Annotated in this window: 44 protein-coding genes, 2 tRNA genes and 1 pseudogene (2 of these 47 only partly in view); 29 read left to right on the top strand and 18 right to left on the bottom strand. The window is 47.0% G+C overall.

The genetic code is table 11. The annotated features are described in order from the left end of the window. Positions 1 to 1,063, bottom strand: partial view of a diguanylate cyclase gene (locus tag BGX14_RS04470; protein WP_095879183.1) — the 5' portion only. It extends 686 nt beyond the left edge of the window; the window shows 1,063 of its 1,749 coding nt (coding positions 1-1,063); it begins with the start codon at positions 1,061 to 1,063; its stop codon lies off the left edge, out of view. Between the two features lie 123 nt (positions 1,064 to 1,186). On the opposite strand from BGX14_RS04470, the gene BGX14_RS04465 reads away from it, so the two are divergent. From BGX14_RS04465 to BGX14_RS04455, 3 genes are all read left to right on the top strand, one after another. Further along, complete coding sequence (locus BGX14_RS04465) at positions 1,187 to 2,461, top strand: argininosuccinate synthase (RefSeq protein ID WP_095879182.1); 1,275 nt, start codon at positions 1,187 to 1,189, stop codon at positions 2,459 to 2,461. Between the two features lie 201 nt (positions 2,462 to 2,662). Beyond that, a complete protein-coding gene (locus tag BGX14_RS04460) occupies positions 2,663 to 4,057 on the top strand; it encodes a sugar porter family MFS transporter (RefSeq protein WP_073303751.1) in 1,395 nt (464 codons plus the stop codon). 298 nt (positions 4,058 to 4,355) lie between these two features. Further along, entirely contained in the window at positions 4,356 to 5,252 is an 897-nt protein-coding gene (locus BGX14_RS04455; RefSeq protein WP_095879181.1) for a TIGR01212 family radical SAM protein, read from the top strand. A 23-nt stretch (positions 5,253 to 5,275) separates the two neighbouring features. On the opposite strand, the gene BGX14_RS04450 is transcribed toward BGX14_RS04455, so the two are convergent. From BGX14_RS04450 to BGX14_RS04405, 10 genes and pseudogenes are all read right to left on the bottom strand, one after another. After that, on the bottom strand, positions 5,276 to 6,607 hold the full coding sequence (locus tag BGX14_RS04450) for an MATE family efflux transporter (RefSeq protein WP_095879180.1): 1,332 nt from the start codon (positions 6,605 to 6,607) through the stop codon (positions 5,276 to 5,278). Between the two features lie 165 nt (positions 6,608 to 6,772). After that, on the bottom strand, positions 6,773 to 7,918 hold the full coding sequence (locus BGX14_RS04445) for a polysaccharide biosynthesis C-terminal domain-containing protein (RefSeq protein ID WP_095879179.1): 1,146 nt from the start codon (positions 7,916 to 7,918) through the stop codon (positions 6,773 to 6,775). A 175-nt stretch (positions 7,919 to 8,093) separates the two neighbouring features. Continuing rightward, on the bottom strand, positions 8,094 to 8,579 hold the full coding sequence (locus BGX14_RS04440; RefSeq protein ID WP_095879178.1) for a cyclophilin-like fold protein: 486 nt from the start codon (positions 8,577 to 8,579) through the stop codon (positions 8,094 to 8,096). Further along, positions 8,572 to 8,817, bottom strand: a pseudogene (locus tag BGX14_RS16455) (DapH/DapD/GlmU-related protein); the annotation flags it as partial. The gene BGX14_RS04440 and the pseudogene BGX14_RS16455, both read right to left, overlap by 8 nt. A gap of 55 nt (positions 8,818 to 8,872) precedes the next feature. Continuing rightward, positions 8,873 to 9,826, bottom strand: coding sequence for a DDE-type integrase/transposase/recombinase (locus tag BGX14_RS04430; protein ID WP_095878958.1), 954 nt, complete (start codon positions 9,824 to 9,826; stop codon positions 8,873 to 8,875). 11 nt (positions 9,827 to 9,837) lie between these two features. Further along, positions 9,838 to 10,173, bottom strand: coding sequence for a transposase (locus BGX14_RS04425; protein ID WP_095878959.1), 336 nt, complete (start codon positions 10,171 to 10,173; stop codon positions 9,838 to 9,840). Between the two features lie 63 nt (positions 10,174 to 10,236). Beyond that, positions 10,237 to 10,584, bottom strand: a complete 348-nt coding sequence (locus BGX14_RS15755; RefSeq protein ID WP_198951147.1) for a hypothetical protein — start codon at positions 10,582 to 10,584, stop codon at positions 10,237 to 10,239. Positions 10,585 to 10,719: 135 nt separating this feature from the next. After that, a complete protein-coding gene (locus BGX14_RS04415; RefSeq protein WP_095879177.1) occupies positions 10,720 to 12,144 on the bottom strand; it encodes an SAM-dependent methyltransferase in 1,425 nt (474 codons plus the stop codon). A gap of 57 nt (positions 12,145 to 12,201) precedes the next feature. Further along, positions 12,202 to 12,855 carry a restriction endonuclease gene (locus tag BGX14_RS04410; protein WP_095879773.1) on the bottom strand — a complete coding sequence of 218 codons (654 nt, stop codon included), beginning with the start codon at positions 12,853 to 12,855 and terminating at the stop codon, positions 12,202 to 12,204. Between the two features lie 196 nt (positions 12,856 to 13,051). Beyond that, on the bottom strand, positions 13,052 to 14,737 hold the full coding sequence (locus tag BGX14_RS04405) for a proline--tRNA ligase (RefSeq protein ID WP_073303767.1): 1,686 nt from the start codon (positions 14,735 to 14,737) through the stop codon (positions 13,052 to 13,054). A 67-nt stretch (positions 14,738 to 14,804) separates the two neighbouring features. Here BGX14_RS04405 and BGX14_RS04400 point away from each other — a divergent pair, with 67 nt between their 5' ends. Continuing rightward, positions 14,805 to 15,953, top strand: coding sequence for an FKBP-type peptidyl-prolyl cis-trans isomerase N-terminal domain-containing protein (locus BGX14_RS04400; RefSeq protein ID WP_095879176.1), 1,149 nt, complete (start codon positions 14,805 to 14,807; stop codon positions 15,951 to 15,953). Positions 15,954 to 16,186: 233 nt separating this feature from the next. Here the strand turns inward: BGX14_RS04400 and BGX14_RS04395 are convergent, their stop codons facing one another. Next, a complete protein-coding gene (locus BGX14_RS04395; protein WP_095879175.1) occupies positions 16,187 to 17,278 on the bottom strand; it encodes a hypothetical protein in 1,092 nt (363 codons plus the stop codon). Positions 17,279 to 17,480: 202 nt separating this feature from the next. Between BGX14_RS04395 and BGX14_RS04390 the strand changes: the two genes are divergently transcribed. Next, complete coding sequence (locus BGX14_RS04390) at positions 17,481 to 18,545, top strand: IS5 family transposase (RefSeq protein WP_095879174.1); 1,065 nt, start codon at positions 17,481 to 17,483, stop codon at positions 18,543 to 18,545. A 127-nt stretch (positions 18,546 to 18,672) separates the two neighbouring features. Here BGX14_RS04390 and BGX14_RS04385 read toward each other — a convergent pair whose 3' ends face one another. Continuing rightward, positions 18,673 to 19,212, bottom strand: a complete 540-nt coding sequence (locus BGX14_RS04385) for a DNA cytosine methyltransferase (RefSeq protein ID WP_095879173.1) — start codon at positions 19,210 to 19,212, stop codon at positions 18,673 to 18,675. Positions 19,213 to 19,247: 35 nt separating this feature from the next. Here BGX14_RS04385 and BGX14_RS04380 point away from each other — a divergent pair, with 35 nt between their 5' ends. From BGX14_RS04380 to BGX14_RS15490, 8 genes are all read left to right on the top strand, one after another. Then, positions 19,248 to 19,703 (top strand): hypothetical protein, encoded by a 456-nt coding sequence (locus BGX14_RS04380; RefSeq protein ID WP_095879172.1) that lies wholly within the window; start codon positions 19,248 to 19,250, stop codon positions 19,701 to 19,703. A gap of 6 nt (positions 19,704 to 19,709) precedes the next feature. Further along, positions 19,710 to 20,948 (top strand): IS256 family transposase, encoded by a 1,239-nt coding sequence (locus tag BGX14_RS04375; RefSeq protein ID WP_369833004.1) that lies wholly within the window; start codon positions 19,710 to 19,712, stop codon positions 20,946 to 20,948. A 338-nt stretch (positions 20,949 to 21,286) separates the two neighbouring features. Then, positions 21,287 to 21,553, top strand: coding sequence for an HNH endonuclease (locus BGX14_RS16450; RefSeq protein ID WP_073303781.1), 267 nt, complete (start codon positions 21,287 to 21,289; stop codon positions 21,551 to 21,553). A 604-nt stretch (positions 21,554 to 22,157) separates the two neighbouring features. Continuing rightward, on the top strand, positions 22,158 to 25,760 hold the full coding sequence (locus BGX14_RS04365; RefSeq protein ID WP_095879171.1) for an exodeoxyribonuclease V subunit gamma: 3,603 nt from the start codon (positions 22,158 to 22,160) through the stop codon (positions 25,758 to 25,760). Between the two features lie 3 nt (positions 25,761 to 25,763). Continuing rightward, complete coding sequence (locus tag BGX14_RS04360; protein WP_095879170.1) at positions 25,764 to 29,252, top strand: exodeoxyribonuclease V subunit beta; 3,489 nt, start codon at positions 25,764 to 25,766, stop codon at positions 29,250 to 29,252. A gap of 1 nt (position 29,253) precedes the next feature. Continuing rightward, positions 29,254 to 31,299: an ATP-dependent RecD-like DNA helicase gene (locus BGX14_RS04355; RefSeq protein ID WP_158223232.1), complete on the top strand. Its 2,046-nt coding sequence runs from the start codon at positions 29,254 to 29,256 to the stop codon at positions 31,297 to 31,299. Positions 31,300 to 31,316: 17 nt separating this feature from the next. Continuing rightward, positions 31,317 to 32,552 carry a peptidase T gene (pepT, locus tag BGX14_RS04350; RefSeq protein WP_073303793.1) on the top strand — a complete coding sequence of 412 codons (1,236 nt, stop codon included), beginning with the start codon at positions 31,317 to 31,319 and terminating at the stop codon, positions 32,550 to 32,552. A 216-nt stretch (positions 32,553 to 32,768) separates the two neighbouring features. Beyond that, a complete protein-coding gene (locus tag BGX14_RS15490; RefSeq protein WP_143159364.1) occupies positions 32,769 to 33,035 on the top strand; it encodes a hypothetical protein in 267 nt (88 codons plus the stop codon). Between the two features lie 6 nt (positions 33,036 to 33,041). Here the strand turns inward: BGX14_RS15490 and BGX14_RS04340 are convergent, their stop codons facing one another. Both BGX14_RS04340 and thrC read right to left on the bottom strand, forming a co-directional pair. Further along, positions 33,042 to 34,286, bottom strand: coding sequence for a nucleoside recognition domain-containing protein (locus BGX14_RS04340; RefSeq protein WP_073303799.1), 1,245 nt, complete (start codon positions 34,284 to 34,286; stop codon positions 33,042 to 33,044). Between the two features lie 3 nt (positions 34,287 to 34,289). Then, complete coding sequence (thrC, locus tag BGX14_RS04335) at positions 34,290 to 35,627, bottom strand: threonine synthase (protein WP_095879168.1); 1,338 nt, start codon at positions 35,625 to 35,627, stop codon at positions 34,290 to 34,292. A 182-nt stretch (positions 35,628 to 35,809) separates the two neighbouring features. Here thrC and BGX14_RS04330 point away from each other — a divergent pair, with 182 nt between their 5' ends. From BGX14_RS04330 to BGX14_RS04315, 4 genes are read left to right on the top strand one after another with little or no spacing between them, the layout of a single operon-like run. Next, a complete protein-coding gene (locus BGX14_RS04330; protein ID WP_143394127.1) occupies positions 35,810 to 37,255 on the top strand; it encodes a hypothetical protein in 1,446 nt (481 codons plus the stop codon). Beyond that, the gene (locus tag BGX14_RS04325; RefSeq protein ID WP_073303808.1) at positions 37,252 to 38,499 is read left to right on the top strand and encodes a hypothetical protein; all 1,248 of its coding nucleotides are present in this window, start codon (positions 37,252 to 37,254) and stop codon (positions 38,497 to 38,499) included. The genes BGX14_RS04330 and BGX14_RS04325 overlap by 4 nt, the downstream gene beginning before the upstream one ends. A 21-nt stretch (positions 38,500 to 38,520) precedes the next feature. Next, on the top strand, positions 38,521 to 39,738 hold the full coding sequence (locus BGX14_RS04320; RefSeq protein WP_073303811.1) for a DUF4912 domain-containing protein: 1,218 nt from the start codon (positions 38,521 to 38,523) through the stop codon (positions 39,736 to 39,738). A gap of 12 nt (positions 39,739 to 39,750) precedes the next feature. Continuing rightward, the gene (locus tag BGX14_RS04315; RefSeq protein ID WP_233126405.1) at positions 39,751 to 41,322 is read left to right on the top strand and encodes a glycoside hydrolase family 57 protein; all 1,572 of its coding nucleotides are present in this window, start codon (positions 39,751 to 39,753) and stop codon (positions 41,320 to 41,322) included. 118 nt (positions 41,323 to 41,440) lie between these two features. Here the strand turns inward: BGX14_RS04315 and nadB are convergent, their stop codons facing one another. Further along, positions 41,441 to 43,030, bottom strand: coding sequence for an L-aspartate oxidase (nadB, locus tag BGX14_RS04310; protein ID WP_073303814.1), 1,590 nt, complete (start codon positions 43,028 to 43,030; stop codon positions 41,441 to 41,443). 221 nt (positions 43,031 to 43,251) lie between these two features. On the opposite strand from nadB, the gene BGX14_RS04305 reads away from it, so the two are divergent. The 4 genes from BGX14_RS04305 to aqpZ all read left to right on the top strand — a co-directional run bounded on the left by BGX14_RS04305 (position 43,252) and on the right by aqpZ (position 48,278). Next, a complete protein-coding gene (locus BGX14_RS04305; RefSeq protein WP_095879166.1) occupies positions 43,252 to 45,207 on the top strand; it encodes a peptidylprolyl isomerase in 1,956 nt (651 codons plus the stop codon). Positions 45,208 to 45,641: 434 nt separating this feature from the next. Further along, on the top strand, positions 45,642 to 47,147 hold the full coding sequence (locus BGX14_RS04300; RefSeq protein WP_143394126.1) for a hypothetical protein: 1,506 nt from the start codon (positions 45,642 to 45,644) through the stop codon (positions 47,145 to 47,147). A 121-nt stretch (positions 47,148 to 47,268) separates the two neighbouring features. Further along, positions 47,269 to 47,341: transfer RNA gene (locus BGX14_RS04295), tRNA-Glu, on the top strand. 178 nt (positions 47,342 to 47,519) lie between these two features. Next, positions 47,520 to 48,278 (top strand): aquaporin Z, encoded by a 759-nt coding sequence (aqpZ, locus tag BGX14_RS04290; protein ID WP_073303824.1) that lies wholly within the window; start codon positions 47,520 to 47,522, stop codon positions 48,276 to 48,278. A 307-nt stretch (positions 48,279 to 48,585) separates the two neighbouring features. Here the strand turns inward: aqpZ and BGX14_RS04285 are convergent. Both BGX14_RS04285 and BGX14_RS04280 read right to left on the bottom strand, forming a co-directional pair. Next, positions 48,586 to 48,659 (bottom strand) — tRNA-Ala (locus BGX14_RS04285). A 74-nt stretch (positions 48,660 to 48,733) separates the two neighbouring features. Next, complete coding sequence (locus BGX14_RS04280; protein ID WP_095879164.1) at positions 48,734 to 49,282, bottom strand: peptidylprolyl isomerase; 549 nt, start codon at positions 49,280 to 49,282, stop codon at positions 48,734 to 48,736. Positions 49,283 to 49,363: 81 nt separating this feature from the next. On the opposite strand from BGX14_RS04280, the gene pyrR reads away from it, so the two are divergent. The 8 genes from pyrR to BGX14_RS04240 form a co-directional block, all read left to right on the top strand. Continuing rightward, on the top strand, positions 49,364 to 49,927 hold the full coding sequence (pyrR, locus tag BGX14_RS04275; RefSeq protein WP_073303831.1) for a bifunctional pyr operon transcriptional regulator/uracil phosphoribosyltransferase PyrR: 564 nt from the start codon (positions 49,364 to 49,366) through the stop codon (positions 49,925 to 49,927). Next, positions 49,924 to 50,862 carry an aspartate carbamoyltransferase catalytic subunit gene (locus tag BGX14_RS04270; protein WP_073303916.1) on the top strand — a complete coding sequence of 313 codons (939 nt, stop codon included), beginning with the start codon at positions 49,924 to 49,926 and terminating at the stop codon, positions 50,860 to 50,862. The genes pyrR and BGX14_RS04270 overlap by 4 nt, the downstream gene beginning before the upstream one ends. Then, entirely contained in the window at positions 50,855 to 52,096 is a 1,242-nt protein-coding gene (locus BGX14_RS04265; protein WP_233126404.1) for a dihydroorotase, read from the top strand. Before BGX14_RS04270 ends, BGX14_RS04265 begins: the two co-directional genes overlap by 8 nt. 18 nt (positions 52,097 to 52,114) lie before the next feature. Next, positions 52,115 to 53,101 carry a PilZ domain-containing protein gene (locus BGX14_RS04260; protein WP_095879162.1) on the top strand — a complete coding sequence of 329 codons (987 nt, stop codon included), beginning with the start codon at positions 52,115 to 52,117 and terminating at the stop codon, positions 53,099 to 53,101. Positions 53,102 to 53,421: 320 nt separating this feature from the next. After that, the gene (pilM, locus tag BGX14_RS04255; RefSeq protein WP_158223231.1) at positions 53,422 to 54,510 is read left to right on the top strand and encodes a type IV pilus assembly protein PilM; all 1,089 of its coding nucleotides are present in this window, start codon (positions 53,422 to 53,424) and stop codon (positions 54,508 to 54,510) included. Further along, on the top strand, positions 54,510 to 55,121 hold the full coding sequence (locus BGX14_RS04250) for a PilN domain-containing protein (protein ID WP_073303841.1): 612 nt from the start codon (positions 54,510 to 54,512) through the stop codon (positions 55,119 to 55,121). The genes pilM and BGX14_RS04250 overlap by 1 nt, the downstream gene beginning before the upstream one ends. Next, positions 55,121 to 55,720 (top strand): type 4a pilus biogenesis protein PilO, encoded by a 600-nt coding sequence (locus BGX14_RS04245; RefSeq protein WP_073303844.1) that lies wholly within the window; start codon positions 55,121 to 55,123, stop codon positions 55,718 to 55,720. The genes BGX14_RS04250 and BGX14_RS04245 overlap by 1 nt, the downstream gene beginning before the upstream one ends. Further along, positions 55,717 to 57,671: the 5' portion of a hypothetical protein gene (locus BGX14_RS04240; RefSeq protein ID WP_095879160.1), read on the top strand. It continues 94 nt past the right edge of the window; only the first 1,955 of its 2,049 coding nucleotides appear in the window; its start codon is at positions 55,717 to 55,719; its stop codon lies beyond the right edge, outside the window. The genes BGX14_RS04245 and BGX14_RS04240 overlap by 4 nt, the downstream gene beginning before the upstream one ends.

Raw genomic sequence — 57,671 nt, 5'->3', positions numbered from 1 at the left:
GAATTTCCCCGAAGCCGTAGCCCCAGCAGAGTTCCGAAACCGAATGCCGGTAAAACTCGAATTCCTTCTCCGCCCTTTCGTTGCCCAAAAAGACGCGCCGGTTGATACAGGGGAAAAGGACGGTCGCTTCGGGGTGAAAACGCAGCATATTGTTCGCCGCCACGAGAGTTTCGGAAAGCAGGTATTCGGGCTTGGAATAGGCGAGATAGATCTTGGTGCCGTTTTGAAAATCCGTCGGAAAGCACAGATTGCCGTCGTCGGTGAGGCGCAAAGGCACTTTGGCGATGAAAGTCGAGCCGCTGGGAACCAGAATTGGAAAAGCGATGGCCTGCTTGGAAAAGTCCGCGTCGGGTTTGAATTGTAGATATTTTTGATACAAGTCAAAAGCCGGCTTGCCGTCAATTTCGCTGACGATTCCCTTTTGGCATTCCGTAATGACGTGCTCCCGTCCGAGGGCACGCCAGCCTAGATTGAAATCGGTCTGGATCTCCAGGGACTTCCCGCAGAACGCGACGAAAGAGATGCCGTTCTCCAGAATGCCGTTTTCGGAAAAGATTTTGGATTCGTCTTGAGTGATGAAGCGGGAGCCGGCTTGCGCCCCGAATATAGGGATGTTCTCGCTCCCGACCTGGGCGATGTCGATGATTTTGTCCGGAGAGTTGTGGGTGCAACTCGATAAGCAGAGGATTCCTTTGACGTCTTCGAGCTTTCGGAGCTTTTGCCGGAAGGAGTCTCCGATTTTGTACGGATCCTGTTTGCTTTTGTCCGCTTCGAAAACGGCAAGCGTCGATTTGGAAAATAGAAGAATCGAAATCACCGTGTTTTGGGGAACTTCTGTTTCGGCGCTGAGCGGCCCGAGGGTCGTCATGCCGGCGATTTTTGCTTCGGGCAGTTCTTTTCGGATGACGTCGAGTTCCTTTTCGATAAATTCCCGTTCGCATTGGGGTTCGAATACGATGAGCAGGCGGTCTTTTGCGGTCTTGTATTCTTCCATTCCGGCGATGAATTTTAAGATCCGTTTTAAAGAGGCTGGTTTGGTGATTTCAAAAGAACGTTGCAGCATTGTTAAAAAACTACATTCAAATTCGATGAAAAATGCGGACCGCGGTGAAAAATAGGATGATTTTTGTGCAAAAAAAAAGAAATAGTTCTATATTATGATTGTCAATTTTCAAAGGACAAAAAAATGGCAAAATCTGCTAAAAATTCCAAGAAAAAGGTCGTCCTCGCTTATAGCGGCGGACTTGACACCTCCGTAATTATTCCGTGGCTCAAAGACAATTACGATTGCGAAGTGATCGCTTTCGCTGCGGATCTTGGCCAGAATGATTTTCCGAACGAAAAGGCTCTGGAAAAGAAAGCGCTTGCGACGGGAGCTTCCAAGTGCTACGTTCTCGACTTGAAAAAGGAATTCCTTGAAGATTATGTTTGGCCGACGGTTCGCTCTGGCGCTAAGTATGAAGGCACTTACCTTCTCGGAACTTCTTTTGCCCGCCCGCTGATTGCGAAATACCAGGTGAAAATCGCCCAGATGGAAGGCGCTTACGCCGTCGCTCACGGCGCTACCGGAAAGGGAAACGACCAGGTTCGCTTTGAACTGACTTATGCGGCGCTCGATCCGTCCCTCGAAGTGATTGCTCCCTGGAAAGATCCCAAATGGGAATTCAACGATCGCGAAAGCATGATCGACTATCTGGATGCGCACAAGATTCCGCATACCGGCATTTCCAAAACCAAGATCTATTCCGAAGACGGCAACCTTTGGCACCTTTCCCATGAAGGCGGCATTCTGGAAGAACCGGACAAGGAACACCAGTATGATATGCTCAAGCACACGAGCACATACGAAAAAGCGCCGAATACGCCGGGCTATGTCACGATTTCCTTTGACAAGGGAACGCCGGTCGCTCTCGACGGCAAAAAAATGGGAGCGGTCGAGCTTCTGGAAAAGCTGAACTCCATTGCGGGCAAGCATGCCTGCGGACTTATCGACATCGTCGAAGACCGCTTGGTGGGTCTCAAGAGCCGCGGTGTTTATGAAACTCCGGGTGGAACCCTCCTTTATAAGGCGCACGAGTGCCTGGAACAGCTGGTTCTCGACAAGGAAACGATGTTCGAAAAGCAGAAAATGGCGATGACTTACGCCAATCTGGTTTACAACGGACAGTGGTTCACCCCGCTTCGTCAGGCGATGGACGCTTTCATTACCGAAACGCAAAAAGTGGTAACGGGCGATGTCCGCTTGAAGCTTTACAAGGGCAACGTCATCCCGGCTGGCATGAAGAGTCCGTATAGCCTTTACGACATGGAACTCGGCGGATTCTCCAACGTGGAAATGTACGACCAGAAAGACGCTTCCGGATTTATCCGTTGCTTCGGTCTGCCGCTGAAAACCCGCGCGCTTCTTCTCGGCAAGAAGACGAATGTGGAATTTGGCAAAACGAACGTGAAGAAAAAATAACTTCGCCTAAGGTTTCAAAAACGCGGCTCGGTAAAATCGGGCTGCGTTTTTTTATGCCGAAAGCTTTTGATTTCAGGCTTTTTTCCTTTTGGAGGAATTTTGGGCTTTTTCCGTGATTTGCCAAATTGGAATATATTTTGTGCTCCAGAAAGAAAGATTTTCTGTATATTAAAATCCAGCAAATTCTAACGGAGGCTTTTTATGGAATCCACATCTCAAGTATCTATTAGACATGTCATTAAAATAACGATGGCCGCTGCTTTGGGCGGTTTCTTGTTTGGCTTTGATTCGTCCGTCATCAACGGGGCGAACGGGGCTTTGAAAGTTCACTTTTCCATGACGGATTCGCAGCTGGGGCTTGCTGTGGCGCTTTCGCTTATCGGGGCGGCAGTCGGTGCTTATTTTGCTGGACGACTGGCAGACGCTTTTGGCCGCGTGAAGTGCATGCTGGCGGCGGCGATACTGTTTACGGTCAGTGCTGTGGGTTCCGGGTTGCCGTTTGGCGTTGCGGATTTTATTGTCTGGCGTGTCATCGGCGGCGTTGGCGTTGGTATGGCGAGCATCATCGCTCCGATTTATATCGCGGAAACGGCTCCGGCCCATTTGCGCGGGCGTTTGGGTTCCATGCAGCAGATGGCGATTGTGGTGGGCATTTTTACGTCGCTTCTGTCAAACTATGTGATTTTGCGGATTGCGGGTAGCGCGAATAATTGCATTTTTGGAGGAATCAAAGCGTGGCAATTGATGTTCTGGATTGAAATCATTCCCTCGCTGATGTACGGAGTCGCCGCATTAAAACTCCCGGAATCGCCGCGCTATCTGGTTTCGCAGGGTAAGCTGGAAGAAGCAAAAAGTGTGATTAGCAAAATTCAGGCGGATCAGTTGGACGAACAGGTCGCCGAAATTCAAAAATCTTTTGGCGAAGAAAAACGCCACAGCCTTTCGGATTTGCTGGAAATGCTGCCTTCGGGGAAAAAGCGTATCGCTCCGATTTTATGGGCGGGTTTGGGCATTGCCGTTTTACAGCAGTTTGTCGGCATCAACGTGATTTTCTACTACGGATCCATGCTTTGGCAGAGCGTGGGATTTGGGGAAAGCGACGCCTTTCTTTCTAGCCTCATCAACAGCACCATCAATATGGTGATGACCGTTTTTGCCATTCTTCTGGTGGATAAAATAGGGCGCAAACCGCTGCTCCTTATAGGCAGTATCGGCATGACATTCACGTTAGGTACTCTCGCCCTGTGTTTCTTGAATGCGGGAGCGGACGGCTCTTTGGGCGGAGGCGCTGTGGTCGCACTGATTGCCGCGAATCTCTATGTGGCGTTCTTTGCGATGACCTGGGGACCTGTCATGTGGGTGATGCTCGGGGAAATGTTCAACAACCGTATTCGTGCGGTCGCGATTTCGGTCTGTGGGCTTGCGCAATGGTTTGCGAATTTTCTGGTCAGCTGGTCGTTTCCGATTCTTACTGGAAAATCGGGAATTGGCGTCGGGCAGACTTACTTGCTTTATACGGCGTTCGCGCTGATCAGCATTTTCTTTGTCGTGAAATTTGTTCGGGAGACTAAGGGCAAGCAGCTGGAAGAAATGTAAACCGGATGGCGAGAATTGCATGGGCGCTCCGAAAGGGGGCGCCTTTTTGCATTTTGTATGGGGAAAACGACGAAGAAAAAGAGGGCTCCTCGTCAGATACGACAGAAAACTCGCCTGAAGAATGAATTTCTTTTCCATTTTAAAAAGTTCCCGCCGGACGACGGGAACTTTTAGGTGGATGTGTTTGTGTAATGAAAGTGTCTGCAATGAAAATAGGATTTCATTGGGGCATGAGAATGTCGCCGGATAAAATTTCGTTGTAGAGAATTAAACGCTTCCTTTTTGTAAATTTGCACCCATGCCGGCTTATACGACTTATCGAGAATTTTTGGCGAAAATTTTTCCTTCCTGGAAACGCGTGCGAAAGTTGCCGTTGAACGGGGGAATGTCCTGCCCGAATTTGGATGGAACGCGAGGTTTTGGCGGTTGCTGTTATTGCAATAACAAATCTTTCAGCCCGGTTTGGGACAAAGCGGGGCAAAGTGTGCAAGAACAGATGGCGGAATATCTGCCGCGGATTCGCCGCAAATATAAAGATGCGGGGATTCTTGCTTATTTTCAGCCTTACACGAATACTTACGCGCCTGTGAAACGTCTGCGGGAAATTTATGAACCGGCATTTGCTTCGGACGAGGTCGTCGGGGTTTCGATAGGAACGCGCCCGGATTGCGTCCCACCCGATGTGATGGAACTTTTGGAGTACGAAAATTCCCGAAAGCCGGTCATTTTGGAATTGGGTTTGCAGACAGCGAACGATGAAACGTTAAAGGCGATAGGCCGTGGGCACTCCGTTGCGGAATTTGAAGATGCGGTGAAGCGGGCGCATTCCGCAGGCCTTTGGGTGACTTCGCATGTGATTCTTGGATTGCCGGGCGAAACTTTGAAGGACTTTGAGAAAACGGCGGAAGTGATTCGGGATTTGGGAATTTCGGCAGTGAAAATTCATCCGCTTCATATTGTCCGAGACACGCGTCTGGCAGAATCCTATCGTCGCGGGGAATTTGAACTGCTTTCATTTGAAGCTTATTGCGAAGCCGTGGCGCGCTTTATTCGGATTGTCGGAAAGGATGTCGCGATTGAACGCTTTAGCGGCGAGGCGCAGAACGAGACTCTTGTCGCTCCGGATTGGACGGGGGACAGAAATAGGATTGTGTCGCAAGTTGAACGATTTTTACTTGCCCAAAATATCGGCTGAATTTTTTTGTCGAAAGAGAAAAATCAGATGACCGTTGCCGCTTTCCAGCGTCCGCTTTTCCAACGCCATAAGTTTGCGCAGGAACGGTAAAATTCGTCGCTCGCCATTCCCAGCCAAAGGCCGATTAAGCCGAGGTCTAAAACAAAAGCGAGAAAAAGGGCGGTGCCCGCGCCTAAAGTCCACATCATCAGGCTTCCGACTATCGCCGGAAATTTGGAATCACCCGCGGCGCGAAGGGAACCGGTTAAAATCACATTGGCCGATTTAAAGGGCTGCAAAATGACATCGCACCAGAGGCATGCCGAGCCGAGAGCGATGACATCGGGATTGTCCGTATAAAGGCGCATGAGATGTGGACCGCAAAGGGCGACAATCAAGGCGACGACAAATCCTGCGGAGCTGCTGGCGAAGAGGGACTGGAAGGTGCGACGGTTCGATTTTTTATAATCGTGTGCGCCGACGAGATGGGCGACTAAAATCTGGTTGCCGTTGCCGAGCCCGACTCCCAGAATAATGGCGAACATCGCAAAGTTTGCGCTGAAGACTTTGGCGGTCACCGCAAGAGTTCCCAGATGGACTGTCATCGCTGTAATGAAAACTTGGAACAACTGGAAACTGACCGGTTCCGCAGCGGCGGGAAGGCCTATGCGAATCCAGTCGCCGAGAATGGCGCGGGATCTTTTCACTTCGGTCATTTTGGTCTTGTGGCGAATCTTGTAGCGCAAAACGAGCCAGAGAACCAAGCTGGAAAAGGCCCAAGAGAGGGCGGTGGCCAGCGCGACGCCTTTGACGTGCATTTGGGGAATGCCAAAAAGACCTTCCAAAAAAACGATGTTCAAAAGGATATTGAATACGATGGTGATGGCGTTGCCGATTAAATTCCAAATAGTGAGCCCGTGGGTGGCGATGAGTGCCGTAAGCGTAGTTTGCGATGCGCGAAAAAGAAAGCCGAAGCAGACGACCTGTAAAAATTCAACGCCGAATTTTGCCGTGTCGCCGGAGAGTCCCATGGCTCCGACAATCCAATGGGACGAGGGCAAAACGAGCAGCGTCATGGAAAATCCCAAGAGAATGCTGCCTAGAATGACCATGGTGATTGTGGTGCGGGCGTGGCTGTTCGCATTGGCTCCCATAAATTGCGATGCGATACTGGATCCGGCTTGTGAAAATGCTTGAATCGCCATGAAAATCGTGCCGAGAATCGGCATCAGGGCACCGACTCCGGCGGCAGCGCTTTCGCTTGTGCGGGAAAGGAACCAGCTGTCCATCATCGGCTGGAATACGCCGATTCCGAAAGTGATGATGAGGGGCCAGGATAGACTTAGAATTCCGCGGTCTTTGACAAGATCTGCCATACGAGATTCCTTTTGGATGCAAGATAGAAAAATGCGAGGGGTTTATGCGGATTTGAAAATTTTTGTGTTTACAGGAAAAAACATATTCCTTTTTGTTGAATTACGCAGCTTCAAATATGTCTTTGGAAAATCGTTTTTGGGGGGGGGAATCGCATTTTTTCGGTTCTAAACCGTTGTTTTGATTTTGGTGCGCAAAAATACTTTCTCTTCTATAAACGTTATAACGAGATTCACCACCATTCCAAAGCCGAACATCATGATGATTGTGTCCATTGTAAACGTGATTTTCCCGGCTTTATACAGCGCAAAGAAAATTCCGTAATACACAAAGTTCACAATCAGCGACGTGATGAAATTGAAATGCGTTTTTCCCAGTCCGTTGAAAATGCTTGAAATAATGGAACACACCGCGTAGGCAATGTAAAACGGCGCAAGTTTGAGCGTAATCGAAAATACCGCATCCGCCCGTCCATCCGGCAGTTTTTCAAGAACGGAATAATACGGCTTCCACAGCGGAACGCTCGCCGCGCACAGAACAATCACCGCAAGCGAAATAACGTAATACGCTTTTTGGTTGAGTTTTGCATAACCGTCCTTGCAATCGTGCTTAATCACTTCGGCAAGCGCCATAACAGGAATCAAAAGAACGCGCCAGATAAAATTGTTCGCCATCCAATAATTTCCCTGCTCCGCCACCATATTCACCATTTTGCAAATCATGACGGCGTAAATAAAATTGTTGATGAACTGCTGAACGCCCGAAAATCCTCCGATTCTGCCCCAGTCTTTCAAAACGGAAATATCCTTCTTTTGAAACCAGGACGGCTTTATACAATTTTGCCGGGATAAAAGAACAAAGCTGACCGCCGCAAGAACTGCGTTTACGGTGATGTTTGAAACGGCAATTCCGTAAATTCCCATCCGCGGAATCAGAATAAAATCCGCAATGACAGACAGAACGCATTTTGCCGCAAGGAACAAATAAAAGTTCGCGTCCTTTCCCACGACAACAAACACAACCTGAAAAAATGACGTTGCAATTCCAACGACGAATGCAACCGTCTCAAGGCGGAAATAATTCTTTACCGCGTCAACATTCATTCCGTCAGGATTCATTGCGCGGATAAGCGAACCGCCGTAAACAAAAACGCCGATCGAAAACAACGCATACAGCGCAAAGACAAACAGCAGCGATTTAAAAACCATCTGCGCAAAATCATCTTTTCGTTTAAAGGCTTCGTTCAAAATGGCATACAGCGGAACAATCAAAAACGAGCGAAGCGTTTCGTCAATCAAATCGAACCATTCCATTTGCCGATGACATCGAACACTTCTGCGCTGCTGTTCACGGAAATAATCAGCGTCTTTACTGTCTGATACATCGCCGGAACAAGCAAAAATGCAAACACGGATAAAAACAAACGCCAGTCAAAGCATTTGAGATTTGAAAAACATTTTATTTGTAAAAAATGAAACTTTATTCTTTTCACTGCAAACTCAACGTCACTTTCACTTCTCCCTTGCCTGCGCCTAAAAGAGAGCAAAGTTCATCGGCGGAATATCCTTCGATTTTTCCAATCCGCGTAAAGTTCCAACTATTCGTGCCGTAATACAGACAAATGCTGTTGCCTTGATATAAAATGACATCGCCCGCTTGCGTTGTAATGCTTTCTTCATTTCGAGGCAGGCTGTGTCCGATATTTCCCACTTTTTCAAAATCGCCGTAATCATCCGCTGTGTAGGTGATGTCGTCCGTTTTCAAAATGGCAACGAGTGCTTCCACCGACGAATTGTGCGCGGGCGTGATTTTTAGTTTGTTGCCGGTTACTGTCACATACATTTCGCTTGCTTCCACCGTATTTTTGCCGCCTCCCGCAATAGCGGCCGCGCCGGGATTTTCCGCGCAACCTGCGGACAGGCTGAAGGCAACCAGCACGGCAAGAAGCGGGAGGACTTTCCGTCTGCTATTCATTTTTCACCTCAATCTTCTTGATTACCTTTGCCGGAACTCCGGCGACGACCGTGTTTTCCGGCACGTCCTTCGACACAACCGCGCCCGCCGCAACAACTGCATTGTCACCGACGGTCACGCCGGGAAGAATCGTCGCGTGCGCGCCAATTCAAACGTTCTTTCCGATTTTCACCGGAGAAGGAATCATATTCCCACGTTTGTCAGGCGTTAAGTCGTGGTTCAATGAGGCAATGACAACCTGTCCCGCCCAAGTTGAACTTGGAAAATTTTAACAAAGCTAATAAGGGATTCCGTCAGGTCGGTTGGTTAGCCCAATAGTCCTCACGTTCTCTTGTCGCATTATACAATTTTGTTCTTCGTTCTGCAAGTCGTTCCTCCATCTTTCCTGCGAAAACCTCGTCAGGAGTCAGGAATCCGATTGCGGAATGTAGCCGTTCCGAGTTGTAGTAATTGATCCAGTCCGACATTTTCCTCTTTGCATCGGAATAGTCCTGGTAAGCGTCACGACGGACTTCCTCCGCCTTGAGGGTCTTGTGAAAACGTTCCACTTTCCCGTTGCTTTGCGGATGGAAGGGAGATGTAGAGGTCTCCCTGAGTTCAAGTTTCGAAACCAGATCGAGGAAATCCTTCGAGGCGAACTGCTTCCCGTTATCGTGGATTATGCGGGCATGCGCATCGGGATGGAGTTCCTTCGCCCTGGTCACGAGAATTTCAACGTTCAAGCCTTCCATCGTGGAGAAAAGGTCCCAGACGAGAACCTTGCGGCTGAACCCGTCCAGGACGCAGGCGAAGTAGAAGAACACTCCGCAAACTCTGACGTAGGAATAATCCGTATGCCACTGTTCATTCGGACGTGTCGGCTGGTCGAACCCCTTTTTCCGCGCTTCCGCAGGAAAAGCCCATTTGCCGAAAAGGTTGTTCCTCTTCAGTATGTTGTAAACCGTCGATGGACGGGCGTATGCGATATCCCTGTCTACCATAAGCCAGGCCAGGTAGCGGTATCCATGCAGATGGTCCTTGTACTGTTTGCAGAAGTCGACGATGGCGCGAGTCTCTTCCGGGGTCATCCAGTTGGACTTCGGCGTATCGTGGTTATGCCGCGTTTCCGCCTTCCTCCGCGAAACCCAGTTGTTCCATGTACTTTGCGGGATTCCCAAAAAGGATACCAGCCTGGACGGGGCGATTCCCGTCCTTGCGTAAATGGCGTCGATTTCCGCAATGATGGCGGTCCGTTCGGAGAGGCTCATTTTCTTCTTTCCTAGGGACGGCCAGTTAATTTTTTTTTGAGGGCCAGGTTCTCCTGAGCGATGTCGGCGATGACGGCATCCTTGTCGGCCAGGGTTTTCTCGAGAGCGTCTATTTTACGCTGTTGCGCCTTTTCGGTTATGTCGGGGCGTTTCTGCTCGAAAATCCCCGTAGCGGATTCGAAAAGTACCTTCCTCCATTCGAGAATTTTGTTCGGATGTATCTTGTACTCGTCCGCAAGTTCAGATAAGCCCCTGCCCTTGAGGAGAATTTCGCTCAGGATTTTGACTTTGTCCTCCGCACTCAGGCGGCGACGTTTCTGTTTTTCAGGTTTATTTTCTTCTGCCATAAGGTGGCTCCTTGGTTGGAAATATACACCTTATTAGCTTCCTCAATTTTTTCCAAGTTGCGGTTAAGCGCTACAAACCTGCTGTCCAATGAGTGAACCGTCTCCGATTTCAATTCCGCCGTGGTCTTGAAAACAGCACCCCGAATTGATGAAGACATTTTTGCCCACTGTGATGTTCTGCCCGTAGTCCGCGTAGAACGGCGGAAACAGCGCGAACGTTTTGTCCGCCGGCTGCCCGGTCAGCGTGAAAAACAGTTCCCGCAACTCGTCCGCCGTGTGGAAGCCGCCGTTGATTTCAGCCGTAATCCGTCTTGAACGCTCCACCGCCTCGTGCATGTGGATGTGCATTTCAGAAGCGGATTCGATGTAGGCCTGCTTTTTAATGGCGTTTTTAAATTCTGAAAAGTTCATTCGAAAGCCTTTTGATACAGGTTGATAAAAGGAGAACGATAAAAAGATACATACCCAAAGTTCCCATAACAAATACTTTGTTTTCATGGGAGGGTATGCTTAGGAGGCATATCTTGTTACGCACAACGTAAAAAATTAAGAGGACTTTGAAGTAAAAGGAAGTTGCAGTTGTTCGAAGTTCCGAAAAAAAGAAGAGTATCTTTTTTCTTGCTTCAATTTTTCGGCTACTTGAAAAAGGTCGATGGAATTTAAAATTTCCGTTTTTACCGGGCGTTTGGAATCCCATGAAATTCGCGCATTTAGATATTCCGCAACAAGCGGACTGTTCAGCAAACTTAAGATAAATTCCGCTTCCTCTTTTGTTTCGAACGAAATGAAATTGCACGTGTTGTCAAGCAAAATTGGTTTTCCGTTATGCGGCTCAATCAGTCGGAAATTTAGATTTTTATACAAGCCCGAAATGGCGATTTTATACAGTTTGAAAGAATACTCTCCAACTGAAAAAATGGCGAAGCGGCTTTTGTTTTTGTAGATGACGCTTTTGCGCTTTTCAAAGTCAATAGAATGAGCCAGAAGATATTTCCATACCGCTGGGTATTTTGATTCGATAAATGAAGTAGGCTCACCTATGCACTTCTGTGTGACAAGGATTTTCTTTTTCGGCGTCGTTTGTCCGTTTGCAATATCGGAACTTTTGAGATACGGAAAAACAAGGTCTTCTTCAATCTGCACATTTTCGTGGTAGCCGTTGAAAAGTTTTCCGTTAGCAACAGAAAATTCCATGACTTTCGCACAGTCGTGCTTTATTCCATTGCGCCACACAAATGCGCTTTTTCCGTATATTTCTAGACAATCTCGCTTTGAAACGTCTTCCAAGTACACACCGGAAATCCAGCCGCTTTTGCATTTCGGAATTCCATTTTCAATGGAATCGTACGCTGTCATTTCAGCCGCCGCATTCTTTTCTGAAAAGTCGAGAATGAAAAAACTGGCGTCAACTGCAGCGTTGAAATATTTCTTTGAATCGATGGGGAAAAGTTCCGCGCTTTTATACAGACGATTTTGCTTCCAGATTTTTGCCATGATTTTCTTGGCGACACTCGTTTTGCAGAGAAACGCATAGACCGACTTTTTGTGCGAAAACTCGTCTGTTAATTTTTGGATGATATATTCCGAAATGTCGAAATTGCTTTTTCCTGTAATTGCTTCAATTCCGCGAAAGTTGTCGCAGTTCGATTTTTCCGGCAGATTGTTCGATTGATGCGCCGATAATTCGGAATTGGTTACCCACGGCGGATTTCCGATGAACAAAAGATTTTCTTCGTCGCCGATGAATTCTTTTATCGCTTCGCTGCTGGTAAAAATATCCGCATGAAGAACCATTGTTGTTTTCCCGGCAATCGTCGAAAGTGTGTCCGCATATTCCTTTTGGATTTCAATGCCAAGCGATTTTTTCGGAGAAAGAATTTTATCCGCTTCAAGAAGAATGCTTCCCTTGCCGCACGTCGGTTCAATGATGACATCAGGCGAGATATTTTTTGCTTTGAGAATCTGCACCATTTTTTTGCAAGGACAGTGGGCGTCTGGAAGTCCCCGAATTCTTTCTTCTTTTCCATTTTAAACCAACCTATGTATTCCTGGAACTGCGTCCGCTTCAGAAATGATGCGACTGTATTGAAGTCGCCATTGCAGCGCGTTTGATATAGTCAGGTAGCCTTGCTTCGGGGGATTTGCGAGAACTTCTTCCGCTAATTTTTCCGCCGTTATGTCATCGACTGGAAGATTTTTATCACTGAACAATGCGACGATGTCGTCCTTGTTTGCATTATTTTCAAGAATATGACGAATGCTCAATGTCAGCTGATAATCCGCTCTTCTGTCTGCTTCCACAAAAATGGTATGAAGAATATTCAGCCTGCTTGTTTTGTTCTGCGTGTCGTCTTCTTTCTGATAAACGAATACCAAAAGCGCGTAGCCGAGGCCAAATAATTTCTGGCGTGCGGATTTGAACGGGCATGAAGACTGCGGCTGCGTGATGCTCGTTGTTTTTATATCCACCAGAAGACCGGGAAAATCTATGCCGCTCGCAGAATTACCGGAATCGAACGTGTAGTTTTGCGCAAGAAAATTCTTGAAGCGGTGTTCGAGGTACGTTCCCACAGCCTTTCCGTCTGTCGCGCCGAACAGTGACGGATCGTCATGATTTGATACCTGCTTTGAAAAATGCCTTGCCTCTTTCTGTAAACGTTCTATGGTCAAATCTTTCTTCATATCTGCATTATACATATTTTGTTTTTTTTTTGTCTCCATGGATTTTATAATAAAAAGTTCTATGAAAGATGCAAAAATATGCAGAAATATCCTTTTGATTTTTATGAAGCCAAGCGAAACAATGGTAAATGAGATGGAAAAAAATTCCACAAAAAAAAGCCCCGCTCAAGCGGAGCTTTCCGAAAAAATGCAGAGACTATTCTCTGTAAAATGCTTTCACTTTTTCAACGACATCCGAAAGATTGACCATTGTCATTTCTTTTTCTGCGCGCGGTTTCCATTCGACTTGTCCGTTTTCAAGTCCCTTCTTGCCGAGGGCGATGCGGAGCGGAATTCCCCACAAGTCGGCGTCCTTGAATTTGACTCCAGCGCGTTCATCCCGATCATCGACAAGGACTTCAAAACCGGCATCTTCCAATTCCTTTTCCAGTTTGTCGGCGACTTCGGAATCTTTGGTGATGTTCACGATTTCCACTTGGAAAGGCGCAATGGATTTCGGCCAGATCGGTCCGAAATCGTCGTGGCTGTTTTCGACGACGCTCGCCATCAGACGCCCGACGCCGATTCCGTAACAACCCATGACGATCGGTTCGGCTTTGCTTTCCGGAGTTAAGAAAGTCGCATTCATGCTGGCAGAAAATTTGGTGCCGAGCTTGAAAATGTTGCCGAGTTCGATGCCTCGGGTTTCGGAGAGCGGCTTGCCGCACTTTGGGCATTTGCAACCTTCTTCGGCTTCGGCGATGTCCGCTATTTGATAATTCGCCATGTCCCGCTTGGGATTGCAGTGAATGTAGTGGAAACCTTTTTCGTTGGCTCCGACGACCAGATCGTAGGAATTTTCCAGTGCCGTATCGATAACGACAATGGAATCGTGCGCGCCGATAGGACTGGCAAATCCGGGAACCATGCCGCATTTTTCAATGAGCGCATCTTCGGCGGGGTAAAGTTCCTTGGCTTTGAGCAGGTTGTGCAGCTTGATTTCGGAAACATCCAGATTTCCCGGAACGACGCAGGTGACGAGCTTTCCGTTGAAGTCGAAGAATACGCATTTGGCGGTGGCTTCGGGTTTGACGTTCAGGAACTGGCACAGGTCTTCGATGGTGGAGGCGTGTGGGGTCGCGACTTTTTCGAGTGCGGCGTTGGCGTCGCCTTGGTATGGCGTGCGTTCAAATGTGGCGATTTCACGGTTCGCCTGGTATCCGCAGTGTTTGCAGAGAATCAGGTAGTCTTCGCCGTTTGGCGTGTCGAGCATGAATTCGTGAGCGACTTTCCCGCCCATGATTCCCGTGTCGGATTGGACGATAACGGGTTCAATGCCGACTTTGCGGAAAATGTTCTGATAAGCTTTGTATTCCAGTTCGTAGTGGGCGTCTAAATCTTCCTGAGACGTGTGGAAACTGTAAGCGTCTTTCATCAGAAATTCACGAACGCGGATAAGTCCGCCGCGGGCTCTTGCTTCGTCGCGATATTTCGTTTTGAACTGGTAGAGCATAAAGGGGAGCTGCTTGTAGCTCGAAACCACATAGCGCACAAGGTCCGTCATCGCTTCTTCGTGAGTCATGGCGAGTACCATGCTGTGCTCGTTCCGGTCTTTAAAACGGAGCAGCTCTTCGCCGATGGCGGTATAGCGTCCGGATTCATTCCAGAGATCCGCCGTCTGCACGACGGGCAAATCGACTTCGATTCCTCCGATGGCGTTCATTTCTTGGCGGATCAGGTTTTCAATTTTTTTGAGAACCCGAAAGCCCATAGGAAGGTAACTGTAAATGCCCGTGGAAAGGGGCTTGATATAGCCGCCCCGCATCAAAAAGATGTGGCTTGGCATTGTGGCATCGCTCGGCGTTTCGCGGAGGGTGGTGTAAAAGAACTTTGAAAGCTTCATAGTGCACCTAAAGCTAGAAAAATTGCTACTTTAACGGCAGTTTAAATCATGCCAAGGAGGCATAGAAATGAAATTTCGCACGGTTGCGTTGATGGCTTCGGTTGCGGCTTTTGTGGCCTGCAACTCAACGGATAAGGCTTCGGTTCAAATCGGTCCGGATGCACAAGATGATGTGAAAACGGCGTATATGCTTGGCTCCCAGTTTGGAAACCAGCTTTATATGGTGGAAACGAAACAGCTCGAGTTCACGATCGATGAACCCGAATTTTTCTCGGCGGTCGATGAAGGCTATAAGATGGTGACGGATTCCGCATTCAAAATCAAGTATTCGGATTCCATCATGGTGACGATTGCGCAAGGCATGAATTCCCGTGCGCAGTCTATAATGGCGGCAAATGCGCCCCTGCCCAAAAAGGACAGCACCGATACGACGGTTTCCGTGAAGGCTCCGGCCAAACCCGATCCGATGTCCGCGGAACAGGCTAATCGGGCGTCTTATTTGCTCGGCGTCCAGTTCGGCTCCCAGTTCGGTTCCATCAAGCAGCAGGCTGCTGTAGAAATGAATATGGCGGCGTTTAAGCAGGGTTTAAAAGATTCCCGCGCCAAGGCGAGCGACACGACAAAACAGCTCCAGCTTTCGAACGATACTTTGCAGGCGGTTAGTCAGCGTTTGCGGGAAAAAATTCTGGAACAGCGCAAAGCGATGATCGAAAAGCAGAAAGAGGAAGAGGCGAAGCTTCGGGAAGCGATTGCGCCCCTTCGTGGCGACACCCTTGCTGATGGTACCCAGGCAAAGTTGAACTTCAAGGTTAAAGTGACAGGCGTTAATCTCTCTGCGGAAAATCTGGAAGCCTATTCCGGCAGACCTCTTTTTGTATTCTATTTCTCGACGACTTGCGGGCATTGCCGCCATGCCACACCGGAAATCAAGGAAATGGCGAAACAAAATTTGGATAAGGGAATCAAGACGATTGCGGTAGCGAGCGGCGGTAACAATAAGCGTGCCATCCGCGCTTTCATCGAAGAGTTCAAACTGGATGAAGCGAAGATTGACGTGTTCTTTGACGAGTCCCGTGAATTTGGCGAACTCTATAGCGACGGCTACGTTCCCAAGGTCTATGTCGTCAAAGCGGACGGCTCCTTGATGACCTTTAAGAATTTCGAATCGCAGAAGGATTCCATTAAAACGGAACTGGGCAAATTGGCTACCAAATAGCTTTTGCTGGGGAAGAAGAAAAGGCCTGCGTAATGCGGGCTTTTTTTGGATATTGCATAAGAATTGTATTGGTGAACGCTCCGATTAGTTTGAACCGCTCACTGACCAAGGCTCAACAGCCGCTTGTCGAACTAGCCGAACCACTTTGCCAAAATAATTTTTAGAAGCGCGAGTTTTCATTGCTAATGCAACTTGCGTTTTTTAATTTCGCCATCCCTCTTCAGGTGTTCTTGCTAGTTCTTGATTTTGACCTCAATCTCCTTCAAAATTCGTTGAAGGACCTTTTTTTCGCTTTCACTGAATTTTGAAATCGAATTTAGCCGTTCTTTCCAGTAGTAAAACGACTCTAACGAAAATTCCTTTGCGTTGAAAGCTTCTGCGATTTTCAATTTCCATTCAAAAATTTTGCCGATTATCTTTGGAACCCGGACTCCATATACATTGACTTGTCCGCCGGCAGAAAAGTTGTCTCGGAATGATGGGCAGACAATGCCTTTTCGTTGCAATAGCCATTGGCAAGCGAATTCATATTTTCCTTCAACAATGCTAGGTGAGGCTACAAGCATTTCAACCTTAATTTGTTCTTTTTCGTTTTGAGGAAGGTCCTTCCAAAATTTCACATTGATATTAACCAACGTGCTTGCAAATTTTTCCTCTGCCAAATCCTGATTTGAAAACTCTTCGACTTTTGGGCTAAACCACCATAAACCAGAGTCTTCATTGTCGCTGTTTCGTTGGCATCGCGATTCAACCATATATTTCTTGAATGCATCAAAGGGATTCGGCATTTGACGAATTTCGTCATACGATTTACCCAGTTTTTTAAACAGCGAGTCATTTTGAGCAACATCCATATCCAGCATATAACGGGGGCTATGGGTGACAGCTACATCTTCTACACATTCTTCAAATGAACGATACTTTATTTCAAATGGTTTTTGTTTTGCGCAAAATACATGAATGCGGCTAACATCCGGAATTCTAGTTGATTCCATGATGCTTCCGCCCATAATTTTCCAGGAATTATTTCTCGTGCTAATCGTCTTGATTTCTATACCGAAAGCTTCTTTCTCGTTTATTCTTGCTACAATGTCAGGAAATTGATGTCCACCGATATATTCGATTTTCCAATGAGCCAATCCTACATCATTTTTGGATGCGACAAGAGCTCGATGAACTTCCATTTCAAAGGTCTTCCAAAAATCGCCTTTTGCTATATGGGTCGAATTTTTCAGCAATTTTTCTTTGGCGCAAGAAAGTAAATGGTCAAAATTGTTTAGTGTAGCTGCATCACAGATAAGATTTTCGCCAACAGCAATAGACATACTATTCTCCAAACAAGTCGTTCCAAATGGATTGAAGGCGATAGCCGATGGCGTATCCTAAAAGAGGAGGAACAGCATTCCCAATAATTTTATATGCTTCTGAAGAACTCACTTTAGGCAATCACTAAAAATTCCTAATTTTCCGTATTTACAAACAAACTAACTTTTTCTATATTGAGGGCATAACCAAGAGGATGCCCTTATGGATAACCAGCTCAGCTTCTTTGACCTTACGGACCGTTATTCGCAGCTTTCAAAGAAGGGCGATCCGTTGGAGAGACTTGACGAGGTTATCGACTGGAAAGAATTTGACGACATTCTCGCCTACGTGAAGAAAAAAGGCCGCGAGGCACGCGAGTGCCACAGCAACGCCGGGCGCAAGAGCTTCGGTTCGCGCACGATGCTCAAGGTGCTGGTACTCAAGCATCTCTACAACCTTTCCTTCGAACAGGTGGAATACCAGCTGAAGGACAGACTTTCCTTCATGCGCTTTGTCGGCGTGGGCCTGAACGGTACCGTACCCGACGAGAACACCGTACGCAACTATTTCGAGCAATACAAGGAAACCGGCGCCTGGGACAAGTTGATAAGGACGTTCGACAAGATACTGGAGAAGGCCGGCTACAAGGCCCAGGAAGGCTCCATCGTTGACGCCTCCATCGTGGAGGCCCCGCGCCAGCGCAATACCCCCGAAGAAAACAGGACAATCAAGGAGGGGAATATCCCCGAGGAATGGGAAAAGGTCCCGAACAAACTGAGGCAGAAGGATACCGACGCCCGCTGGGTGCAGAAACGTGGGCAGAACTACTTCGGCTACAAGCTCCACACACTGGTGGACGTGAAGCACAAGTTCGTGAGGAAGGCGATGGTCACCGACGCCAGCGTGCACGACAGCAACGTGTACGGCAAGCTTACCAAGGGCGACAAGAACGACGTGAAGCGAGTCCATGCGGACAGCGGTTATCTGAACAGCAAGGACGCCTTGCCGCAGACTTACGAGGAGGTCGTCTGCGAGAAGGGCTACCGCAACCATCCGCTCACCGATGAACAGAAGAGGAACAACCGGAAGAAGTCGCACATCCGCGCCCGGGTCGAGCATGTTTACGGGTTCATATTCGGAAGCATGGGACTGTTCATACGGACTATCGGCATGGCCAGGGCGAAGGCTACAATCATGGGGAGCGTGTTCGTGTACAACATATCGAGATTCGCCACCCTCGTAAAGGGGCCGAAACGACCACGGGAGAAGTGCGCCCAGCCCGCATAGCGGGCGCCCTCCGGGGCATACTCCGGGCGGAAACGCCCGGGAACCGGAGCCGAAAAGGCCCATCAAACGGCTAAATTACGAATAAATCGACATTAAAATGCCGGAATGACGGCGTTCTATGCTATTTTTAGTGGTTGCCTTTATTTGTTCCGTCATTAAAGATGAATTCATAATCATCCGGGAAAGTCTGTATTCTTGCACACTCACGAACACTCAAGCGACGTTCTGGCAAACCTTTTTTCAGTTCTTCATCATGCTTGCCACCATGTTCTACGTTCAGCCGGCGATATTCAATGTTTCCATGATGTTCGCTACGAATTGTAGGGCCGATGCCATCCATATCGATTTCGGAACTGCCCTGCATTTTGCCATAGTATTTCGCTTTTGAATAAGCTTGTTGTGCTGCATCGGAGCTTTCGTCAGGCTCTTTCAACCCAACGAAGGCATCCTTGCAGGTGACGATTTTTTGAAGACCTTCTCCATGCGTCTTTATCGGGTACGGATAATACGGCGATTTTTCAGAATTCTTTTCTATGTCGGCAAGAATTTTGGGATTAGCGTACTTTCTAGAAATGCCAATGAAAACAACACGCTCGCGACTTTGAGGAACGCCATATTCCCATGCCTTCAAGACCTGAGCATCAACAACGCAATACCCTTTGTCGATATTGCGAAAGTCGACAAATAAAGGAAATTTATTGTATGTCGTTTGAAAAAGATTTCATTAACGAACAGACCGATTTTTTTAACTATATGGTAGACAACAATCTTTTCAAAAATCGGCAAACATACCACGACTATATAACAAGATTACGATATATATCCCATTTTTATAAATTAGATGGGACCCTAACGTTTGATAAAATATCGGACATCGCAAACGAATTAAAGCAAACGATTTCTGAGCGGGATCGATATAACACATTAAAAGGCGTTAGCGATATCGTTTCTGGTTTAAAACGTTTCGCCGAATATATAAATTCGGATTACAAGAAAAAAATTGAAGATTCAATTCTGTCAGAAAACAGCCACATTAACAATGATCGTTCTCTTGATATAACAGAAAAAGATGCTATAATAAAATCAAGAATTGGAGACTCTATCCATAAAACTGTGTCATTCACCACCAAGCATCATTTGAAAAATGATGTAAATTGAGGAACTATGATGACACACGAAGAATATAAAGAGATGATCAAAAAAGCAGCATCTCAGTTCAAAACAGGAAAGCCAATTTTTGGCAAAGACGGAGCATTTCACCAAGTATTGGAAGATTTTTTGAATGCTGCATTAGAAGCGGAAATGGATGTTCATTTGGAAAAAACAAAGCCCGAAAATCGAGAAAATCGGCGCAATGGGAAAATGCCGAAAGAGATAAAAACGGCATACGGAGCAGTCCAAATAAACACGCCTAGAGACCGCGAAGGAAGCTTTAATCCTGAGATTGTGAAGAAACGTCAAACCGTGCTTGCCGAAGGTCTTGCAGACCGAATTATCGGCCTTTACGGACTCGGACAAAGTATGCGCGATATTCAAAAATATTTGGAAGATGATTTTGGCGAATACATTTCAGCCGATACCATTAGCAACATCACAGAACGCGTGTGGCCAGAGATTAACGAATGGAGAACGAGACGTTTAGAAACGGTTTATCCCATCGTTTGGATGGACGCAATTCATTACAAAGTAAAAGATGAATCAGGCATCGTAACAACGCGAGCAATTTACAATGTCATCGGTGTTGATTCAAATGGTTACAAAGATTTGCTAGGCATGTATGTGTCGCAAAGCGAGGGTGCAAAATTCTGGATGCAAGTCCTTTCCGATTTGAAAAATCGCGGAGTGGAAGACATTCTCATCGCTTGTGTAGACGGACTTTCAGGCTTTCCGGACGCAATAGAATCCGTGTTTCCAAAGACCAATGTTCAGTTGTGTGTAGTGCATCAAATTCGAAATTCACTCAAGTACATTAACGCAAAATCACAAAAAGAATTTTTGAAAGAACTGAAGTTAGTTTATGCGGCATCGACCAAAACGGAAGCCGAAATTGCACTAAAAAAATTAGAAGAAAATTGGGCAAAAAAATATCCAATCGTCATTCAATCTTGGAAAGAAAAATGGGATAAACTTTCGTGTTATTTTGATTATCCAAGTGAAATTCGTCGCATTATTTATACGACAAATACTGTCGAAGGTTATCATCGCCAAATTCGAAAAGTGACAAAAACAAAAGGTCTGTTTCCAAATGATGACTCGCTTGTAAAATTCGTGTACTTGGCGTATCGAAATATCAAAAAGAAGTGGAAAAAGCCATTGCAAAACTGGACAACTTGCGTACAAAAATTATCGATTCTTTTTGGTCAAAGATTTAATCCACTCAACTTAAATCAAATTCCAAAATGAATTTTCTCCGCCCCCAAACGGAAACACAAAAACTTTAATTGGATGATTTTTTTTCAAACAAGGAATGATAATTTTATCATTTCTTGTTATATTTGAATTGCTTCAAAAGGAGAAATTTGAAGTTGTCGCAAAGACAAAATCGAGTTGAAAAAACATCGCTTTGATTTTGCTTTTCGCTTCTTCAATTTTGAAATTTCAAAGCTCTTTTTTTAGCTAACAAAAACTAAATGACACAGTTTATTTGACAGAACCGAATTGGACAAGGCTTATTTCGTCAAAAACTCATTGAATATTGGAAAGGATGTTCCGTCACAGAATGTCAAAATTACTCTCTCTTAATGGCTTCGCATATAATGCCTTGGAGAAAAGCAAACAATCTTCAGAGATTGGATATATATAATGGTTTATTGCTGATTCCGAATATGGATAAATTATTCGATAGAGGTTACATCTCTTTTTCAAAAACAGGAAAAATTATTTTTTCCGAGTTTTTATCAAATGAGGATAAAAGAATTTTTAATTTAACTTCGTCCTTAAGACTCGTTCATTTAGAAGAAGGTCACTTGCCTTATTTGCAATATCATCGAGAATATTGTCTTTTGTAACAAGCAAACGACCCACGCCCTAATTCGGGTGTGCGTTGTAAGCCTTATTCTTATTGCGTAAAACTTTGGTCGTGTTTTAAGGACGCGAGAATAAGAGCATTAACTCTAAAACCAAGCGATTATTACAGGCTTTTTCAAGTCGGTAGCAACCTATGTCGTTCAAAATATACATCATTCTACTTGTTAAAAGGTGCCGCAGGAGCATAAAACGCACTCGGGAAGGGGCAATCTTTTGTCTCTCCACACGTGCTGATAAACGACTTCTAGAGATGACGCAGGCTTCCTTTGGAGTTTTAAACGTCCAGACGACTATTTCGGGCTAAGGTTCTAGCAAAGCAGCTCGTCAACTTCACTCCATACGCTATGGTCATACAGCTTGCGGCCTTCAGATACGCAGATATTGGGTATCTTTGAAATTGGTCTGTTCCATACGCAACTTTTGGAGATTCAAGTTTTTAGATGCAAACCAAACCATCAGGGTGTTTCATTAATGATTTGAATTCACGGGTTAAAAAAATCTGCATTTTGTCAAAAGGTGACAGAATAAATAGATTATCTTTGTTTTATAAAAATGAAGGATTGAATATAAAATTGAAGGAAGTTTATGGCTTTACACCTGAAATTCGCTCTTAACTTGGATACCATAGCCGATGAAATGATTGACGAAATTTCCAAGAAATGGAAGAATCCCTTCGATGCGCCGGTTCTGATTTTTTCGGATTATAAGCTGGAGCAATGGTTCCGCTTGAAATGGACCGAAAAGAAAGGCGTTTTGGCAAATTTGAATCGAAAGTCGCTGGATCGCTTTTTGTTTGAAATTCTGGGGGGTGATGAGCCGATTGAAAATTCGGACGGGGAAACAACGATTCGAAAAAAATTGTCTGCGGATATGCTCCGCAATGTGATTGTGGCATACATTCAAAATTTAGCGTTCAGCGGAAATCTTCAGGGCAATGCCGAAAAATTTTATGGAAATAAAAAGAAAGTGGTCGAAGAACTGGATGAAAAAGTTGCCGAATATCTATTTATTAAGCACACGGAATCCGAAAGCACCATTCAATGGAAATTGGACGATTTGCGCCTGTTTGATTTTTCCAGCAAGATGGCGACTCTTTTTTTGGAATATGAAACCAGTCGCCCCAGCAATTTTTTGAGCGGTGCCAACGGTATTTTGGACTGTTGGAAAGAAGGAAATTTGCAATCTTTCTTTTTGGATAAAAACAAAAAGGAGATGGAAAACGAAAGTTGGGAACGCCAACTTTACTCGAAAATTTTTCACAGGCAAAACGGCAATTCGGAATCCTTGCTGACGGAAGCTTTTAAAAAGGTGGATTCCCAAAATACCTATTTAACGTTGCCTTTCATGTATAAGGCTTGCCAAAAAAATGGCAAGACGGAGTTTCTTTTTCCCCAAGACAAGCCCGTTTTTATTTTGGGGCTTTCGGGCATGGGGCAATTTTATCGGGTGGTTTTGCAGGACTTCGCCAAAAATCATGAAGTTTTTGCTTACATCCAGAATCCTTGCATGGAATTTTGGGAGGATTTGCCGGGAAAGAAAATTGATATCAAGACTTTTTACAATGCCAATGGAAACGCCAGTGATGATTCGGAGAATTTGGGCACGACGGAAAACGAGCTGCTGAGGGCCTGGGGGCGCGCCGGTCGGGACAACATCGGGCTTTGGTGCCTTGCAGACGATTATCAAGGCGGTTTTGGCGAAGAGGTAAAAACGCAGGCGCCTTATAAAGAAACTTTGGAACTTTATGGCGAAGAAAAAGAAGCTCTGAATAGAAAAGAAAAAACGCTGCTTTCCGAAATCCAGCGGATGGTCGCCCATCGGGATAATCAATTTTCCGAAGAGTTTGAACCCAAATGCGATTCTTCGCTGACTTTAACCGCCGCCCCCAACCCGATTCGTGAAGTGGAGGCTATTCATTCTCGAATTTGCCAGTTGCTGCTTGAAGGGGCCAGCATTCGCGACATTTTGGTGGTGTGTCCCCAGCTGTCGGATTATCGTTCCGCAATTCAACAGGTTTTTGATCAATGCGAAAAAGGAAGCGAAGAAGGCGTTCATCTCCCCTTTGTCATTGTGGATTCGGATGCGCAAACTTCCTTTGTGGGAAACGCACTGGCAAACTTATTTGCCGTCAAAAAGAAAAAAGCTCTTAGCCGTTTAGAATTTTTCGCCCTGATGCGAAATCCCGTTGTGCAAGAAGCCCGAGGAATTGACCCCAATGAGATTTCCTATTGGGAAAAATGGATTTCTGGAATGAACGTTTATCGGGACCATACGGAAAAATCCAATGCAAAAGAAGATTGGCTGGATGGCGTCAAACGTCTGCTGCTTTCCCGATTGACGGACAACTGTGTCGGCGAATATATGCCCTATGCAGATATGCAAAGTGCCGATGACGGCACACTCAACCGTTTTGCAGATGCGGTGGAATCCTTGGAAAATTGGATTCAAATGCCGGAATTGCAAGGAGAAGATTTTGAAATTCTCCATTCTTTTCGGGAGTTCTTGAATTCCTGGCTTTCAATGCCTAATCCGCCGAAGCATCTGACCGGAGAAACGATAGTCTTACAGAGTGTTCTCAAGGCTTTTGAAGATTTGAAGTATCTGTTTGCGTTGAATCGGGAAAGTATTTCGTGGAATTTGATTTCGCAGGTTTTACAAAATGCGGCGCAGTCTTCGGAATACAGCTACGGAAGTCCCTTTATCAACGGGGTTACCTTTATGAAATTCGCGCCGAACCGAACAATTCCCGTAAAGCACCTCTTTTTTATGGGAGCCAATGCAAAAGATTTTCCAGGCGCGCAATCTTTTGATTCTTTGGATTTGCGAAAGAACTTGCCTTGGAAGGGGGACGATACTCCCGTTGAAAAAAATCGCTACGCGTTTCTTTGCCAGCTGATGAGTACCGGCGAGAGTTTCCACATCAGCTACCAGAATATGTATTTGCCAAAGGACGAGGAACTTTATCCTTCTTCGGTGGTGAACGATTTGAAAGAGGCGTTGCAAAAGGCTTTGAATAGACTGCCAAACCTTTCGAAAGAGTTGTCTAAAGCAGAAAAATTGCTGCCAGAGATCAAAATAGACATTGATGAAACACGCCCGAGTTCAGAATTGTTTACAGCCCGGGAACACCGCAACAAAATGACCCGAGAAAAATTTAACCAGGAAAACAGGCTGCAAAGTAAAGTCGAAAATATCCATTCTCAAGAAAACTCTGAAAATCATCTGGAAAGAAAGAACCTTCCAGAAATGGTTACAGCTTATTCCATTCGGCAATTTTTAGAATTTCCCTTTGCATTTCAGGTGAACAAGCTTTTAGGATTGGAAAATACAGAAGAAAATCCCGAAAAAATCCCAATGGAGCCCATTGAATTGAACGCCTTGGAGAACAGCTCTTGGCTAAAGGCGCTGGTGTCCCAGAAATTGGGAATTGCCTTGACGGAAAAGGAAATGCTGGATAAGGAAAAACTCATCCTTGCAGGAAAAATTCCAGCGGTACCCTTTGGCGATTTGATTTGGGAAAAATTGAAAAAAAAAGCAGAAGAATTTGCTTCTAAAATCAAAGACGATTATCAGGATGAGGGGTGGAAATTCTTGCCGTGCAAAGTGGAATGTCATATTCTTCAACAAAATAATGGCGAAGAGAAACCTTGGACCCTTGTAGGAAATGTAGCCATTGTGGCATGCAAGGGGAATGAAGTGGAGCTTATCAGCGTAAAAAACAGGAGCTTTAAAGATAAGGATTATTTGGAAAATTACGCAGCGGCACTAGCTCTAGTTCGGGAAGGAAAACAGGTGAAAATCCGTGTTTATTCTGTGAAGGATAAAAATGAAATTGAATTTAAAGAAAAGATTGTTCTCGAAAACGAAGCGAGTCGTTCCGCCAAGGCAACGGAAATTCTTCAAAACATTTACAACGAAATGAATGTTCAATCCTATCGTGGAATTTTCCCTTTTTCTTTACGTCAAAAATCCGTTGAATCCATTGCGAAATTCAAAGAAGAATTATCCAATGCCGATGAATGGAAATATTTTGCCGGAAAGGATTTATTCGACCTTTACGATTCGGGAATTTATTCAGAAGAGGAAAGGACCAATTTTTCCACCGTCTGGATGGAAGGAAAAGAGAAAATGAAAAAACTTCTCCCCGATTTTGATTTTGAAAAAGCGGAAAATAAAAAAGGGAAATAAGCAATGACTGACGAAAAGAAAAACGAAAATTCATTTGCTATAGAAAATTTTGAACCGCAGAAAAATCTTTGCATTGAAGCATCTGCGGGCACAGGCAAGACATATACCATCCGGAAGATCGTCGCCAAACTGGTGGAATCTGGCGTTCCTCTTTCTAAAATTCTGCTGGTGACTTATACGGAAAAAGCCGCCGGTGAACTTCGTGATCGCATTCGCGCAGAAATGCAAGAGGGCTTACAAAATCAAAATTTAAAGGGAAAATTTGCCAAAGCACTTTCCGAAGTCGATACGGCATCCATTGGAACGATTCATTCCTTTTGCCAAAAGACCCTCCGAGATTTCGCTTATGAATCCAACGTTCCCTTTGCGTTGAATATGGTAAGCGATGACGCTGTCAGTCTTTTTATGGACAAATTAATGCGGGATGATTGGGCGGAAGAACTGGCGGAATTGCAAAAGGATGATTCGCCAAAAGTCAATTTAAAAACCATTCAAGAAACCTTGGCAAACGCTCTTAAAAATTATGATGGGAAAATGGAAATCATAATTCCACCGAAAAATTTTGATGATTGCCTTGAAAAAAATCCAGAATTGAAAAGAAACTGGGAAATTCTTCAGAAGAATGAGGGTAAAAGTTATCGAGCAAAAGGAAAATCGCAATCGATTCAAGTGAAGGCTCTTGTTGAAAAAATTCAAGAGAAAAATTCATCGAATTTCACAAGCCTTGGAACGGAGTTAAAAGTTCCTACAGATACTCCTGAACTAAATGAAGCTTTGGCGTATTTCTATGAACATCGACAGAAAGAAAACCTATTTGAATCCAATCCGATGAACCATTTTGTCGCTACCCACATCCGCGATGCTTACGATAAATTCCAGCGGCAAAAGTTAGAAAATAAGCAGCAATCTTTTAACGATATGATTGAACAAGTTCGCGATGCGGTTGTCTCGGAAAACGCAGAAACGCCCACCCCGCTTTGTCAAAAATTGCGGGAGAATTACACCTATGCCATTGTGGATGAATTTCAGGATACAAACCAAAATCAGTGGGATATTTTCAAAACGGTTTTTCTGGATAGCAGTGAAAATTACATCATCGTTGTAGGCGACCCGAAGCAATCCATCTATTCTTTTCAGGGAGCGGATTTGGAGGTTTACAAGTCTGCACGAAATGCGATTTGCCAAGAAAATCCCTATCGTCTGGCGACAAATTACCGTTCTACAAATGAAATGGTTGAAGCTTGCAATGCGCTTTTTTCGGGAAATTATTTTACGGACATTGATTTTAAATCATCAAAGTATTCGGAACGGGTATCTCCTCCAAAAATAAACGAAGAAGCTTACAAACCGATTTGCTGGGCGACAAACGCAACCAAAGAAAACTTTGCCCACTTTGCTGTTCAAAAAATCCTTCAGCTGATGGCAATGAAAGATTCTAAAACAGCGTTTCAGTATTTTAACAAAGAAAAAAATAAACATGAAAATCTCCGCTTTTCCCATATCGCTGTATTAGCGCGGACACGAACGGAATTGGAATGGATAGAATCTGCCATGAGGCAAGCGGGCATTCCCTTTGTGCGTTATAAGGATTCCAATTTGTTCAAAGGCCGCGAAGCTTTTGAATGGATAACGCTTTTAAAAGCGTTGGCGGCTCCGGATTTTTCGGGCAAGAACCAGCAACTTTTAAAAACAGCTCTGGTGACGGATTTTTTCCGTTACAAACTTAAAGAGGTGGATTCTCAGGATTTTGCCAAGCCCAACAATCCGGAAATAGGAAAATTTTTGAAATGGAAAGCTCTTTTAAAAAAGAGACGCTACGCCCAGTTGCAAGAGCAGATTTACAAAGACACTCAAATCGACAAGTATCTTTGCGAAGCCTCCAAGTTGCAGGCTTTTGCTAAAATCCAGCAAATCGGTTCTTACATTTTTGACTACCTGTACAAAAATGCTTCTGGCTTGGATGAACTTGTCAAGCACTTGGAAGGACTATCCCTTTCCAAAGAAAATGCAGACGATGAAGATGGCAATCTGGTGTCCAAAGGCAGCGATTTTGACGCCGTGCAGGTGATGACCATTCACGCCTCCAAGGGATTGCAATTCCCTGTGGTGATTTCGGTGGCGGGATTCACAGGGAAAAATAATAATGCCAAAGGTCCTTATTCCTATCGTTCTGAAAGCAAAAAGTTTTTAGGACTTGATACTCTCGCAAAACAGAAACGCCAGTCCGAAGAAACGGAAGAATGGCGCAGACTTTTTTATGTGGCCTACACCCGGGCGGAATCGCTTTTGGTTTTGCCCTATTATAAAAAATGGGGAAAAGGGCTGGAATTTTTAAATAATTTTCAGAATATCGATGAAAAATTTGTGGACTCCCAGGATTTAGAAGCTACAACTCTGGAAAATTTTCAAGAATTGAAAAAAAAGACTTCTGAAATTTTAAAAGAAATGGTAAAGGGAAAAACAGAGACATCCTCTGAGAAAGATTCCGCGCCCATTGAAAAACTGAACAATGCGCTCCCGGCAAAATCCATTTACCAACATTCCTATTCCTCTCTTTCCCACAATGAAAAAAATGATAGCGATGAGGTCAGCACCAATGGGGAAAATTCCCATCCGGATGGTTCCGAGACAAGTGTCGGCACTTTAAATCAAGTATCCGAAGTGGACTTGAATCCAATTCCTATCTTGCCGCCCAGCGCCCGTCGAGTTGAAGAAAATACGGTAAAAGGAGTGAGAAATTATCCCAAAGGTGCCAAGTTGGGAAACGCTATGCACCGGATTTTTGAACTGACGGATTTTGAAAAAATCGGAAGTCTGGAATCTGCCGAAGCAGCGGCCAACGACACCGCTTTCAACAAATTGATTCAAGAAGAATTTAAATCGGAAGGCTTTGCCATTCATAAACACGCCGATTGGGAAAAACAGTCTGCTTATTTTGTATGGAATACGCTGAATGCCCAATTGCCGGAAATTCAAGGAAATCGTTATCTTGAAAAGAACTTTTCTCTCTGGGAAATTCCAGCGACGAATCGCAAAGCGGAAATGGAATTTCAAATGAATGCAGACGGTTTGGAAAAGAATTTGCAAAATTATTGCAAAGGGTTTATAGATTTGCTTTTCAAACGAGGCGAGTATTATTCTATTCTGGACTGGAAATCGGATGTGTTGGAAAACTACGGCGTAGGAAATGAAGAAATCAGCGGCACTCAAGAAAAAGTGGATAGCGATTATGCTGTTCAGCGGGTTTTATATTCCTATTGCCTCATCCAGTGGCTCAAATCTTTTTATAACGGAAGCGAAGAGGAAATTTTTGAAAAACACTTCGGAGGTGTTTATTACGTATTTTTCCGAGGATGCCAAAAGGACACATCCTTTGGAATTTATGCCCAAACATGGGAAAATTTTGCCGCATTGAAAAAAGCCTTTGAACAGGTCAAAGAATTGATGTATCGCAAATTGAAAAATGCAAAAAATGGCGAGGAGGAAAATTAAAATGTCTGATGAAATGAAACGGAAACCTTCGGAATCGATGGAAAAATTTTTTAACGAATTAAAAAATCTTGGGCTTGTGCGCCCGCTGCATTTGAAATTGGTGAACACCCTTGCCGAGCTGCAAAATAAAGACAAAAAACCGCTTTCGGAAAATGCGCAAAAGACGCTGCTGGTCTATTTTTCCTTGTTGGCGGAGGGCAATGTTTGCGTTCCTCTGGATTCCAAGGATTTGTGCGACAAGTGGCTTCAAAAAATTTCTGGTGCGCAAGTTCAGCAAAAAAACGAATTGGATGCCGGTGACAGCGTGGAAGCCTTGCCGGAGAATTTTCAGAGGATTTTTGAAAAAGGCTGTTCTGAATTGCAGGATTTTGCGAACACTCCAATTCAAGACCCGGAAGGAAACGACATCCTCAATGCGAAACGTTTTTCTTCAATTCCTCTAGTTGTTGAAAAATACGCTGGAGCAAAAAAAAACTTCCTTTTTACCGATAAATTCTGGAAAGCCAAGGAGACGATTTCCCAAGTATTCGGAAAGGAAAGCTCCGTATTTTACGGAATATCCAAACCATCCGAAGAGGAAATTAAAAATATCATCGAAGAGTCTCGCCATGATGGTTTTGAATTAAAGCAAGCGCAAGCCGAAGCCATTTTATGCGGACAAAAAAACAACCTGATTATTACAGGCGGCCCGGGGACAGGAAAAACGACAGTGGTGCAATTTTTGCTTTGGAATCTTTTCAAAAATTCTCCGGAAAAGTTGAATTGGTCCTTGTATTTCGTGGCTCCCAGCGGCAAGGCAGCCAACCGCTTGGGCGAAGTGAAAAATCTGGAGGATATTCCAGTTGCAGAAAAAGAGGCTCATCCCGAAATTGAAGAAAAATTTCAAAATGTGGACGGGCAGACCATGCACCGCTTGCTTTCTTTCTCTCCGGCAAAAAATGCGTTTACTTATAATGCCCAAAACCGACTTCCTGAAAATTCGATTTTTGTCATTGACGAAGCCAGTATGATCGATGTGACTCTCTTCGCTTCATTTCTCGAAGCTTTGCCCCAAAAGGATTTTCGCTTGTTCGTTTTGGGCGACAAGAACCAGCTTCCCTCCGTAGAAGCCGGTGCCGTTCTGGGCGAGTTGCTGGGACTCCGAAAAGATGCTGTGGTAGAACTGACGGAATCCAATCGGTTCCCGGATGATTCTAAAGTGGGACGTTTTGCCAAAGGAATCCAAGATTCGGGTGTTGAAAAATTAAACGCGTCCCTTCAGGAATGCGGTGGCGTGAAAATTTGGAATGCCGATTGGTGGTCTGAAAAAAATGCACTTCAATTTGCTTCCCTCGGGGAGAATGCGAAGTCCACGAAGAAAATTCAAAAAGAGCTGTTCCAATGGCTTCAAAGCTGGGCGGAAAAATTCTGTAGCAACTTGCCAGAGTTAGCCCAAAAAGTCAATCCATCTGTAGAAAATCCGGACGAAGAGGAAAATGAAGTTCGGAAAAAGCTTTGGGACGCCGCGGAAAACGCCCGGATTCTTTCGGCGGAACGCCAAGGAATTCAAGGGGTGGAAAATATCAATCAAATCATTTGCTCCTGCCTGCGGAAAAAAATTAAAGCGGAGTCTTCCGATTTGGAAGGTCAATTTTTTGCAGGACAAATTTTGATGTTCACTAAAAATTTGCCCATGTTCAATCTGTATAACGGCGATTCGGGTGTAGTGGTGAAAGACCGGGATGGCGTGGATTATTTGATGGTTAAAATCGGTTCCGCCTACTCTTGCTACTTGCTTTCCCTGTTTCCAAACGATGCGCTAGAATCCGCGTTCGCCATTACCATTCACAAGTCCCAGGGTTCTGGCTACCGAAATATCTTGATGTTTCTTCCGTCGCGAAAAGGGCATCCGCTGCTGAATCGCCAAATTCTTTACACAGGCATCACCCGAGTAAAAATGAGCGAAAAAAATCCGGGCAGCTTGACGGTAATCGTTTCTAAAGAACGGCTCATCGAAGCACAGCAGACCGTGATTCAACGGGATACGGGCATTTGGAAAGAAAATTGAATTTTGAGGAAATTCGGATGACACTTTTAGAACGTTTTTTGCAATACATTCATTTTATGACGACTTCCGATGAAGCTTCGGCAACTTGCCCTAGTTCGTCTGGACAACTGGATTTGGGGCACTATTTGGTGCAAGAGCTGCAGCAAATCGGTTTGCTACAAGTGAAAATGGATGCGAACGGTTATGTTTATGGAATGCTCCCTGCGACACCAGGTGATGAAGCGAATCCAGCGATAGGATTCATTGCCCACATGGATACATCTCCCGATTTTTCCGGTGAAAATCCAAAGCCGCAGATTTTAGAAAATTACGATGGGGAAGATGTACTGTTAAAAGGATCGGGTGCTGTTCTAAAAGTTTCGGAATTTCCTGAACTCAAAAATTGGAAAGGGCGCACTTTGATTACGACGGATGGCACGACCCTTCTCGGCGCAGACGATAAAGCGGGTATAGCAGAAATCGTTACGGCAATGGAAATGCTGGTGCGGGCAAATCAAGATTCCGTACAAATTCATCATGGTGAAATTTGGGTTTGCTTTACCCCCGACGAAGAAATCGGGCGGGGAACGGAGCATTTTGATTTGAACTTGTTCCCGGCGACATTCGCTTATACGGTAGATGGTGGCGATGAAAGGGAGATAGCTTCTGAAAATTTTAACGCCGCCACGGCGATTTTTGAAATAAAAGGCAAAAGCGTACATCCGGGGGACGCAAAAGGAATTATGAAAAATGCGGCTTTAATGGCTGCAGAAATTGCGATGGCACTTCCCAAAAATGAAACTCCTGCGATGACGGAAGGGCGAGAAGGCTTTTATCATCTGGTACAAATGGAGGGCGATGTTTCTAGTGCAAAGCTGGTGTATATCGTTCGCGATCATGATCAAAAGCAATTTGCGATTCGCTGCGGCTATTTGCAAAAACTGGCCGAAATTTTCAATTCCAAATACGGCGGCACGGCGGAAAATCCTGCGGTTCTCATACGGTTAAAGCATTCCTATCGTAATATGCGGCCAGTGCTTGAAAAGCATCCTGAAATTTTGGAACGGGCGCGGAGAGCGATTCTCAATGCGGGTTTGGAGCCTGTCGATAGTCTTATTCGGGGCGGAACGGACGGGGCACTTCTTTCGTATCAAGGACTTCCTTGCCCCAATTTGGGAACGGGAGGTTATGGTTTTCACGGTCCCTTTGAACACATTAGCGTGGAAGGTATGGAAACCGTTGTGCAAATCATTTTGAACATTGTGAAATGTTGAAGAAGGGTCGCAGGAAAGGAATGAATGGTGTTGAATACGATGATTTCAGCGGGGCTTATATAAAAGGATTGCTTCTACACTTCGAGTATAACTCCACTAAGGTAACAAAGTTACCAAGTGTCGTATATCCACATAGAGGATAACTCCACTAAGTCAATAAATTGACAAGTGTCGTATAACCCCTCTGGGGTTCGGGGTGACGGAAAAAAGTTCCCAATGGCGGAGCAATCCGATCCAGTACCTCGTCATTGCGAGCGTAGCGCGGCAATCTTTTTACGGAACAAGTTCCCAAGACTCATAGACTGGCGAAGCATAGCGGCCAGCGAGAAAAATGCCCCGTTTGAAAAGAAGTTCTCTCTTGCGAAAAATTTTGAATCGCGCGTATTTGGTGGAATATTATATATAATTCCCATTTCCGCATTGAATTTTAAAAACGGGCTTCTCACGTTGCTGACAGCTTTAATGCAAATCGCTGATTTTTGAAAGTACCTATATCGGCGGAAAGAATATGTAGGCTATCGAAATGGCGGCGATGATGCCAACGAGGTCTGCGATAAGAGCGCACGTGACCGCATGACGTGTTTTGCGAACACCGACAGAGCCAAAATAAACCGCGATAATGTAGAAAGTCGTATCGGCAGCACCTTGGAACATGCAGCTTAAACGCCCGGCAAAGCTGTCTGGCCCCAAAGTTTTCATCGCATCGATCATCATGCCACGGGAACCGCTGCCGCTGAGGGGTTTCATGAGAGCGGTCGGCAAAGCGGGAACCACATCATTTCCGATCCCGAAAAATCCGAGAAGATGAGAGATGCCGTTCATCAGCAAATCCATGGCTCCGCTTGCTCGGAATACGGCGACTCCGACGAGAATTGCCACCAGGTAGGGAATGACCATGACAGCGGTTTGAAAACCTTCCTTGGCTCCTTCCACAAACGCTTCGTAAGCGCGGATCTTTTTGTAGATGGCCAGTCCCAGAAAAATGATAATCACGCCGAAAAGAATGATGCCGCTGACAAAGAGACTCGTTGTGCCAAGGGCTTCCGCCGTTAAGCGGCTGAAGTAGGCTAGAGTCGCGATGACAAGTGCCGAAAGTCCGGCGATCCAAGCGAGGGTTACGGGGTCTTTAATCTTGATTTTTTGAAAAAAACTGATGGCGATGATTCCGGCGAGAGTACTGAAAAAAGTAGAAAGAAGAATCGGCAGAAAAATATCGGATGGATTGGCAGCGCCCAGCTGCGCCCGGTATGTCATGATGCTCACGGGAATCAGGGTAAGCCCGCTAGCATTCAGCACGAGGAACAGAATTTGCGAATCGCTGGCGACCGTTTTGTCGGTATTCGGATTCAGTTCTTGCAGCTGTTTCATGGCTTTGAGTCCCATCGGGGTGGCCGCATTGTCCAGTCCGAGCATATTGGCGCTGATGTTCATGAGCATGGTACCAAAGACGGGATGCCCTTTGGGAATTTCGGGAAAGAGCCGTGTAAATAAAGGCTGCACCAGTTTGGCGAGGATTTGGATGGCGCCCGCCTTTTCTCCGATTTTTAAAATGCCGAGCCACAGGCTGAGTACGCCCGTGAGCCCGAGAGCGATTTCAAACGCCGTCTTGGACATATCGAATGCGGCGAGAATCGTCGAATTGAAAATCCCCGAATTGCCCAAGGCGAGCCATTGGACAATGCACGCGATAAATGCTCCAAAAAAGAACAGAAGCCAGATGGCGTTCAAAATCATCGGTTATCTTCTCCGGTTAGCCATTTCTTTTTGGAGAATGTCCATGACCGGACCGAGTTCCGCAGGAGCTTCGAAAATCGGGTTCGCATATTTTGCCGAAATTCCTTCGAGTTCCTGCTTGTGGTAGGCGACTTTGAACTCGGTGAATTTGAGGCCGTGCGCTGTGCTGATGACGACGACTTCTTCGTCCTTGTCGATGGCACCTTGGGCGCGGAGTTTCAGAAGTGCGCCTAGGGCGACGCCGGTATGCGGGCAGGCGTAAAGCCCGATTTTGTCGGCGCGTTCTGCGGCGTTCGCGAGTTCGTCTTCGGAAACGTCGATGACAATGCCGTTATAATTCTTGATGGCGCGTTCCGCTTTCGGGTAGCTGACGGGGTTACCGATTTGAATTGCACTCGCGAGTGTCTTTTTCGCGTGGACGGGAACGAGCTTATCGAATCCGCGCTGATACGCTTGGAAGAACGGGTTGGCGTTTTCGGCTTGGGCGAGGACGATGCGGGGCTTTTTATCGATGAGTCCCATGGCGAGGCAATCGTCGAATCCTTTGGCTAGCGCGCTGACGTTGCCCAAATTGCCGCCTGGAATGATGACGGTGTCTGGGACATTCCAGCCGAGTTCCTGACAGATTTCGGGAGAAATCGTTTTTTGTCCTTCCACGCGGAGGCTGTTCATCGAGTTCGCCAGATAAATGCGGTTGTCGGCGGTGACCTGTTGCACGATTTTCATGCAGCCGTCAAAGTCGGTGTCGAGGGCCAAGACGATGCTGCCGTTGGAAATCGGCTGAATCAGCTGGGCGACGCTCGTTTTGCCACGCGGAAGGAATACGATGCTGGGAATTCCGGCTTTTGCTGTAAAGGCGGAGAGGGCGGCAGAGGTGTCTCCCGTGCTGGCGCAAGCGACAGCGTCGATCGGTTTTCCGCGCTTGATCATCGAATTGACCTGACTGACAAGAACCGTCATGCCGAGATCTTTAAAACTGCCCGTATGCGAATTTCCGCAGAGTTTGATCCACAGCTTTTTGAGTCCGATTTCTTTAGCGAGCGCTTGGGCGTCAAACAGAGGGCTCCAACCTTCGCGAAGAGTCACAATGTCCTCTTCGGGAATTTCGGGCAGAACCATTTCCCGTTTGCTCCAGACGCCGCTCATGTCGGCGGGTTTGAAACTCATCCGGCGTTCGGCAAAGAGCTTTTTCCATTCGTCCGGGGAACGTTCGGCGAGTGCATCGCGGTCATGATGTACTTCAAGAAGGCTCCCATCGACCTTGCTGCGGTAAATAACTTCGTCTAGCGGGTAGGTGTCGTTCCCGTTGATGCTCTGAAAATAGGCGTGAAAAGGTTTCATAGTGGCCTCGAAAATTTTTGAACAAGTATAGTTATTTAAATGAACGGCGACAAATGGATTTTGCGCATTCAGCGGATGCGGGTAAAGAGGGAAGGTTTGGAGATGCTTCCAGAGTGAGAGTATGGCGAGCTTTTTTCCTTTTTGTATATTTGGGGCTGTTATTTCCTTTTTTCGGAGTTTCCGTGAAGAAATTCAAATCGCTATTGTTGTTTGCTGTCTTGCCGATGCTGCTTTTAGCGTCTTGCATTTTTGATTCCGACGGGGATTCTCTAGTGGCCTGGCTTGACGATCAGGGATTTCCTTCCAATTATCTGGTGCAGACCGTTGAAATAGACGACATCTCTTTAGATTCCTATTCGGTCGGTTTCGACAGCACGCCTCGCATCAATTATTATCAGGGCGTTGCCGGCGAAATCAACGGGATGAAGCACGAATGGATTTTGGACTTTGGTTTTCGCGACCGGAGTTTTTTTGCGCGTTTCAGGGCGGACAGTGCCGAAGAGTTTCGGTCGGCGTTTCTGGCGCTTTATCCGGATTCGGGATTTTATGTGCAGGCGGGTTACAAGGATTCTCTTCCTTTGAAGGAGTCCGTGCAAGTCAAGCTTTCCTGGATTTTGGAAACTGGAACGGGTGCGTCCTTTGTGGATAGCGTCGGTAAAGTCAAAGATTCGGTTTGGCGTTCCCAATTGCGGGAATCTTTTGTGGGGGCGGATTCCGCCGATACGACCTTTGAACTGAAGATCTCTTCTTTGAGCTCGGCGGTGCGGATTGATTTGCCCAGTGCATTTTATGAATCGCTGACCCAGGTTTCGGATGCGGCCCGCTTGCAGTTGAAAGTTTCGTTGTCGGGAAACAAACGCCTGTATCGCTTTACTGGACCGGGTTCGGAAGTCGTTCCGTTTTTGCGTATCAAGGCTTATTCGGAAACTAGCGTTGTCGGGGGAGACACCATTTCTCGGGATACATACAAGAACATTTGGGCATTCCGAGCGGCGATTGCCAGTTCATCGGCGGAAACCTGCTCGGATTGCGTGGTCTTGCATGGCGGCGTGCTCGAATCCTTGCTGGTCGAAATTCCCAGTGAAAAAATTCTTTCGGCGTTGAGCGATTTTTATGGCGACGAGTTCCCTTACACGGAAGGCGACAGCAACGATGTGCGACAGGCGGTTGTGCTTGCCCAACTGAAAATGCCCCGCAGCTCTTCGAAGGAGGGCTCGGAATTAGGCTTTCCCGTTCAGGTGGTCGCGGCGACTTTTGTCGATTCCAACGGAACGGACAAACAGGCTTCCGAAATTTACAAGCTGAACCAAAAACTTGTCGCCAAAGAAGGTCATCCGAACCTGGTCTTTATGGACGGCGACACTCTGGCGTTGCAGCTGACGCAGGGAATGCGCTCGTTTATCAATCGGGCGGGAAAAGGCGCGAAAATGCAAGTGGTTCTGCGCTTGGGATATTCCATGCTGGCACCTTATGACACTCTCTATTACGACCACATTACGGATGCCGGCGATTCGGTGACCATTTTCATGGATTATTATACCTATTCGCGTTACGATTTTTCGGATTATATTCGGCAGCCTGCTAGCCTTAAAATCTGGTTGGCGACGAAGCGGGGGGACGACGAATGAAACGCAGCATCCCTTTATGGATTTTTCTGTTGGCATTGAGTGTGCATGCGGCTTCGATGCTGGGTTTGGAAGCTCTTGGAAAACCTACCGAAGGCGCTTCGGCGATAACGCTCGGCAGGGGCTATTCGGGCGGCGCAAAAGCTTTGAGCGGCTATGTCGAATGGAACCCGGCGTCCATCGCTTTTGAAGAGAATACTTCTTTCAATGCGTCCATGGTTTTTGAAGAAAATGTCGCCTCTCGGGGCGGAAACTCCTATGCCTCTTCTACGCTGGAAATCCCTTCGCTCTCGTTCTTGTTTGCCATGCACAAATTCGGTGCCGTGTCGCTTTCGCTTTCTCAAAAATACACGTCGAATCTGGACGAAGAGGTGGACGATCCCAAGAACACCAGCCTTGCCAAAATTGAATACAAGGGCAACATTTACGAGATAGTTCCTGCTTATGCGGTTCGGATGCCGTTCTTTCGGAAGATTTCCCTCGGTTTTGCCGCTCATTTTGTGATGGGCTCCGTTTCCCGTAAATTGACTCTTGGCGCAGACAACAGCCAGGTTCCCGCTGAAGACAGCTGGGCGACAAACGATGCGGAGCTGACGGAATCGGCGGATGGTTCGTGGAAAATTAAAGACCATCCCGCTTACTATACGGGTGCCGTGTTTTACAAGGGGCGTCGCGCTTCCTACTATTTCTCCTATACGACGGGTTACACCTTGAGAAATACTTTGGATTACGATTTGCAGTTTAGCCAGGTGGACACTCTCGTGCCGACAAAACTTCGCCGGGATATTGACGTCCCGCCCACGCTAGCGACAGGTATCGCTTACCGATTCAAAAAACGGCACCATATTATGTTGGACTTTATGCTCCGCGGTTGGGATATGGACATTCGGAACATCGCCGGTGGCTGGAATTTGGAAGATTCCACTTCGACACAGACGGAGTTTTTGGTTGGGGCGGGCTATGAACGCTCGGGATCTTCGGATTATTTCAAGAAATATCTGCAAAGGATGGATTTTCGGTTTGGCGGATGGTTTAGAAATTATTACATTGCTGATGTCAAGGAATTTGGAGGCTCGCTCGGTGTCGGGTTCCCCCTTGGTCGGCGAAGCACAAAAATCGATATCGCTGTCCAGGGAGGCTTGCGTCAGTCGGACGACGACACGGTTTGGGACGAAAAGTTTATTGGAATTGCAATCGGTTTAACCGGTGTAGGCAATTGGGGTAATAAACCGAAAACGGTGCATTGATTGCATTAAAGGAGAGTTGATATGGACTCAAAGAAAAAGGCTTCCGCTAAGACCAAAGTGGAAAAACTGAAATCGATTTCGCAGAAAGTGGAATCCAAGGTCGAAGAACTCAAATCGGCTCCGCGCAAGGCCAAGGCTAATGTGGCGTCCAAATTCCAAAAGATGAAAAAGTCGGTGGTGAAGAATGCCGAAGAAAAATCGGCGTCTGTCAAGAAGACGATCTCGGCTAAAGTGGCCCAGGCTACGGAAAAAGTCGAAAAATCCGTATCTAAAGTGGCCGCCAAGATAGAAGCGGTTGAAAAATCCGTGTCCAAAGCCGCCGCCAAAAAGGAAACCACCGAAAAGTCTGCAAGCAAAGTCGTCAAGGCAGAAGCCTCAAAGGTGGCAAAATCGGCGGCAAAGAAAAAGCCGGAGGAAAAAGCGATTCCTGTCAAGGCCGCCACGGAACTCTCTCCGGAATATCTGGTTTTGATGCAGCGGGATCCCAATTTTATGCACGCCTTTTGGGACGTGAAAAAAGAACGTCTCGACAAAGCTCTTCAGGGCAAAGGCACGCTGGTCTTGCGCCTTTACGATGTTTCCAAGGATTTGACTGTCCGTAAAAACAAGAATCGCAAATTTCAGGACATCGAAGTTCCGTCTGACGCCAAAAGCTGGTACGTGCAGAATCGCGAATCCGTTTCGTTCCGCGCGGAATTGGGGACCAAATCGCCCAAGGGAGAATTCAAACCTTTGGTTAAGGCCCCTGCCATGCAAGTTTTCAGCTATGAAACGGTGAAAAATTCCGCCAAGAATTCCGACAGCGTCTTTTTCAAGGCTTCCCTTGGTGGTGCGGGAATCGGCGGCTTCGGCAGCTCAGGACTCTCCAGTCAGACCGTGGCTTCCTGGTTGGAACATTTGGCGAGTTCTTCGGAATCGTTCTTTTCGGGTTCGCTTTCGAGCGGCGGCATTCTTTCGAGCGGAGCTTTGGCGCAGCAGTTGCAACCCTCTCCGGATTCCGTCAATTACGGCAAGGATTTCTTCCTTTGGGTCAAAACCCGTCTGATCGTTTATGGCGGAACCCGTCCGGACGCCCACTTGCAAGTCCGCGGTGAACCGTTCCCGCTGAATCCCGACGGCACATTCTCCTTTGAACAGGATTTGCCGGATTCCACGCAGATAATTCCTGTGTTTGCGACGGACAAGGATGGCGATTTCCCGACGACGATTGTTCCTGTTGTTGTGAAAAGAACCGAATAAGCCGGAGCGATTTTGATAACCGACTGCAATGGCAAGCTTTTCCTGTTGCTGCATGCGCACTTGCCGTTTGTACGCAATCCGAGTTATGATCGTTTTCTAGAAGAAAACTGGCTTTTTGAAGCTTTGACCGAGACCTATCTTCCTTTGGTGCAAACGTTGTCTCGTCTTGCGGAAAAAGGCATTCCCGGAACGATAAATTTGAGCGTTTCGCCGACGCTCCTTGCCATGCTTTCGGATCCTCTTTTGTTGAATCGCTATTCCGTGCATTTGCAAAAATTGCAGGAGCTGGCGAAAAAAGAACTCCATCGGCTTGCTGATGATTACGAAAAACTTCAGGTCGCCCAGTTTTACGCCTCTCGCATGATGGAACTTGCTGAATTGTGGGAAGAGCGTTTGCATCGGGATATTCTTGCGGAATTTTTAAGGCTGGAAAAACGGGGGAAGCTTTCGCTTTTGACTTGCGTGGGAACGCATCCATTTTTGCCTGCATACCAGGCGGAACCGGAAAGCATCCGGATGCAGTTGAAATTGACGGTGGAAGCTTTCCAGCGCGCCTTTGGTCGGCGCCCTCGGGGAGTCTGGTTGCCTGAGTGCGGTTATTTCGACGGCTTGGATGGCTATCTCGCCAAAGAAGGCTTTGAATTTTTCTTTATGGAAACCCACGGCATTCTTCTTGCCGATCCGCCGCCCCGATTCGGCGTTTTTGCCCCGGTGAGGACCCCGGCGGGGCTTTTGGCTTTGGGTCGGGAACAGTCGAGTTCCGTGGAAGTGTGGAGTCGCCAGCGCGGCTATCCGGGACACCCGGACTATCGCGAATTTTACAGGGATATTGCGCAGGAATTGGATTCTCAATATCTCGGTGCTTATTTCATGGCAAAAGATACGCCCATCGATACGGGATTCAAATATTATCGGATAACCGGAGGCGAACAGAAGTCGGTGTATCGCCCGTGGCAGGCGATGAATCTCGCTCGTGAGCACGCTCGGCTTTTTGTCGCCAATCGGGAAGCGCAGATGGCGGAACTCGCTCCGCAGATGCCGTCGCATTCGCCTTGCGTCCTTTGCCCCTACGATGCGGAACTTTTTGGACACTGGTGGTTTGAAGGTCCCCAGTTTATCGAATCGGTTTTTGAATGGGCAGCTTCGTCTCGGATTTTACAGCTCGCTTCGGTCGATGGAATGCGAAATGATCCGGACGATGCCGTGCCGCATAACCCGATTTTTTCTTCGTGGGGAGAGAATGGATTTGCTTCGGTGTGGGTGAATCCGCAAGTGGAATTTATTTATCCCAAGTTTTTCAAAATGTTCTCGCTTTTTCAGAGCGCAAAGAAAACGAACCCGAAATCGCCGTTGCAAAAACGGATTCTGGCACAAATGGAAAGGGAGCTTGTACTTTTCCAGGCGTCGGACTGGGCGTTCATGATTCACAACAATTCCGCTGGCGGCTATGCAAAAAATCGCCTTGCCGAACACGAGCGGGACTTTATGAAATTGCTGTCCCTTTTTCAGGGCGTATTTCAAGATGAATCTTTGTTGAACGAAATCGAATTGCGGGATAATATCTTCCCGTGGCTGAATCGCTGACGGGACCTGTTGAAAGTTGGGAGTCGGAACTGAAAACTGAGTTTCCCTCGCGAAAAAAGATTCCATTTTGAAAAAAATGGAATCGCGAGTGTTTAGCAGGGGATTGTATATAATCCCCTTAATTTTCTTCTAGCGGGTACTTGAGCCGAGTCGTGTGATGCACGATTTTGGAGGAAGTTTTCGGGTAATCCAAAATAGATTGCAGTCCTCGAGATTCTTTGCGAGCGAGTGCGCTTTTAACGATGAGGATGCTGCTTTCCACCGCATTGCGAAATTCCAGGAGCGCTATGGTTTTGGGCGAATCCTTTTTCATTTCTTCTTCCACTTCGCGGTTGTATTTGCGCAGCTCTTCCAGCCCCGATTTAAGCTCTGCTACGGAGCGGACAATGCCGCATTTTTTCCACATGAGCTTTTTGGCTTCCAGTTTGCGCTTATTCCAGATGTCGCCGCCTTTGACAAGGACTTTTTCAGAGGGGACTTTGGGCGCTCGGAAGGATTTTTTGAGAATGCCCGATTTTTCGATGCTTTCAACGGCTCGGAGTGCGAAAACGACGCTTTCCAAAAGGGAATTCGAGGCGAGTCGGTTTGCTCCATGAACGCCGGTCGCCGCCACTTCGCCCGAAGCGTAGAAGCCTTCGAGTTTGGTTCGGGACCAGGTATCGACGAGGACGCCGCCACACATATAATGCGCCGCCGGGACGACGGGAATCCATTGCTTTGTCATGTCGATTCCCACGGAAAGGCATTTGGCATAGATGTGCGGAAAGTGCGTTTTGATGTCTTTGGGGTTGTGGGCGGTAACGTCCAAAAACATGCAGGGTTCGCCGGTTCGGTTCATTTCCCGGTGGATGGCGCGAGCAACGATGTCGCGGGGAGCAAGCGAGCGCAGCGGATGAACGCCGTCCATAAATTCTTTGCCGTCCTTGTTTTTTAGAATGCCGCCAAAACCGCGGACCGCTTCTGAAATCAGGAAGGATTTTTTGAGGCTCGGCGCATAGAGGGAAGTCGGGTGGAATTGCATAAATTCCACATCTTGAATGGCGGCTCCCGCGCGTGCTGCAATGGCGATGCCGTCTCCGCAGGCATCAGGCGGGTCGATGGTGTGCTGCCAAAGCCGTCCCGCTCCTCCGGTTGCCATCAGAGTGACCTTGGCAAAAATCGCTTCGGTCTCTCCCGTTTTTTGATGGATGATTTTTGCTCCGCAAACCCTTTTCTTTTCTTTGTCCAAAACCAGATCGGCGACAAGGGCGTTTTCCAAAAAGGTGATATTGGGAAATTCGTGGAGCTTGGCGATGAGCGCCCGCATGATTTCTTTGCCCGTCAAGTCGGCGGCGTGCAGAATGCGGCGGAAGCTGTGCCCGCCTTCTAAGTGCAAATCGAAGCGGATGTTGGAATCGTTGGGTTCTGCCGGGGTGAATTGCACTCCCCATTTGACCAGCTGCTCGATGGTTTTGGGACCGTTTTCCACCAGAATTTTAACCGCTTTCTTTTTGCAAAGGCCCGCACCCGCTTCACAGGTGTCCTCTTCGTGTATTTTAAAAGAATCGTTTGGAGCTGTCACGGAGCAGATGCCGCCCTGGGCATAATTGGATGAACCGTCCGGTTTGGGTCCCTTGGTCAGAATTAAAACGGAATGGCCATGTTCTGCAGCTTTAAGGGCCGCGCTTAAACCGGAAATGCCGGCTCCGAGGATCAATATATCGTACACTGTAGCCTCTCGGTAGAGATTTTTTAGGCGGCTCTATAATAGCAAAAAAAGTGCTAATCGGCTATATTTTCGGATACGCTCCTGTTTTTTCCTTTTGCATTTTCGGCATTTCAGAAAGAATGAAAAGGCAAATCTGACAGATATATCTTGGCGAAGTCGTTCGCTTTTCTTTTTCGATTTACTACATTTGCGGCAAATCAAATGGAAATGGAGTTTCCTTTATGCTGACATGGATTAACGAAAACGCGAAATGGGTCATAGCCATTTTTGCTGTAGGTATTGCTCTTGGTCTTCTTGCTATGGACCGGACTCCGGAACTGTCCCGCCAGTATCCGATTGGTCGGGTGGACGGGGTGGAAATTCCTTATGCGGAATTCAATAATCGGGTGAACCGCATCACCGAAATCAATTATCGCGGTCAGAATATAAGCGATGAACAGCGCGTGCAGCTTCGCAATTCCGTCTTCCAGACTTTCGTTCAGCAGGAACTCCTCAAGGTGCAGTTCAACGAGAACGCCCTTTCCGCTTCCGTTGTCGAAATGAAAAATGAACTGCGGAATAATCCGGATGCCGTTCGCCGTATGGTTGGTGAAGAAGCGCAACAGCGGATTTATGCCATTCAAGCCGGCTCGGCAAATGAACAGGAAGCCGCCCAGAATGTTCAGGCTTTTATCCAGACTTTGCCGCAATTCCTTTTGGACACGGCTTTTGACAAGGCCGCTTATGATGCCTGGCTGGAAACGCCGGCCGCTTACGAGTGGCTGAATATGCAGAGCTACGAACAGGAACTTTCGACGATGACGATTCCGCTGCACCAGCTCCAGATTTTTGTGACGGCGAATGCCCATCCGACGAGCTTGGAGTCCCAGTGGAATGTGAATAATCGCCTCGCTTCGCAGGAACTCGAAGTGGCTTATGCGTCCACCGCGGATTTCAAGGTCGATCCGGCGTCCGTGGACAGCTTGAAAGTTTCCGCCTACTTTAACGCCCATTCGGACAGCTTCTTTGTGGAAAACGACCAGGTCCGCTTGGCTTATGCCTATTTGCCGATTGCTCCGACCGAAAAGGACGAAGAAGAAATTCGCAAGTATGCGATGACCGTTTATTACCAGTTGAAAGATTCCAGCTCGGCGACCAGCTTTGAAGACATGGCAAAAATTTCCAGCGAAGATATAGGAACGGCGGCGAACGGAGGCCTTCTCGGGGATTACACCGCTCGCGGCACTTGGGTCAAGGAATTTGAAGACGTCGCATTTGCTTTGGATTCCGGGGCGATTTCGGAACCGGTTCGCACGAAGTTCGGCTATCACATCATCCAGAGTCTGGGCAAGAAAAAGGAAGCGGATGGTACGGAAAAAGTCAAGGCGGCCCACATTCTCTTCTCGGTGACAGCTTCCCCGGAAACGATCGACAGTTTGGAACAGATTCTTCTTTCCATTAAAAGTGCCGTCGAAGAACGGGATTCTTCGTTTGAAGAGGCGGCCAAGGCTCGGCAGGTTCCCGTTCGTGAAACCGCTTGGCTTGGACGCGGTGACAACATTTCGGAAATCGGTTTTGTCGGCGGACTTGCCCCGTTTGCCTTTGTAAATAAGGAACGTCCGGATCTTGCCGAAGGAAAAGTTTCCGGCGCATTGAAAAACAGCCAGTTTGCTCTGGTGGCAACTCGTCTCCAAACTTTGACTGCCGGTTCCCGCAACGTGGCTCCGTATTACGAACAAATTAAGAATCAGCTTGCCCTGGGCGAAGCGAAAGATGCCGCCAAAAGCCACTTGAACTCTGTCAAGGAAAAAATCAAGGCGGTAACTTTGGAAACGGATTCGGCGACGGGAACAGCAAAAGCGGATTCCAGCATTGAAAAAGTGACGATGGAAAAAACGACAGTGTCCTTTGACGGCTTTGTGCCGGGAATCGGCTATTCCAACCCGACCTTGTTCCGGGTGCTTTCCAAACAGAAAGTGGGCGAATGGGGCGAACCTGTCGTCACCAATGATGGTGCGGCCATGGTGAAAATTCTTTCCCGCACTTTGCCGGACACAGTGGCTTTCAAAGCGGCGTTGACCGAAGATCTGGCGAATACTTGGCGTTTTGGCTATGCGATGCTCTTTAATACCTACGTGCAGAATCTGGAAAAAGCGGCCAATATCGAAAACAATCTGGATCTTTATTACCGCGAATAATAAAATTTCGGGAAAATTTGTACTCCTCTCAAGCTCCTTTTTCAAGGAGCTTTTTTGTGGGGAATTATATGCGGATGCATTTAAAAAGAATTTCCTGAGAGCCTCTGTGAAATAGGGCTGAAGAGCTTAATGAGGCAGAGCGGGGTTTGCTGAGTGCTTTTGTGTACAATGCAAATAAAAAATTACAGAAAAAACACGAAGCTGATGAAATTTTGTTTAACTTTCGCGAGAAAAACAATATGTTGAATATGTACAATGTATTAAATCCTTTATCAAGAACTTTTTTTGCTTGCGCGGCGTGTTTTGCCGTGTTTGGTTGCGGAGGAGATTCTAGTAGTAGCTCCGCGACCTCGCCTCAAGAAGACGTTTGTTCCGTTTCAAAGACTTCGAATTCGGTCACAGTCAAACAATCTGTCGAAGGCGTGTCTTCCACGATGATTTATATGTTTGACGCCAACGGTGATATGGTGTCCATCACAACGGTTAGTGATTTTTCGGCGATGGAAGATGATGCGACTGCGAAGGCGGTCTGCGATGCCAGCGGTTCTGTGGACGGTTTTAAAGCGAGCTATGAAAATGGGAAATGCACTATAATTCAGACGGTCGGTTTGGCGGGTTCTTTGGAAGATATTTACGCCGCTCAAAATGCCGTTTGTGATGCGGAGAACGAGGGAGTCAAATTGTCCAGCAGTTCCGTTGGCGATTCCCCTATAGAAAGCAGCAGCTCTTCTTTGCCGACGGATGTTGCCAAGCTTTCTGATTTGAAGGAGATTGATTGCGATAATAATATTCTTGGGTATCGGATTTTTGTTACAACTGAAAATTTGGACTATATTTGTGCATCCTATAAAGCTACGAGCGGGACTTATACCACTTGGTATCCGGTAATTGACGATATTAAAAATGCTCCAAAATGTACCGAAGAATTGATATTATCTGGGGAAAAGTCGTCTTATTATGCGGAAAAAGATAATTCAATTTATGGTTGCGTGTTGGATATTAAGGATCCGTATGATTTTAGCAGTGCAGAATATGTTTGGAAAATCAGCGGTGTTGCAGAAACCGACAATGGCAAAGTTTCTTCGTCCTCTGTAAATTCTGGTGCCGGAGTTTCTTCGAGTTCCTCTATAAATTCTGAATCAGGCATCTCTTCTTCTGCAAATTCTGGAATTGTCGTTTCTTCAAGTTCTTCTCTTGCCTCCTCTTCGGCTTCCACGGAAAAGGTGGTGACTTTTAAAGATGGCATTATTTGGGAACCTTCTTATGCATCTCGGATTCGGACGTTTTTCAATACGGTAGATGAATACAATTTCTTGGATAGCAATAAAGTGACCGGAGATAGTTCCGGTTGGTGGTTCAAGTATTTGGATTCCGGGGATGACGGCGCATCTACCGCAATCGGCGTTTTCTCTTCCTCCAATTTGGATTTGTCCATTACGCTGAAATATACCGGCTGGCATCTCGAATATGATGGAGAGTATTATTATAACGCTCCGGATCCGTATCCTTACGCTGGTTTTGGATTTAATTGGTCGCCCGATGGAGAAGGTGCGAGCGTGGATCTTTCGGACTGGACCGGGATTTGTATTACTTATCAATCCAGCAAGTCTTTTGAAATAGCCTTCCCTGCGATTGGTGACGGAGATTTTGCGTACTATTATCCCGCTGTTTCTAGTTCTACTCCTAAGACCATCGATATTCCTTTCTCTAGCTTAACCCGTTCCAAGTATGCGACAACATCTTTGACTAGATCTAGCGCATTAACGAAAGTTACGGCGATGCACATCAAGTACACGAATGACGAAACAAAAGTGAACTGCGATTATACGGATTATTCGCCAAGCGAATGCGGTTTAATTTATAATTCCTATTCCAATTCCATCCAGATTTATCGGATTGGAAAGTATGGTACTTGCAAAGATTCTGGAACGATTCTTTAAAGACTCCTAAAAAATCAAGAATGCTATCCGGACCTATTCGGTTCGGATTTTCTTTTTGCTTTTTTCTTGAGCGAACATTTACAGCTTCAAAGAATTTTGCTAAATTGTTTCTGCTTTTTTTGGCATGTTCGTCTAGTGGTCCAGGACGCTGGCCTCTCACGCCGGTAACAAGGGTTCGAGTCCCTTACATGCTATTTTGATTTAGAAAATCCTGTTTCCCGACAGGATTTTTTTGCAGGCTAGTTTTGAAGGAACGCGTCGTTTGAATTGGACATTTGTGATGTCGTCTTCATCACTTCACAAAACATTTTGGGGTTTGCTCGGGCGCAATATAAACTATATATGAGGCACTAACTTTAACAAGGAATCATTATGTCTTTAATGAAAAGATCTATCGCTGAAGCGATTGGCACTCTTTGGCTTGTTCTTGGCGGTTGCGGTGCGGCCGTTCTTGCTTGTGGCGTTCCGAATACGGGAATCGGCTATGTCGGCGTTTCGCTGGCGTTTGGTCTTACCGTTCTCACGATGGCATTTGCCATTGGACACATCTCCGGTTGCCACTTGAATCCGGCGGTGACTCTCGGACTTGTTGCTGGCGGACGTTTCCCCGGTAAAGAGGCTCCGGCTTATATTGTGGCGCAGGTCATCGGTGGCATTGTCGCTGCGGCGATTCTTTTCGGCATTGCCTGTCCGGATGTGAGCGCAGGCATTGGAGCGTTTGCGACAAACGGCTGGTCCGACGCTTTGAACGCTCAAGGTCTGAATGCCTTTGGCGGAAAGGCTTTTGGAATGGGAACGGCTTTTGCGACGGAAGTCGTTATGACGGCGATTTTCCTGTTTGTCATCATGGGTGCGACCGACAGTCGCGCGCCGGCAGGATTCGCCCCGATTGCTATCGGGCTTTGCTTGACGTTGATTCACCTTATTAGCATCCCGGTGACGAACACTTCTGTGAACCCGGCTCGTTCGACGGCGGTTGCGGTTTTTGTTGGCGGCGTTGCCATCAAGCAGCTTTGGCTCTTCTGGGTTGCTCCGATTCTCGGCGGCGTTCTCGGTGGTCTGATTTATAAGTTCCTCAATTGCAACAAGTGCTGCTGCAAAGAAGGTGCTTGCTGCAAAAAAGAAGCGTAGTTTTTTTGACTTTTCAGAAACAAAACGTCGGCAATTGTCGGCGTTTTTTAGTTGAAAGAAAATGAATTTGCAGAACAGGATCTTCTATTTCGGAGCTTTTTAAGCAAAAAAAAGACCGGATAAACCGGTCTTTTATGGAGCTAAGGAGATGGTGCGCTATTCGCGCCTCCCTTCGGGACGCAACACTTTGCGTTGCGCTCGTCACGCGCTTCCCTAGGTCGCGCGTTCCGTCGAACTCCAAAATCCCTTGTCAGGAGTTCTCATCTCCTTGAAAAGCAAAAAAAAGACCGGATAAACCGGTCTTTTATGGAGCTAAGGAGATTCGAACTCCTGACCCCAACGCTGCCAGCGTTGTGCTCTACCAAACTGAGCTATAACCCCGTTCGAGTGTCCCAAATTGAGAAAAAAAAACTCCCCCTGTCAAGGGGGAAGTCGATTATTTTTTGAAAATGTGATTAGGGAGCGGTTTCAATCGTCACTTTTTCAATAATCACGTCTTCGTAGGGGCGGTCGTTTCTGTCGGTGCGCGCTTCGGCGATCTTGTCCAGAACGTCGAAACCTTCAAAAAGCTGTCCGAATACGGAATAGCCTTCTGCGGGGCCGCCGTTTGCTGGGTGATCCAAAAAATGGGTTCCTTCTGCCGGGTGGACGATAAAGAACTGGCTACCGATGGAATGGGGCATCATCGTTTTGGCCCAGCTCAATGCGCCGCGGACGTGGGAAAGTCTGGAATCGTATTTGTCGCCGATGGTTGATCCTGGACCTTTGGCCGCATGGCCGCCTGTGCCGTTCTTGCGGTTGAAATCACCGCCCTGAATCATAAATCCTTTGATGATGCGATGGAACGGTGCTCCGTCGTATTTGCCCTGCTTGGCGAGTTCCACAAAGTTGGTGGCGCATTCGCCGACGATTTCCGGGAACAGCCGTGCGCGCATTTCTCCCTGGTTTGTCTGGATGATGGCGATGGTTTCGCCGCTTTGTGGCATGTCTAGCTGATTGAACATATTTGGAATCTCCAATTGAGTTTTGTCTTGGGATAAAAACTACATTTTCTTTTTGGAAAGAACATCAAAAAGGAGACCGTAGTGAAAGATACTTGCAAACGGATCCGCCAGCTCTTGGATGCCCAGTCGATGGAAACGGCTTTGGACCGAATGGCTTCGTCCGTTTCGGAAATGATTCCCGCTAAAGACAATGTCCTGGTTCTTGGTATGGCGAGTCGAGGAATTCCCTTGGCAAAAAAATTGGCAAAGCGCCTTTCGGAGCGTTATAAAGTGGAAATTCCCTGCGGCAGTTTGGACGCCACCTTTTATCGGGATGATTTTCATTATCGCAAGCCACTGGCTGTTACGGAAATGCGCATTACGGAGATGCCGTCATCCGTAGAGGGCAAAACGGTGATTCTGGTCGATGATGTCCTTTATACAGGACGCTCGGCTCGGGCTGCCATTCAGGCTATTCTCGATATGGGGCGTCCGGCATCCATCCGTTTTTGCGTGCTTGTCGATCGCGGGCATAGGGAGTTGCCGATTGCAGCCGACGTCATCGGAGTTTCGGTGAAAACTCTGGCGAATGAAGAAGTTCGGGTTTGTGTCGAACCGCTGGATTCGGAAACGGCGGTGTATTTAGTTCAAGTGGAGAATGTATGACCTCTTCTCTTTCTATCCGTCATCTTTTAGGGCTTCAGGGCGTCAGCGAAAAGGATATTCGCGCGATTTTGGATACCGCCGTCGAATTTCGCCAACTGCTGGAACGGCCGGTTAAAAAAGTGCCCTCTCTTCGGGGCGTGACCATCGTGAATCTGTTTTTTGAAAACAGCACTCGGACGCGGACAAGCTTTGAACTGGCGGAAAAACGCCTTTCTGCGGACATCGTGAATTTTTCGAGTTCCAATTCCAGCGTCAAAAAAGGCGAGACGTTGCTGGACACCCTCAAAAATATCGAATCCATGAAAATCGATGTCGTTGTCGTTCGGCACAAGGGGACGGGAGTTCCCAAATTTTTGGCGGATCACACGAAAGCGATTGTGCTGAATGCTGGCGATGGCGCTCATGAACACCCGACTCAGGCTCTTCTGGATATGTTTACGGTGGAGCAGAAGTTGGGAACGCTCAAGGGAAAACGCATTGCGATCGTTGGCGATATTCGTCACAGCCGCGTTGCCCGGTCGGATTCCTGGGGCATGACGACGTTGGGAGCTTCGGTCACTCTTTGCGGACCCAGCACTCTTCTTCCTCGGTATCGGGCGGATTTCCCGCAAGTGAATTGGGAAACCGATGTAAAAAAAGCCGTTGCCGGAGCCGACGCCATTATCGCTTTGCGTTTGCAAAAGGAACGGATGGAAGATTCCCTTCTTCCCAGTATGCGGGAATATCGCAATTATTTCGGCGTTACAGAAGAAGTTTTGGAACAAGCGAAATCCTCTGCGCTTATCATGCATCCCGGACCTATCAATCGGGGGGTGGAATTGGATTCCGAAGTCGCGGATGGAGAGCACTCTGTAATTTTGGAACAGGTGACAAACGGCGTTGCCGTTCGGATGTCGGCACTTTATCTCCTGTCGGGAGGCCATGCTAATGAATAATGTGATTTTGAAAAACGTGCGTCCCTTTGTGGACGGAGCCTTTGCCGATGTGACAACGGTTTGCTTGGTGAATGGCGTGTGGGCGGATTCCGCTCCCGAAGGCACTCCCGAAATCGAAGGCAACGGCGCACTTCTGCTTCCGGCGTTATTCGCTCTGGGATTGGATTTTCAGGAACCTGCCCGTGATGATATTTACACTTATCGGGACGGTTTTCGGGCGATGCGCCGAGGCGGTTTTTACGGTGGACTTTACGAAAGCGCGGCGAATCCGATTGACGGAATCCAGCGTCTGGTCGCCGAAAAAGCGGCACTGGACGGCTCCGGATTTGACATGCGCATCCTTGGAGCGATAAGCCAGGGATATGAAGCGAAAGCCCTTGCCGAAATGCGGGAACTTGCCGATGGTGGCGTTGTGGGATTTGGCGATGGCAACAGGGCTTTTGGAACGATGCGTTTCTTGCGCCTTTGCTTGGAATACGGCGCGATGACGGGAAAACGCTTTTTCTTTTTGCCTTACGACTATTCGCTTGCGCACGGCGGTTTTGTGAATGAAGGCAATTTCTCGGATATGATCGGGATGAAAGGCGTTCCCGAGCAGGCGGAGACCATTCCGCTGTTTTCCCTCTTGGAAATGTCCCGCTGGCTGGGCGTTCCGTTGCATATTAAACAGGTGACGTCCCGTTCTGCGCTCGATTTGATTCGGCGCTATCGAGATTTGGGAGTGGACGTTACTTGCGATGTGAATCTTCTGCATCTTCTGTTTTGCGACGAGGATTTGCTTTCGCTCCAGACGAGTTTGAACCTGCATCCGCCGGTGCGTTCGTCCGCTGACCGAGACGCCTTATGGAGTGGGCTTGCCGACGGTTCCATCTCGGCCATCAGCATCAATCACTTTCCTGTACACAGGGAAGACAAGGAAGTCAATTTTGAAGCGGCGATTCCAGGCGCAGTCTCGTTGGAAGTGGCTCTCCCCGCTATTTGGAAGCTCTTGTCGGAGCGCGTGGGCAAAGCTCGTGCCGTAGAGTTGCTTTCGCAAAAGCCCGCAGAAATCGCTTGTGCATCCAAAGTGGAACTTGCTTCGGGAAAGCGGGCTGATGCGGTTTTGTTCGATCCGTCGGGCGAAACGGAAGTTTCTTCGAAAACTTTTGCGGGTGGCGTAGAAAATTCTCCGTTCCTCGGACAAAAACTTTCAGGAAAAATTATCGGTTCCTATATTGCGGGTCTCTGGGGGTAGGCTTTGCCGTTTGTCCCGATGGAAATTCTCGGATGGATTTTTCTGGTGGCGACCTTGTTTTTAATCTTGGTCGTTCTGGTAGAAATCAGCCGCAGCAATCACCGCCGGGAAGTTGGCAAAATGTTTGCCACCGAAGCTTTTGAAAAAAAATCCGACTTGCTGGATTTGAATAGCGAAGAGCGGATGATGCTGGAACGTCTGGTTCGGCAATCCGATTTTTCGAACAAGGACGCCGTTCTCAATTCGCCCATTCTTTTTGAAGAAGCCGTCGATTTCGTATATAAATTAAACCGAGGGGCGGAAAACATCTCGCCTGGCGATAGAGACCTGATTTCGAAGCTGCGTTCCAAGTTGGGACATTTGGATTCTGCGGGAAAGTATTCCTACACTTCGACGCGGCAATTTGCCGTAGGTAAAGATGTTTCTCTGGTTTTGTTGGAAAACGGCCGGGAGCATTCTGTGCATACGCAAATCAATTGTTTGAATGAAGTCTATTGGGGCGTTCGCGCAGCCGATGTCTCTTCGGAAATTCCCGTGGGCAAAAAAATTGTCGTTCGGCTGAATATTCCTGGAGAGGCGGTTTACCAGACCAAAGTGCGGGTGCTCGGCGTAAATCGAGATTCGCTTCTTTTGGAGCATTCCATCCATTTGCACAAAGAGCAGCTCCGTCGCTGGATTCGACAGTCGGTTTTTTTCCCAGTTCACGTGGAATATGACGGGGCGACGCAGGAGGGCTTTTTAGTCGATCTTTCGGCGGGCGGTATTCTTTTGTCTCTTCCCGTAGCCATTCCGGAAAAGGCCCTGGTGCGTATCCGTTTTGCTTTGCCGGGTTTTGGGGAAGAGAATCTTCAAATCCGGATATTGCGTCAGCTCCATAACGGGATTCCCAACGAAAAAAACGGACGCGTGGACCATAGTGCTTCGTTTATCGGTGAATTTGGAGAAACGCAGGAACGGGTTTTGCAGTATATTTTTAAGGTCAGAAGAACTCAAAATCGGGATTGATTTTTGACCGCCTCTAAAAATTCATTTTCAAAAAATCGTTCCTGGCTCCCTTCGATTAGTTCGGCAAGCTCACTAACCAAAACTCAAGGATCGCCCTTCGGCTGGCTCAGGGACCGGTTGCTGAACTATGGTTGGTGTGCTTCGACTGGCTCAGCAACCGCTTGTCGATCCATTTCACCAAAGTCACTTTTAGAGGTGGCCTTTTGAAAAAGATGCCTCTAAGTCGTTGTTTTTTCAAGCAGTTATGAAAATTTCTATTGACATTCTAGATTTGGAAAAGTAGAATTGTATAGACCCCATTTTTGGGTAGAGGTTTTACTTTGGCATTAGATCTTATCGCTAAAATCCGTGGCGAACGTCAAACGATAGGCGTTGACATCGGCCACTATAGTATCAAAACCGTCTGTGTTCATCACAAGCGCAAGAATTATTGCGTCTTGGCTATGGACATGGAACCGACGCCGGAAGGCGCTTTTGTGGATAATGAAATTCAGGATGAAGCGAAGATTCGGGAAGCGCTCGTGCGCTTGATGATGCGCAATTTCCCGGAAATGTCCAAAGACGATTTGGTCGCATCCATTGGTTGGACCGCCGGGGTTCTTGCGGACAAGAGTGTTGCGAAAGTGCCCAAGAACGGAAACGAGGATGCGATTGTCGTGCAAACCGCCCAGGCCAAACCGCCTTTTGACGACCAGGACATCATGCTGGACTATCAGGTGATGGAACGGGGCGAGAAGGGGGAAATCAAATCGTTGGTCGTTGCGGCGAAGAATAAAATTCTGGCGGATTATTCCAAGCTGTTTTCGTCGGCGGGCTATAAGCTGACGGCTATCGACGTGGATGTCTTTTGCATTGCGAATGCCTATGTAGCGACGACTCCAGAAGATCGTCTGGCAGAAACGGTCGCCTTGCTGGACATCGGCGAGAAAAAATCCACGCTGACATTTCTCCATAAAGGGGAATTTCACTCCGTCCGAACCTTGACCGCCGGATCGGTAAATTCAGTCGTCGCAACGCTTTCCCGTCATTTGGGAATCGATGCAGCAACGTGCCATGAAATGTTTGAAAAGAACGATTTGACAATGGTCAAAGACCGTTCTGTCGCAGAAGTGGAATCCGCGCTCCAGTTGGCGTTTGAAGAATTGGTCAATTCCGTGGAATTCGGGATCCGTTATTTTTCCAGCAGCGAATCGGGTGAAAAGCCTGTCCGGCTTTTGCTGTGCGGCGGCGGAGCCAATTTACCCGGCATTTGCGATTTCTTGAAACAAAAATTGTCTTTGGACTGCTGCATATTGAATCCGTTCATGAATATGGAATTTGATCCGGCCGCTGTGGGGGAATCGGGATTGTCTGTCGCTTTGGCCAGTATCTATACTCCCGCGTTGGGACTTGCATTGAGGAAGTTTTAATGGCTGCCAAGGGAAAACAGAAACGGCTTTGCGTAGAAATTAACCTTCTGCCGGTTGAAGACCGGAAAATGAAGGTGGATCTTTCGTGGATAGTTGATAGGCGTGTCGTATGGCCGACAATAGCGTTGTTGGTGGCGCTGGTCAGCGTGTTTATGTTCCAGACGTATATTGCGGAAACGACGCAATCTTTGCAGAGCCAATTGGACTCTACCCGCGCGGAAGTGGAAAAGCAGCGTCCGATTTTGGATAAGATCACCGCTCTGGATTCTAAACTTCAAGTGATTGCGCAAAAAAACAATGGATTGAAATCCATTCAGGTCAGCAAAAAACGCTGGGTGATTTTGTTTGAAAACATTTCTTCCATGATGCCGCCCAATATGTGGCTAGTTTCGCTGAATCAGATTTCCCCGCTGGATATGGAACTTCGGGGAACGACATATGACTTTTCGGAAGTCGCGGAATATATGGTGAAATTGGAAAAGCAAGTGAGCATCAATTCCGTAACTCTTGTCGATATTGCGACAACGAAAATCGATGGAGAAGAAGCCTATAGCTTTGTCATCAAAGCCGAAATCAAGGCCGACCTCGGTTTAGAGGGAGGGGCAAAATAATGCAATCCATCAATTGGAAAGACAAAAAGACAATATATGCGGTGGTCGTTGCGCTGATGATTCTTGCCTGCGGTTATTTTGTTTACACTTATATGTGGGAACCGTTTACCCTGGAACAGCAGCGTCTGGAAGGCGAACTCAAAAAAGCGGAAGCGGAACTTTCAAAAATCAATGTGCAGCGCGGACGTGTTGCCAAATTGGAAGCCGATTTGGTGGCCGCAGAAAATGAATTTGTCCGATTAAAGGAAATGTTCCCGGAAGATGAAAAAGTACCACTGCGCTTGCAGGACCTCTATGCGGTTTTGCGCAGCGCCGGTGTCCAGATTCAAAAGTTCAGCCCGAGTGGGAAAACTGAAAAGGAATTTTTCGTAGAACATCGCTATTCGGTAACAGTCAATTCGGGTTATCATATGCTGGGTTATCTGTTTGCGGAAATTGCCAATTTCAATTACCCGACGGCGATTAACGATTTGAAAATCAGCCGTTACTCTGGAATCAAGCAAGAAATTGAAAAGGCGGAATCGCACGGCTGGACTCCGATTACCATTTCGGTTTCATTCAATTTGACCACCTATACATCTAAGAAGGTTGCCCAATGAAAATGTTGATGCTCCTTCTCTCGTTTTTGACGGTTTCTGCGTTTGCGGCAGAAATCAAGAGCGTGGACTATTCTTGCGGCGCAAAGGATTGTTCGCTTTCTTTCCAGTTTGCTTCGGCGAAAAACCTGCCGGATTTTTTCCAAAAGTACGATGCCAAAAAACAAACTCTTGTTGTTGGATTTTCGGACACCAGGGTGTTTTCGGGCGAAGTTTCGCTTCCCGTGAGCACTTCGGCAGAAGGGATTCGCAGCGTCCGCGTGTTTACCGACAATTCTTTTAAAGTGCCTCTGTTGCAATTTGAATTTGCCGTCGGTTCGGCGATTCGCAGCGATAAAAACCCGGTCAGTTTGTCCAAGGGAAAAATTTTTGTCATTTCTCTTCCCAAAACAAAGGAAGCTTCCTGGTCGTTGAAAAAATTGGCGGCTCAGGCTAAAAAGGATTCCGTGAACTTGAATGCGGAAAAGGCAAAATTATCGGAAAAAGACAAAAAGCAGAAAGCTGATAGTCTGAAGCAAGTTAAATCGGACAGCGTCGCCGCCGCGAAAAAGGCCAAAGCCGACAGCGTGAAGCAGGCGAAAGAAGCGGCATTGAAAGCACAAAAGGCGAAGCAGGACAGCCTTGCTGCCGCGAAAAAGGCCAAAGCCGACAGCGTGAAGCAGGCGAAAGAAGCGGCATTGAAAGCACAAAAGGCGAAGCAGGACAGCCTTGCTGCAGCGAAAAAGGCCAAAGCCGACAGCGTGAAGCAGGCGAAAGAAGCGGCGTTGAAAGCGCAAAAGGCGAAGCAGGACAGCATCGCCGCCGCGAAAAAGGCCAAAGCCGACAGCGCGAAACAGGCGAAAGAAGCGGCATTGAAAGCGCAAAAGGCGAAGCAGGACAGCATCGCCGCCGCGAAAAAAGCGAAGGCCGACAGCATCAAGCAAGCTCGTTTGGATAGTATTCAGGAAGTCAAGGAATTGGCAAATAAAAAGGTGGTTTCCGCATTGATCGAAGGCGTCCGGGAAATGACCGGCATCCAAGGCGAAGGAATCGAACAGTTCCGCATCACCACGCAGGAAGAAATCCAGCTTTCGATGGTCAAAGGACCGGATAAATCTTCGATTGTCTATGTTTCTGTTCCTGGCCCTAAAAAAACGCCGCTATTCAATGTGACGACGAGCAATATCGTCAAGTCGGTCACTTGGGTTTCATCGGGGCTTCGCATCCAGCTGCAAAAAAATGTGCATCCGATGATTCTCGTTTACAAGGGTTCTTTGATTTTCCAGATTTCCAGCGCTAGCAAAGTGGACGGTTTTGTATGCTACCAGGCAAAACCGGAAGGCGTGTATGTGCGTAAATGGGTAAATCCTTCTCAAAAAACGGAATCTTTTGCGGAATTTTCCAAAGAGATGGACACGGAGAAAAAGAAAATTGTCAGCGTCGCTCAATCGTTTGGACTTCGTCCCGTTTCTCGCAATTTGATTGTCGTTGCCGAATCGGCTCCCTTCCTCGCGACTCCCGAAGAAAATGCCCAGATTCTGGAAACGCTGGAATTTGGTGCCCGCTTGGAAGATATCGAATTGAATGGACTCTATCATAAGGTGCGCCTCGGTTCTAAGGTCGGCTACATCAATCGTCGGGCGGTTTCTTTCCCAGATGAACTTTCCGCGGTCCAGTCCGAGCGTTTGAAGCAGATGGCGATGGAGCAGGGCGGAACGCTGGATTCCAACTCGGTGCGTTTTGACCATCCTATTGAAGAACGGGTTTCTTATAGTTCGTTTGGCCGCCGGGATCCTTTTGTGGAAATCAAAGGCCTGATGGAAGAGGGCATCAACATCGATCAGGTGGAGCTAGTCGGCATCATCTGGGAATCGGATGTTCCGATGGCGATTCTTGTGGATGCCAAAAATCCGAATGTCTCTTACACGGTCAAAGAAGGAGACCGCATTTTGAACGGCAAGGTTTTGAAAATCAC

Source organism: Fibrobacter sp. UWS1 (assembly GCF_002300445.1).
In the GTDB taxonomy this organism is placed as follows: domain Bacteria; phylum Fibrobacterota; class Fibrobacteria; order Fibrobacterales; family Fibrobacteraceae; genus Hallerella; species Hallerella intestinalis.
Note: the sequence above shows the minus strand (reverse complement) of the source record. Positions and strands in the feature narration are given on the sequence as shown.

What these genes read in the sequence shown, in the direction of transcription:
- BGX14_RS04400 (WP_095879176.1), top strand. Translation starts at nt 14,805, where the DNA reads ATGAAATTTCGCACGGTTGCGTTGATGGCTTCGGTTGCGGCTTTTGTG.
- BGX14_RS04320 (WP_073303811.1), top strand. Translation starts at nt 38,521, where the DNA reads ATGGACTCAAAGAAAAAGGCTTCCGCTAAGACCAAAGTGGAAAAACTG.
- BGX14_RS04375 (WP_369833004.1), top strand. Translation starts at nt 19,710, where the DNA reads ATGATGACACACGAAGAATATAAAGAGATGATCAAAAAAGCAGCATCT.
- BGX14_RS04250 (WP_073303841.1), top strand. Translation starts at nt 54,510, where the DNA reads ATGGCTGCCAAGGGAAAACAGAAACGGCTTTGCGTAGAAATTAACCTT.
- BGX14_RS04460 (WP_073303751.1), top strand. Translation starts at nt 2,663, where the DNA reads ATGGAATCCACATCTCAAGTATCTATTAGACATGTCATTAAAATAACG.
- BGX14_RS15490 (WP_143159364.1), top strand. Translation starts at nt 32,769, where the DNA reads ATGGCGGAGCAATCCGATCCAGTACCTCGTCATTGCGAGCGTAGCGCG.
- thrC (WP_095879168.1), bottom strand. Translation starts at nt 35,627, where the DNA reads ATGAAACCTTTTCACGCCTATTTTCAGAGCATCAACGGGAACGACACC.
- BGX14_RS04355 (WP_158223232.1), top strand. Translation starts at nt 29,254, where the DNA reads ATGTCTGATGAAATGAAACGGAAACCTTCGGAATCGATGGAAAAATTT.
- BGX14_RS04265 (WP_233126404.1), top strand. Translation starts at nt 50,855, where the DNA reads ATGAATAATGTGATTTTGAAAAACGTGCGTCCCTTTGTGGACGGAGCC.
- BGX14_RS04245 (WP_073303844.1), top strand. Translation starts at nt 55,121, where the DNA reads ATGCAATCCATCAATTGGAAAGACAAAAAGACAATATATGCGGTGGTC.
- BGX14_RS04365 (WP_095879171.1), top strand. Translation starts at nt 22,158, where the DNA reads ATGGCTTTACACCTGAAATTCGCTCTTAACTTGGATACCATAGCCGAT.
- BGX14_RS04415 (WP_095879177.1), bottom strand. Translation starts at nt 12,144, where the DNA reads ATGGTGCAGATTCTCAAAGCAAAAAATATCTCGCCTGATGTCATCATT.
- BGX14_RS04405 (WP_073303767.1), bottom strand. Translation starts at nt 14,737, where the DNA reads ATGAAGCTTTCAAAGTTCTTTTACACCACCCTCCGCGAAACGCCGAGC.
- BGX14_RS04445 (WP_095879179.1), bottom strand. Translation starts at nt 7,918, where the DNA reads ATGGAATGGTTCGATTTGATTGACGAAACGCTTCGCTCGTTTTTGATT.
- BGX14_RS04410 (WP_095879773.1), bottom strand. Translation starts at nt 12,855, where the DNA reads ATGAAGAAAGATTTGACCATAGAACGTTTACAGAAAGAGGCAAGGCAT.
- BGX14_RS04360 (WP_095879170.1), top strand. Translation starts at nt 25,764, where the DNA reads ATGACTGACGAAAAGAAAAACGAAAATTCATTTGCTATAGAAAATTTT.
- BGX14_RS04280 (WP_095879164.1), bottom strand. Translation starts at nt 49,282, where the DNA reads ATGTTCAATCAGCTAGACATGCCACAAAGCGGCGAAACCATCGCCATC.
- BGX14_RS04380 (WP_095879172.1), top strand. Translation starts at nt 19,248, where the DNA reads ATGTCGTTTGAAAAAGATTTCATTAACGAACAGACCGATTTTTTTAAC.
- BGX14_RS04425 (WP_095878959.1), bottom strand. Translation starts at nt 10,173, where the DNA reads ATGGCAGAAGAAAATAAACCTGAAAAACAGAAACGTCGCCGCCTGAGT.
- BGX14_RS04260 (WP_095879162.1), top strand. Translation starts at nt 52,115, where the DNA reads ATGGAAATTCTCGGATGGATTTTTCTGGTGGCGACCTTGTTTTTAATC.
- BGX14_RS04270 (WP_073303916.1), top strand. Translation starts at nt 49,924, where the DNA reads ATGACCTCTTCTCTTTCTATCCGTCATCTTTTAGGGCTTCAGGGCGTC.
- BGX14_RS04455 (WP_095879181.1), top strand. Translation starts at nt 4,356, where the DNA reads ATGCCGGCTTATACGACTTATCGAGAATTTTTGGCGAAAATTTTTCCT.
- aqpZ (WP_073303824.1), top strand. Translation starts at nt 47,520, where the DNA reads ATGTCTTTAATGAAAAGATCTATCGCTGAAGCGATTGGCACTCTTTGG.
- BGX14_RS04300 (WP_143394126.1), top strand. Translation starts at nt 45,642, where the DNA reads ATGATTTATATGTTTGACGCCAACGGTGATATGGTGTCCATCACAACG.
- BGX14_RS15755 (WP_198951147.1), bottom strand. Translation starts at nt 10,584, where the DNA reads ATGAACTTTTCAGAATTTAAAAACGCCATTAAAAAGCAGGCCTACATC.
- BGX14_RS04440 (WP_095879178.1), bottom strand. Translation starts at nt 8,579, where the DNA reads ATGAATAGCAGACGGAAAGTCCTCCCGCTTCTTGCCGTGCTGGTTGCC.
- BGX14_RS04305 (WP_095879166.1), top strand. Translation starts at nt 43,252, where the DNA reads ATGCTGACATGGATTAACGAAAACGCGAAATGGGTCATAGCCATTTTT.
- BGX14_RS04450 (WP_095879180.1), bottom strand. Translation starts at nt 6,607, where the DNA reads ATGGCAGATCTTGTCAAAGACCGCGGAATTCTAAGTCTATCCTGGCCC.
- BGX14_RS04340 (WP_073303799.1), bottom strand. Translation starts at nt 34,286, where the DNA reads ATGATTTTGAACGCCATCTGGCTTCTGTTCTTTTTTGGAGCATTTATC.
- BGX14_RS04430 (WP_095878958.1), bottom strand. Translation starts at nt 9,826, where the DNA reads ATGAGCCTCTCCGAACGGACCGCCATCATTGCGGAAATCGACGCCATT.
- BGX14_RS16450 (WP_073303781.1), top strand. Translation starts at nt 21,287, where the DNA reads ATGGCTTCGCATATAATGCCTTGGAGAAAAGCAAACAATCTTCAGAGA.
- BGX14_RS04465 (WP_095879182.1), top strand. Translation starts at nt 1,187, where the DNA reads ATGGCAAAATCTGCTAAAAATTCCAAGAAAAAGGTCGTCCTCGCTTAT.
- BGX14_RS04390 (WP_095879174.1), top strand. Translation starts at nt 17,481, where the DNA reads ATGGATAACCAGCTCAGCTTCTTTGACCTTACGGACCGTTATTCGCAG.
- pepT (WP_073303793.1), top strand. Translation starts at nt 31,317, where the DNA reads ATGACACTTTTAGAACGTTTTTTGCAATACATTCATTTTATGACGACT.
- BGX14_RS04395 (WP_095879175.1), bottom strand. Translation starts at nt 17,278, where the DNA reads ATGTCTATTGCTGTTGGCGAAAATCTTATCTGTGATGCAGCTACACTA.
- BGX14_RS04325 (WP_073303808.1), top strand. Translation starts at nt 37,252, where the DNA reads ATGAAACGCAGCATCCCTTTATGGATTTTTCTGTTGGCATTGAGTGTG.